Below are 55549 nucleotides of genomic sequence, written 5' to 3'. Positions count from 1 at the left end.
GCACCGCGGCGCATCTGCAGGCCGTCGACCGCGTTCGAGCCGCTGACCGGGTGCAGCGCGCCGATCTTCACCGGGCCCTCGTCCCGCCCCGCGGCGGCGCCCCCGGCTCCCATCGGAGCCGATCCCCCGCACCCGGTCACGAGCAGGGCCACCGCCCCGAGCCCCGCGACGAGCTTTCGTGCGGACATGTCACCTCTTCCCACTGGAAGCACTGTCGTTCCGCTTAGCGAAACGCCAGATTTGTTGTCGGCCATCGTGACACTCGGCCCGACGTCAGGTCAACATCTGCGCATAACTTGACGGACACGCGTGATCAGTGCGAACTTGGAGAACACGGAGAGACGTCACCACGAAACACGACGTTCACAGTTGTTCCCCCCGGCGAAACGGGCATCCGAACTCGGGCCGCCGGACGAGAAAGGCAGGTACGCCCCATGACGGGCGCTTTGTCCGGGATCCGGGTGCTCGACACGGCCACCCTGTTCGCCGGCCCGCTGGCCGCGACACTGCTGGGCGACTTCGGCGCCGAGGTGATCAAGATCGAGCACCCGAAGGGCGACCCCGTCCGCAGCCACGGCGCGCAGCGCGACGGCGTCGGCCTCTGGTGGAAGATGCTCGGCCGCGGCAAGAAGGCGATCACCCTGTACCTCGGCTCCCCCGAGGGCCAGGAGATCTTCAAGAAACTCGTGGCCGACGCCGACGTCGTTGTCGAGAACTTCCGCCCCGGCACGCTCGAGCGCTGGGGCCTGGGCTACGACGAGCTGCGTGAGATCAACCCCGGCCTGGTGCTCACGCGGGTGACCGGGTTCGGGCAGATCGGCCCGTACGCCAAGCGCCCCGGCTTCGGCACGCTCGCCGAGGCGATGAGCGGGTTCGCCGCGATCACCGGTGAACCGGACGGCCCGCCGACACTGCCGCCGTTCGGCCTCGCCGACGGGATCGCCGCGCTGACCACCGCCTACGCCGTGATGACCGCGCTGCGGGCCCGGGACCAGACCGGGCGCGGCCAGGTTGTCGACCTCGCCATCATCGAGCCGATCCTCACGCTGCTCGGGCCGCAGATCATCGCCTACGACCAGCTCGGCACGCTGCAGCCGCGCACCGGCAACCGGTCCACGAACAACGCGCCGCGCAACACCTACCGCACCCGCGACGGCAGCTGGGTCGCCATCTCCACCAGCGCCCAGTCCATCGCCGAGCGCGTGATGCGGCTGGTCGGGCGCCCGGAGCTGATCGACGAGCCGTGGTTCGCGTCCGGTTCGGAGCGCGCGCAGCACGCCGACCTGCTCGACGACGCCGTCGGCTCGTGGATCGCCGACCGCGACCGCGACGACGTCGTCAAGGCGTTCGAGGAGGCCCAGGCCGCCGTCGCGCCGATCTACACCGCCGCCGACGTCATGGCCGACCCGCAGTTCGCCGCGCTGAACAGCATCGCCACCGTCGAGGACGACGAACTGGGGCCGGTGAAGATGCAGAACGTGCTGTTCCGGCTGTCGGAGACGCCCGGGCACCTCACCACGGCCGGGGCGCCGCTCGGCGCGCACACCGCCGAAGTCCTCGGTCGTTACGGCCTCGGCGAGCCGGAACTGGCCGCGCTGCGCGAAAAAGGCGTCATCAAGTGATCCGCAGCTGGCTCTACGTCCCGGGTGACCGGCCGGACCGGATCACGAAGGCCCTGGCCGGCCCGGCGGACGCGGTGATCATCGACCTCGAGGACGCCGTCGCCGCAGCCTCGAAGGACGACGCCCGGCGGAACACCCTGGCGGCACTGGGCGACGGCGCGACCGCGTTCGTCCGGATCAACGCCCCGGGCACCCCGGCCGGTGAGGCCGACATCGCCGCGCTGGCCGGGCACGCACCCGCGGGCGTCCGGGTGCCCAAGTGCGAGGACCCGGGTGAGCTGCGGCGGGTCGCCGAGGCGCTCGGCGTGCCGGTGTACCCGGTGCTGGAATCGGCGCTGGGCGTGGAAAACGCGCTGGCGATCGCGACGGCGCACCCGCTCGTCGCCGGGATCTCCCTCGGTGAAGCCGACCTGGCCGCGGACCTGCGGGTCGCCGGTGGTGATGCGCTGACCTGGCCGCGGTCCCGGGTGGTCGTCGCCGCGCGCGCGGCCGGGCTGCCGAGCCCGGTGCAGAGCGTCTGGACCGCCGTCCGCGACCTCGACGGCCTGCGCGCGAGCACCGAAGCCGGGCGGGCGGCCGGGTTCTTCGGCCGGTCGGTCATCCACCCCGCTCAGATTCCCGTGGTGCACCAGGCCTTCGCGCCTGATCCGGCCGAGACGGCGTGGGCGAGCGAGCTGCTCGACCGGCTCTCGACCGACGGGCCGGCTGCCTGGATCGACCACAACGGACAGTTCGTCGACGCCGCGATCGTCGCCCGCGCCCGCTGGGTGCTCGCGCTCGCGGAGTCCGCAGAAAAGGAAGGCCAGCACTCATGACACGTCCCCAGGATCCGCTGCTGTCGGCGGTCGCCGGCGGGGTCCGGCTGATCGAGCTCGGGCAGCCGTTCTTCACCGGCATGCCCTGCTCGCCGAACCACCCCGGGTTCCGGATGACGCTGATCCGCCGCCACGGTGACATGCGCCGCCCGGACGGCGGGTCGGCGGCCAACGAGATCATCGTCACCGGCGGGCACGTCGGCACCCACATCGACGCGCTGTCGCACGTCAGCCATAACGGCAAGCTGCACGGTGACGTCGACGCCGCCGAAGCCCAGCAGGGCGGCGTGTTCCGCACCCACGGCGCGGAGAACCTGCCCGGCCTGCTGCGCCGCGCGGTGCTCCTGGACGTGGCTGCGGTGCACGACGTCCCGACACTGGAGCCGGGGTACGGCGTCACGGCCGCCGACCTGGACGCGGCGGCGAAGCTGGCCGGCACCGAACCCGGCGCCGGCGACGTCGCGCTGATCCGGACCGGCTGGGCGCGGAACTTCGACGACGCCACGAAGTACATGGGCAAGGAGACCGGCGTCCCCGGCGCCACGACGTCGGCGGCGGAATGGCTGGCGGCCCGCCGTGTCGTGGCGACCGGCGCGGACACCACGGCCTACGAGCAGATCCCTGCCGGGGCCGGGCACGCCGTGCTGCCGGTGCACCGGATCCTGCTCGTGGAGTCGGGCATCTTCATCCTGGAGCACCTGAACCTGGAGGCCGTCGCCGCGGAAGGCGTGCACGAGTTCGTGTTCGTGCTCGCGCCGCTGCGGATCGTCGGCGGCACCGGCTCCCCCGTGCGTCCCCTCGCGGCGGTGTCCGCATGACCGCCACGATCGTGCAGCAGCTGGCCGCGTTCGCCACGTCGGTGCGGGCGAAGGGACTGCCGCCGGAACTGCGGGACGACGCCGCGCGGCGCGTCCTCGACGTTCTCGGCAACAGCCTGGCCGCCACGTCGGAACGTCCCGCGGCGGCCGTCGGCGCGCTGGTCCGGGAGTGGGGCGGCACCGGCCGCGCGACGGCGATCGGCACCGGCGACCGGCTGCCCGAGCCGAGCGCGGCGTTGCTGAACGGCACCCTCGCGCACTCCCTCGACTTCGACGACACGCACCTGCCCTCGGTGCTGCACCCGTCGGCGTCGGTGGTGCCGGCCGCGCTGGCCGTCGCGGAATCCCGCGGCGCGACCGGGGCCCAGCTGCTCGACGCGATCGGCGTCGGCGTCGAGATCACCGTCCGGCTCGGCATGGCGGGCTACAACGAGGAACTCGGCAACTCCGTGTTCTTCGAGCGCGGTCTGCACGCGACGGCGATCTGCGGTGCCCTCGGCGCGGCGGCGGCCGCGGCGATGCTGTCCGATGTGGACGCCGAGGGGATCGCCGACGCCATCGGCATCGCGGCCAGCATGGGCTCGGGGCTCCTGGAAGCCAACCGCACGGGCGGCACGGTGAAGCGGATCCACTGCGGCTGGGCCGCCCACGCCGCGGTGACAGCGGCGGGCATGGCGCGGCACGGCATCACCGGCCCGCCCACGGTCCTGGAGGGCCGATTCGGGCTGCTCCAGGCGTTCTGCGGCGACCAGTCCGATGTGGACGTCATCGTCGCCGGCCTGGGTGAGCGCTGGGAGCTGCCGGGGATCTTCTTCAAGCCCTACCCCTGCAACCACTTCACCCACGCGGGCATCGACGCGGCCCGGCGGCTGCGCGAGCGCGGTGTCGACCCGGCCGAGATCGAGCACCTCGAACTGGGCGCGCCGACGTCGGTGCTGCGCACGATCGCCGAGCCGCGCGAGGACAAGATCCGCCCGAAGTCGGGCTACCACGCGGCGTTCTCGGGTCCGTACACGGTGGCGGCGGGCCTCCTGGGCGGCGGCGGGCTGGGCGTCTTCCACGACGACTTCACCGACGAGGCCGCGGCGGACCCGGCGCGCCTGGAGCTGGCGGCGAAGGTGGAGTGTGTCCCGGACGCTCGCTGCGACGAGATCTTCCCGCACCAGTTCCCGGCAGTCCTGCGCGCCCGGTTGAAGGACGGCCGCGAACTGGAGGAGCGGGTGGACGCCAATCGTGGCGGCCCGCAGAACCCGCTCTCGGCCGACGAGCTGGCGACGAAGTTCCGCTTGAACGCGGCCCGGGTGCTCCCGGCCGAGGTGAGCACGCGGATCACGGAACTGACCTACGGCCTCGCCACCCTGGGCGACCTGACGGAACTGACCACCCTGCTCCGCACCTGACGAGGCCGGGCCGGGCCGGGCCGATCGAGCGTCGGCCCGGCCCGCCCGGCGGTGGAGTCAGATTCCGCAGGACGACGCCGACCAGAACCGGCTCGACCGGTGCGCCACGTGCGTGTGGTCGCTGTGGCCCGGGTATCCCGGTCCGAGGATCTCGCTGAAGCCGTGGTTGCGGGCCTGCTGCGCCAGTCCGCAGAAGCCCTGCGCCCCCGCCCCGAGGTCGACCGCGTCCCCGTAGAGGTGCCGGCTGGCGGCGGCCCCGCCGACCGCGTTGTTGCAGGCGACACTGCGGAAACCGCCGTTGACCACGATCGGGCGGTCCCCCATGGCGTGCCGCATCGCCTGCAGCTTCCACATCGACACCAGCGCATTGGCCTTCGCGGTCGCGGCGGAGACGTTGCCGCCCGACCAGTCGGAGTTGCACCTGTTCAGCTCGGCGTAGGTGAAGTTGACCGGCGTGCAGTCGTCGTCCTGCAGCTGGTAGATCTTCGCGAACGTCGCGGGTCCGGCGATGCCGTCCGCACCGAGGCCGTAAGCCTGCTGGAACCGGGTGACCGCGGCCTTGGTGCCCGCGCCGAACTGGCCGTCGAGGGCCAGGACACCGCCGTAGCCCGGGTAACCGGCGACGCGGATCTGCAGTTGCCGGACGTCGTCACCGGAGGCGCCTTGGGACAGCGTACGTCCCCAGGAGTAGCAGGCGTCGGCGGCAGCCGTGGTCCCGGCTGTCACCGGACCCGGATCGGCGGCCACCGGAGCGGCCGCCGCCGAGCCGAAACCGGCCATCAGGGCGAGCAGGGGCAGGACAAGACGAAGGCGCATGACAGGAACACCTTTCAAGCCCGGAAGGTGAGACCCACGAACCGCGGATTGTCCGCGATTCACTGTCCGGCACGTTAGTGCGGTTCCGAGCGCCATGCTGTCGGTCGTTCACACCACAGCACCTCGTCGGCGCGTGTCGAGAACGGGCGATCGGCTCCGACTCAGGGGCATCGGCGGCCGAAGGGGCCGCCACCACGAAAGGGACCATGCCCGATGACCATCGTGACCGCCCAGATGTCGGTATCCCTCGACGGCTTCTACACCGGCCCGCGGGCAGCCAAGGAAGTATCCGGCTGGATGCGCGGCCCCGAAGCACCCGGCTTCTTCCGGGTCACCCGCTGGGCCGTCGACGCCGCGGCCTGGCGCGAGCGGCAGGGCTTCGCCGGCGGTGAGCAGTCGATCGATTCGCAGATCGTCGAGGAGACGTTCGCGGCGGCCGGCGCCTACGTCATGGGCCGGCGCATGTTCGACGCCGGCGAGGTCCCCTGGGGAGACGAGCCGCCGTTCCACGCCCCGGTCTTCGTGGTCACCCACCACCCCCGGGAAGTGCTCGAACGCCAGGGTGGCACCTCCTTCACCTTCGTCACCGAAGGGCTCGAGCGGGCCGTCGAGCTGGCCCGGGACGCCGCCGGCGGCAAGGACGTGGCGGTGGCCGGCGGCGGCGAGCTCCTGCGCCAGGTGCTGGCCGCCGGGCTGCTCGACCAGCTCGACCTGCACATCGCCCCGGTGCTGCTGGGCGACGGCCAGCGCCTGTTCGACGCCGGACTCGGCCTCGCCGCGGACGAAGGCATCGAGCTCGTCCCCACCCGGGTCGTCGAGTCGCCCGGGGTGACCCACATCCGCTATACCGTCACTGGGCGGTCGAAACTGGTGTTGGACGATCGTGGGGCCAGCGGTGACCTGGTCGGACCGGCCCAGGAGCAGAGGAGCGCGCGGTGAAGTACATGCTGCTGATCTACGGCAACGAAGAAGCCTTCGGCTCGATCGGGGCGGAGGCCCTCGCCGAGCTCATCCGCGAGACCGACGCCCTCAACCAGGAGCTGTTCGAGTCCGGTGAGCTGGTCGGCGCCTACGGCATGGCCGACCAGATGATGTCCAAGATGGTCCGGGTCGCCGGTGGGACGCCGGTGGTCACCGACGGCCCCTTCGCCGAGGCCAAGGAGTACCTGGGCAGCTTCACGATCCTCGACTGCGACAACCTGGAACGGGCCCTGGAGATCGCGGCCCGCAACCCGTCGGCGCGCCACTGGGGTGTCGAGGTCCGGCCACTGATGCACGAGGCGAACATCGAGCCGTGACCGACTGGCAGGCCGTCCGGCGGCTGGTCCCGGAGGTGCTCGGCGCGCTGGTGCGCCGCTACGGCCAGTTCGACACCTGCGAGGACGCCGTCCAGGAGGCACTGGTGGCGGCCACGGTCCAGTGGCCGGCCGAGGGGTGGCCGGAGAACCCCAAGGCCTGGCTGGTGACGGTGGCGACGCGCCGCCTCGCCGACCAGGTGCGCAGTGACACCGCTCGCCGCCGGCGGGAGGAGGCGGACGCCCTCCGCACGCCGCCCGCCGGTGGTGAGGTGCAGGCCGGTGACGACACCCTCACGCTGCTGTTCCTGTGCTGCCACCCGGCGCTGACACCGCCGTCGCAGATCGCGCTGACCCTGCGGGCCGTCGGCGGCCTGTCGACCGCCGAGATCGCCCGGGCCTTCCTCGTGCCCGAGTCGACCATGGCGCAGCGCATCAGCCGGGCCAAGCAGCGCATCAAGGCCGCCGGAGCGGGCTTCACCTTGCCACCGCCGGCCGAGCAGGCGGAGCGGCTCGGTGTGGTGCTCCACGTGGTCTACCTCGTCTTCAACGAGGGCTACACGGCCACGTCGGGGGCGCGCCTGGTGCGGGCCGAGCTGACGGCCGAGGCGATCCGGCTGGCCCGCGAGCTGCATCGGCTGGTCCCCGGCGACGGCGAGGTGGCCGGGCTCCTGGCCCTGCTGCTGTTGACCGAGGCCCGCCGCCAGGCCCGCACCGCCCCGGACGGATCGCTGGTGCCGCTCAGCGAGCAGGACCGGACGCTTTGGGACGCCGAAGCCATCACCGAAGGCGTGGCTCTCGTGACCGCCACCCTGTCGAGCGGCCCGATCGGCCCGTACCAGCTCCAGGCCGCCATCGCCGCCGTCCACGACGAGGCGCCCACCGCGGAAGTCACCGACTGGCCGCAGATTCTCGCCCTCTACACGGTTCTCGAGCGGGTGGCGCCCAACCCGACGGTGACGCTCAACCGGGCGGTGGCGGTGGCCGAGGTGCACGGGCCCGCGGCCGGGCTGGCCCTGCTCGACGCCGTCTCGGCCGACGAGCGCAGCTCCGCCTCCCACCACCTGGTGTCGGTGCGGGCCCACCTGCTGGAGATGGCGGGCGACCACGACGCGGCGCGCGCCGGCTACCAGGAAGCGGCCCGGCGCACCACCAGCGAACCCGAGCGGCGGCATCTCCTGACCCGTGCCGCGCGGCTTACTGGGCTCGGCAGGTCCGGAGGTAGCTGAGGAACGAGGCCTGCAGACCGGTCACGTGCGTTTCGCGCAGGAGCGCGCTGGTGACGGCGCCGCCGCGGGCGGTCAGGCGGTGCAGGACGGTGGCCGCGTTCTTCGTGAGGTTCTGGTAGACGGCCAGATCTCCGAGCAGCTCTTGCTCGTTGAGGGTCACGTGAAGCTGGGCGGCAGGCAGGCTGTCACCCGCTTCTTCGAGCATCGCGAAGACCTGACTGTCTTCACCGACGACACCGGGACTGCCCGCGCCGATGCTCTCGAAGAGCGTGCTGCCGGTGAGCCAGGCGTAGAGGCTGAAAAGCCCGCCGTAGGAGTAGCCGAAAAGGCCGTGACCGCTCGTGGCCGTGCCGTAGTCGCGTTCGATCCGCGGGTGCAGTTCCGCGGTGAGGAAGCTCAGGAATGCATCGGCATGGGTTTCGCGCAGTTCGGCGAGGTAGGCGTCGGCTTCCTCGCGGGTCATCGAGCCCGTTCGGACTCCCATCTCCACGGCATCGATGAACTCCTGGGCGATGGGCTCACCGGGCGGCACCAGGTCCCGGTTGCGCAGCCGTGCCCAGTGCTGGGCTTCCTCGCCCGCGTAGCCGACGCTGACCTGGATGTAGGGCCGGATCTGCTGCATGGGGTCTTTCTGGGTGACGATGAGCGGCGCCGTCATGCCCACGGCCCAGTTGCCGTCGAGCACGTACACGGCAGGCGCTTGCGTCGTGGCGGGGTCGTAGCCCGGCGGCGTGGTGACCCAGACGCCGTAGTCGTGCCCACCGCCGGACCGCATCTCGAAGAAGTCGGTGTCGGCGAGGCAGCCTTGCCACATGGCGCTCACGAGTCGTTCCCTCCGTCGTTGCGAGCCGGCTGCCACCATGTGGGGCAACGCGGCACCATCTTTTCCAATGGATAAACTGTGGGAGTGATCTTGTCAAGCACGGAACGCAGAGGCGACGCCCGCGAGCGTCTCCTGGCTCGGCTTCTCGACGCCTTCCACGAGGCCCTGCCCTCACCGGAGGTGTCGCTCCGGGAGATCGCCGCCCGGACCGACACCAGCCACGCGCTTCTGCGCTACCACTTCGGGTCACTCCCGGGCGTCTTGGCGGCCATGCTCGAGGCACAGCGAACTCGTGACAACGAGAAGCTCTTCGAGGCCGCGCAGGAGGGCACCTTCGACGACCTCGTGATGGCGATCTGGCGGGCCTACACCCGCCCGGAGCAGCTGTCGCGCGTCCGTGGCTTCTTCCACGTCGTGGGACTGGCTGCGTACAGCCCGGAGGACTTCCGCGAGTTCATCGACTCGCTCGGCGACCTGACCAAGATGCTGGCCTCACTCGCGGAACGCGAAGGGCTCGGCACCGAGGAAGCACTGACCGCGGCCACCGTCGCCGTCGCCGCGATTCGTGGCCTGCTCCTGCAGGAAGTGCTGACTCCGGCCGCCCGTTCGGAGGACGCGGTCGCCTTGATCCTGCGCATGAGCAAGGGACGATCCGCGTAACGGACTGCTAGGCGAGGTTGCCCAGGACGGTCGTGGCGAGCCGCTTGATGATGTCGCAGCCGAGCATGCCGAGGTTCTGGCCCTGCGGGTGGATCGCGACCTGGAACGACGACTTCCCCTCGGCGACCGCGACGTACATCATGCAGCGGTCACGCGTGGTGTCGACACCGAGCAGGGTGCGGTGCCCGGCCAGCGTGCCCGGCTCCAGGTCGGCGACGCGGGGATCCGCGGTCATGTCGAGGGCCGGGTGCGGGCCGAAGAGCAGGGCGCCCTGGGCCGCGGTCCACTGGCACTGCCGGAATCCGGTCTGCTCCTCACCGCCCTCCTGGGACTGCCCGTCGAGCACGAGCAGTTCGGCCAGCTGCTTCTCGTCGAGGGCACGACACGGGTGCTCGGCCAAGGCGGCCAGGGTGACGGGGAACACCACCGCGCTGGTCGTCGGCGTGACCGGCGGCGTTGTCGAGGCTGAGGACGTCGTCGGGGCGGGCGCGTCGTCCGTGCCGCAGCCTGCGCCGAGTGTGCACAACGCGGCCAGCGCCAACGCCTTCCGAACCGTGCCGGTCATCCGGTCATGGTCCCACCGCAAGCGGGGACCGGTCCCGGCGACCAGCCATACGCTCGAGCTCCGGAGAACAGGAGCGAGGATGGCCGAAGTCCGGGTGGGTGTTGTGCTCCGTCCGCAGTCACCGCCGGAAGAGCTGCGGGAGACCGTTGTCGCGGCCGACGAAGCCGGCCTCGACGAGCTGTGGCTGGGCTTTCCCGAACACGGCCTCGGCGCCGCCGCGGCCGCGCTGACCTGGAGCGAGCGGCTCACCGTCGGGATCGGGCTGCTGCCGCCGCGCGACCCCGCCGTCGCCGCCACGGAGATCGCCATGGTGGCGCGGCTTTTTCCCGGCCGGTTCGTCCCGGCCGTCGGGCCCGCCAGGACGGCCCACGCGGTGACGGTGCTGCGTGAGCACGCCGTCGCCGTCCGGCGGCTGCTGCAAGGCGAGACCGTCGAGGTGGCCGGGCAGCTCGAGGCGGTGGGCTTGGACTGGCCGCCGGAGCAGGTGCCGCCCCTCATCCTCGGCGCGCGAGAGCCGGAGACTCTCGCGCTCGCGGGCGAAGTGGGCGACGGCGTGCTCCTGGACGCCTGCTTCGTCACGCCGAAGTACGTCGCCTCGGCGAGCGCCCGCGTCGCTCAGGCCGCTTTGGCCGCGCGCCGGCCCGCGCCACGGGTCGTCACCTTCGCGGAGATCGAACCGGAGGTGCCCGCCCTCGGCGACCGGGCCCGTGCCCTGATCGCCGAACTGGCTGCCGCCGGCGCCGATTCCGTTGTCCTGCAGTGCACTTCGCAGCACCCGTACCCGGGCCCGCTCATCGCCGCGTTGTCCCGCTGACGGATTTCGCGGCCGATGCTCAGTGGGCCTTGTGCGCCCGGACCCGCCTGGATATTTCGGCGGGCCGAACATGTTCCTGAACGGTGTTCCGCTGCACTTCCGGCCAGGCGCGGTGGATCTGCTGAGGAGCAGGCACCTTCAAGAGCAGACTCCGGCAGTGGCCGCGTGGCTCAGAGAACCGAAGTCCCAGGCGTTGGTCGAGCGTCATCAGGGCACCGGCGTCGGGACCGGTCCCCAGCCTCCGTCATTAGCGTCGGTCCATGACCGGACTGGGCGCCTACGTCGAACGCTTCGAGACGAACAACCGCCGGCGTGCCGGGCGGGCGGTGGCCGCGCTGGCCATCGGCACACCCGTCGCCGCGGTCGGGGTCGCCCTGGTCGTCCTCGCCGACCAAGGCGGCACCCTCGGCCCCGCGATGATGTTCCCGGGCATGATCATCGGCGCCGGGCTGGGTCTCGCGCTGCTCGGTGTCACGCTCGCCTGCCAGACCATCACCCGCCGGGGCGAGACGTTCACGCTGTACGAGGCGGGGTTCGTGCACACCAAGGCCAAGACGAGCACCGAGGTGCCGTGGACCGCGATCGAGACGGTCGTCGACCACACCAAGCAGAACGTGCTCGCCAAGGCCTTCGGTGGTGACGTCGGCTGCCTCGTCAGGCTCACCGGCGGCCGGAAGGTGGTCGTCAACGGCTTCACCGATGGCGCCGACCTGCTGACCCTCCGGATCTTCGAGGCCACCGCGCCGCGCACCTCGCCCAGCTAGGCGCAGCGCGCACTCTCATCCAGGGAACAACGGCGGTTCCGGGAGCTCGAGCCATTCCAGGTCCATCGGCACCAGCGTTGTCGAGAGCACCAGTTCCCGCAGCAGGTTGACGGTCAGGGTCAGCCCCACCGGCTCCCCCACCTCCTCCCGCCGAAGCCCGTGCACGCCGGCGTCGGAAAGCCGTTGGCGGACGCGGGAAACGAGGTGCTCGACACGCTTGGCCGTCCAGTGCTCGCGCGGCCGCCGCTCGGCGAGCTCGGCCGCCGCCTGCTGCCGGGACAACGGCAGCGGCTGGGGGTCGTAGCCGAGGTAACGCTGCCCGAGCACCGCCAGCACGAGGTGCTCCTCCGGCGAGAGCCGCCAGCGCTTCGGCGGCGCCGTCGGCTGTGTCGGGCGGCGCGTCGTGACGCCCGCCTCGCCGTCGGAGACCAGCAGCTCCAGCACGTGCTCGCGGGTGCCGCGCAGGAACAGCGCGGTGTACCCCTCCGCGAGCGGCAGCGGTTCGCTGTCGCGGTGCAACAGGACGCTGTCGGACAGCCGGATCGGCGACCGGCCGGTGTTGCTGAGCCACCAGCGGTCCCGCTCGCGCACGAGCTGCCCGTGCACCCGGCTGATGCGCACGTCTTCCTCGCCGACGCAGACGTCGACCTCCAGTCGGTTGCGCCCGAACGTCACCCGGCTCCCGGGCGACGGCGGCACCGCGACGCCGCCGGTGACGGTGAGCGCGCTCAAGGTGCCCGGCACGGTGTCGGCGACGCCGTGCCGAAGGCTGCGCCGGCGGTGCGGGTCGAGACGTCCGGTGGTCACGGCCGGCTCCGCTCGTAGGCGCCGATGTCGAAGCCCGCGCCCGCGGGCCGGGCGACACCGTCGAGGTCGAACGCGGGAGCGTGCTCCGGGCTGCCGGTGTTGATCGCGGCCGAGCCCGCGACGAGGTGGTAGTCACCGTGGGCCGGATCGGCGAAGCCCGGGTCCCCGGCGAGGTTGTGGTCGGCCGCGAACGGCCCGGCGTCGACCGGTCCGTCGCCGAACACGTTGTTGCGCAAAGTGTTCTTCCCGGCGAACCGGTCGGCGTCGACGAGCACCGAGCCGCGGCCGTTGCCGGCGAAGGTGTTGTTGACGATCTCCAGGTTCCGCATGGTCCCGGTCGACTCGACCCAGAGGCTCAGCCCGGCCTGCGTGTTGCCGGTGGACAGGTTGTCGAACACCCGGACGTCCGAGAGCAGCCTGGTTTCCGAGTAGTCCTCGACGGCGAGCCCGATCCCGGCCTTGGTGGCCTCGCGGGTGCCGCTCACGACGTTGGCGTAGACGTCCACAGTGGACGAAGAGTCGACATAGATGTTCGGGCCCCGGTTGCCGGTCACGACGTTGTGGTGGATCTTCACCCGGGCGGCGGCGTTGTACTTGACGTCGATGCCTTCCTCGCCGTTGTTGTGCACGCGGCAGCCGGACACCTCGACGTCCGACGAGCCCGAGGCGATGCTCAGCGCTTCGTGGTCGGCCGAGGTGCCGCGGGAGTTGGTGCCGCGGATGTCGCAGTTCGTGACGCGGACCCGGCGGGTGCCGACCAGCACGAGCCCGCCGTCGCGGGAGCCATCGACGCCGAAGCGGGTGAACACCAGGTCGTGGGCGCCCTCGGCGTAGACGCCGAAGCCGGTCGAGCCGGCCACGGTCACACCGGTGAACTCCAGCCAGCCGTGCCCGCCGATGGCCAGGCCGCCGGCGCCGCTCAACACCGCGGTGCCACCGATGCCGGTGAACCGGATCGGGCGGCCCGGGGCGCCGCCGTGGCGGACGGTCAGCCCGCCGGGGTAGGTGCCGGGTTCGATCGCGACCGTGTCCCCCGGGCGGGCCGCGTCGGCCGCGGCCTGGACGGACGGGTACTCCCCGTGCGGCCCGACGTGCCGGGTCCGCGGCACCGGTCCGGCGGCCCCCTCGGCCGTCGGACCGGCCGTGGCGGCCACCAGGAGCGCCACTCCGGCCAGCACCCGCATCGCCATCTCGCGTTCCGTCTCCCCCGGCTCGTTCCCGACCAGCCCTTTCTAGCCGAGGCCGCCGGGGACCGGTCCCCGGCTCACGGCAGCCGCCGGACGAGGGTGTCGGCCAGCGAACGCGCCGTCGCGCACAGCGCCTTCCCGTCGGCCGCCGCGGCGTCCTGGAGGGACACCACGACGACCTCCTCCCGGTGCGGATCGGTGCCGCGCAGCACGGGCAGCACCGGGGTGTAGAAGCGGTGCACAACCTCGACGGCGCACTCCGGCCGCCCGCCCGGCACCGGCGCCACGACGGCGTTGCGGTTGCCCACGCGGATCCGGTCGCCGGGCACGTCCGAGTCCGCCTCGATCGGCCATTCCCGGCTGTACTCCACGCTGATCGTGCGTGGGTCGTGCTCCCAGGTGCAGCCCCAGCCGCCGAACTCGCGGTCCGGCTGCTTCGTCAGGCCCAGCACGCCCGACGTCGTGGCGGGGTCGAGCAGGCCGCAGGCGTCGACGTGGGCCAGCGACCACTCCGGGAACGGCCGCTCGCGCCCGGGCAGGGGCCCGTTGGCGAGCTTGGCCAGCACCCCGGACAGCACCGCCTCGGAGAAGGTGCACAGCGGCGCGTCCTCGGCACGGTCCACCGCGTGCGAGGTGACGACGATCCGGTTGGCGTCGGCCAGCGAGAGGGCGCGCTCGCACTTGCCGTCACGCACCTCGGGACGCTCGATTTCGCCCACCTTGCCGGGGACCGGCGGCCGGGTCGGGTACCGCAGCGGGCCGGTCAGCGCGAGGACGGTCTGCACCTGGCCGGTGTCGCCGGAGAGGCTGGTCGTGACCACGCAGGTGCCGAAGTCGAGCACCTCGGGGTCCACGAACGGCTGCCCGAACGGCACGAGCGAGTCGGTCGAGATCGCCGCGCACGGGTCGGTCGCGGCCGGGTCGGCGCCGAGGGTGTTCGGCCCGCTCGCGGCCGCGGCCGGGGTCGTCGGCGACGACCGGGTCAGGACGAACCCGGCCACCAGCGCGGCCACCGCCACCACCGCGGCTCCGGCGAGCAGCCGGCGGCGCAGGCGCCGTCGTGACCGTCGCGGCGCCGGCGCGTCCGTCGTGAGCAGCGTGACCGCCTCGGCGGCGGTGGGCCGGTCGGCGGGGTGCCGGGCCATCAGCGCGGTGAGCACCGGCGCGAACGGCCCCGCGCGCTCGGCCGGCGCCGGCCGTCCGCCGGCGGCCCGGCGCATCTGCGCGAACGGGCCGTCTTCGCCCGAGCCCCACGGCGACCGGCCTTCGACCGCGGCGTAGAGGGTGGCGCCGAGGGAGAAGACGTCCGAGGCGGGCCCGGCTTCGGCGCCGTCGGCCACCTCCGGCGCGACGTACCCGAGGGTGCCGGTGAGCTGGGCGCCGCCGGTGCGGGTGACCTCGGTCCAGCGGGCGATGCCCAGGTCGGTCAGCTTGGCGACGTCGTCGGCGGTCACCAGGACGTTGCCCGGCTTGACGTCGCGGTGGACGATGCCGCGCGCGTGCATGTCCGCGAGCGCCGCGGCGAGCTGCGCGCCGATCCGGCGGACCCGGTCCGCGGGCAGCGGGCCGCCGTCGTCGACGAGCTCTTCGAGGCTCCGGGCGGCCAGGTACTCCGTGACGAGCCACTGCGCGTCCCCGTCGGCGACCGTGTCGAAGACCGTGACGACGTTCGAATGCAGCAGACCGGCCCCGATCCGCGCCTCGCGCCGGATCTGCCCGGCGTCCTCGCCCAGCGACCGCTTGAGCGTCACCTGCCGGCCGAGCTCGAGGTCGACCGCCCGCCAGACGACACCCATGCCACCCCGGCCGAGCTCCTCCTCCAGCCGATAACGGCCGGCCACGACTCGCCCCTTGCCCACGCGGGCAGTGTACGAAACGCCGTGTCGGCTCGCTGACCCCGCGTCACCCCGGCGGCGGGCCGAACCGGTTCTCGCCCGGGTTGCCCCGTTCACTCCACAAGACGGTCAGGATGATCCAGCCGATGCAGGAGAGGACACCGATGCACCACCAGCCGGACCGCCCGGTGTCGTGCAACCGCCGGATCCCGACGCTGACGAACGGCACCAGCCACGGCAGGTAGAGCACGGTGCAGAGGAGGTAGAACCACTCCTCGTCCACGGCGTTCTCGAGGCTCCCGAGCGTCAGGACCAGCGGCACGTAGGCCAGGAAGAAGTACCAGAACTCCGGCCGTGAAGCCCGGCCGCGAGGCCGGAAGCTCAAGCGCACCGCCCGGACCAGCGCAGCGCCGAAGCCGATCCTGCTCCGCCCGGCGACGACCGGTGCGCTTTCGAACTGCATGCGCCGAGCTTGGGGCGGGCGGCCCGGGACCGGTCCCGGGCCGCACCGCCGGCGAACCCACCCGCGCGGTCAGTGCGGCCGGGAGAGGTCGCCGGGCTTGAAGGCCTTCACCGTGTCCGTGACCGGCTTGTCGAGCTCCGTCTTGTGCTCCGCCGGGTAGATCCAGCTGAGTCCGGCCGCCGAACCCGCTCCGCTGGCCTCGTGCTCGTAGAAGATCCTGCCGTCGCCGTGGTAACCGGAAGCCGTGTAGCCGTCGGCGTCGGCGGAGCGGAAGGTCACCCGGCCGTCGTTGCCTTCCACCGCGGCGACCAGCTGGGCCAGCTTCTCCGCCGGCTTGAGGCCGCCCGAGTTGTTGGTTCCCCACACCGTCAGCGTCGCGCCGAGAGCGGCGTTCGTGAACCTCATCCCCTCGCCGTCTTCCGGGACCGACGGCGACGCGGTGTAGCCCGGCGGCACCTGCGTGGTGAAGCCGAACCGGGCGTTCGTGTACGTGGTCCCGGCACCCGGCCGCGCCGAGGTCGGCGGTGGGGTCGAGGAAGCCGCCGGTGCCGTCTTGCCCAGCATGGTCAGGAACTTCGGCTGCAGCAGGTCGTCGAGCTCGGCGTACGGCAGCGCCACGGTCTCGTTCCCGGCCGCCGAGGCGCAGCCGAGCTCGTACCACAGGATCTCGAACTCGGCCCCGGTCTCGGTGAACCCGAACGTCGCGGCCGGCACGTGGTCACCGCCACCGGGCCGGTCCGCGGCGTCCATGCCGACCTGCCGCTCCGGATCCCCGGCCCCGGTGACCGTGGGCACGGTGCAGAAACCGTTCTTCGCGTGCGGTGTCAGCCGCTGGGTCAACGTCCGCATGCCGGCGGCCGTCAGGATCTCGGGCCGGAAGACGTCCTGGGGGCCCAGCACCCGGCCCGTGGTGAGGTCGACGGACAGCGCCTCGGGGAACCGCCAGGTGGTGTGCCCCAGCACCGTCGAGTCGAGATCGTGGTCGTACCGCACGGAAAGCAGGCCCGGCGTCTGCCGCAGGACCCGCGCGGACGAACGCAACGCGGGCGTTTCACCCTCCTCCCGGATCCGCTCGAGCGTGCTCGGGTCGGCGACGGCGTCCCGCACCGTTTTCAGCCGCTTGTCGACCGGCGCCCGCAACACGTCGTTGATCCGTTGCCGGACTGCGGCGTCGGGGCCGCCGGACACCTGCGGGTACTGGAGTTCATGGCTGATCGGCAGCGCCGGGTCCCGCCCGGACAGGGTCTGCACGGCGACCGACAGCGCCGCCGCCGCCGCCGGCGGGGCGGGCGGGTCGTCGTCGCCGGGCGGGAAGATCACCAGCCCGCCGGCGACCAGCCCGCCGAGGATCGCGACCGCGATGGCGATCTTGCCCGCCATCACCGCGGTCAGGCCGGTGCCGGTGCCCGTGGCCGTCACGCCCGCCCCGGCGCCGGCCGCCGCGACCGGTGCGGCGGCCGTGCCGGCTGCCGTCAGGAGTGCCAGCGGCGTCAGCGCGGTCAGCGCCGCGGCCGAGGTGGCCAGCCGCTTCCAGCCGCGCTTCTCCCAGTTCTTCCCGTAGGCCTTGCGCGCGACGGCTTCCAGCTCGGTCACGAAGGCGTCCGCCGTCGCCGGCCGCCACGCCGGGTCCTTCGCCATGCCCCGCGCGATCAGCGGGCGCACCGCCTCGGGCACCGCTTCCAGCGGCACCGGCGCTCCCCCGTGCAGGGTGCGCAGCTGCTCGCTCGTGTCCGCTTCGAACGGCCGGCGCCCGGTGATGCACTGGTAGAACACGCACGTGGCCGCGTAGACGTCGGTGGCGGGCCGGCCGGGGTGACCGGCCCACTGCTCCGGAGCCATGTAGGCCGGGGAACCGGCGGTCAGTCCGTTGTGGCCGTCCAAAGTGGCCAGTCCGAAGTCGACCAGCTTCGACTCGCCCTCCCGCGACACCAGGACGTTCCCCGGTTTGTAGTCCCGGTGGACCACGCCGGCCGCGTGCGCGTCGGCGAGGCCGAGCAGCGAGCCCTTCAGGATCGCCAGCGCCGCTTCGGGCGGCAAGACGTTCTCCGCCACCAGCAGCGCACGCAGCGACACGCCGGGCACCGCCTCCATCACCAGCGCGGCGCCCTGCGGTGACTCGACGAAGTCGAAGAGCCGGACGACGTGCCGGCTCCGCACGCCGGACAGCAGCCACGCCTCACGCCGGAACCCGTCCGCGATCCGCGCGTCGGCGAGGAACTCCGCACGCAGGTACTTGATCGCCGCCATCTTCCCCGAGGCCTCGTGCTTGGCCAGCACGACCCGCCCGAAACCGCCGGTGCCGAGCACGTCCACTTCGGCGTACCCGGGCACGTGCCAGGTGTCGTTCATCCCCGGATCACTTCTCCACCGGGTACGCCACGGGTGCGTTGCGCTGCTTGTCGTAGGTGATCCCGGCGTACTTGCTGACCAGGACCGGGGCGGCACCGACGTTGTCGACGGACAGGTCCTTGCCCGTCTTGGCGTCCAGCACGATCGGCTGGCCCCCCTGGGTGACGCCGTAGAGGGCACCGTGCCACACGACGGTGAGGCCGGGCGCCACCCGGTTGGCCGCCTGGTCCGGCAGCGACCAGAGTTTCCCCGCGGTCTTGGCGTCGTAGCCGGTGAGCACGCCGTCCGACTGGCACACGAGCACGGACTGCTGGTCGTAGAAGCAGTCGCCGTAAGGCAAGCTGCCGAAGGACTTCTCGCCGTCGAGCTTCAGCTTCTCGGCGCCGGTGGCGGAATCGAGGAACAGCAGGGACGAGTCGCCGCTGCCGTAGTCGGTCCGGGTGAGCACGACCAGCGCCGGGTCGGCGGGGATGTCCGTGAGCCCGGAGGACCTTCCGGCACCCACCCACTTCTGCTGCCCGGTGGCCAGGTCCACGGCGGTGGCCTGGGTCATCGAGGAGTTCTCGGCCACGTTGTAGTCGGTGCCGACGAGGATGTCGCCGTGGACGCTGCCGGCGTCGTAGTCCTTGCGCTCCCAGAGGGTCTTGCCGCTCGCGGGGTCGAGCGCGACCGTCACGTGCTCCTCGTCCTGGCGGCTGTAGCGGGCGATGACGGCCTTGTCGGTGATGGCGACGACCTGGGTGACGGCGTTGCCGGCGTCGGCGTACTGGTCCTCCGACACCTTGATGTCGGCCTGCCAGGCCTTGACGCCCTTCTCCGGGTCCGCGGCGACGACCGACAGCGCGATGAAGGCCGGCGTGGTGCCCTTCTCCGGCATGACGACCGGGACGGCGGCGGCCGCGAGCCGGTCGGTGACCGCGGGCGGGCGTGGTCCGGTGGTGTTGACGAACGGCCCGCGCTGGTTGTTCGGGTCACCGGGTTCCCGCTCGACCGGGACGGTCCAGATCTCCTTGCCGGTCAGCACGTCCACCGCGTTCATCGCGGTGGGGCCGACCAGGTAACCGGTGCGGTCGCGCAAGGTGAGGAACGTCGAGGTGACGTTGCCGGCCACGTTGGAGCTCAGTGCGCCGGCAGGCAACGTGACGGCTGCGCCGGCGTCGAAGGCCGTGGGCGGGTCGGCGGTCTTGGCCTCGGGTGTGGCCGGCGCCGCCGGCGCGGCGGACCCCGCCGCGCTCGGCACCGGCTCCGGCTTGCCGTCGGTCCCGCCGCAGCCGGCGGCGGTGACCGCCGCCAGGCACGTCACGATCACCAGAGTTCGCCGCATGTGCTTGTACCCTCCCCGAGTGATTCCCGCCCCGATCGGGGCCACGGGGCAGCACCCTAACGGAGCGCCGGCCACCCACGTAGCAGTTCACACAAAAGTGTCACTTATTCCTGCTCACATGCCCTGTCGACGCACGAATCGAGGACACTGGCCGGATCCGGCCATTTCGGCCCGAGGTTCCCGTTCCGCCCCACGGCCCCGCTCGCCGTCACTTATGCTGCAGCCGTTTTCCCAGTGAAAGGTGTTCCATGTCGGCTCGCGCACTACCGTTCTTGGCCACGGGCGTCATCCTGCTGATCGCCGGATGTTCGAGCGCGGAAAACGGCACAGCGGTGCCGGCGTCACCGAGCTCCGCTCCGCTGCCGGTCACGACCGCGCCGTCCTCGGCCCCGGCCACTCCGACGACGGCCACGACGGCCCCGCCGGCCACGACCACGTCGGCGAAGTCGGCCGCCGGCGCGGTCGAGCGGTACGAGACCTTTCTGCACGCGGTCGGCCAGGAGGACGTCGCCACCGCCTGCGAGATCGCCGCGCCCGCCGCCAAGAAGGCGGAAGACGAAGGCTTCGGGCCCTGCGAGCAGACCCTGCCGATCACGTTCAAGCTGTTCTCCGCGGCGCAGCGGAAAGCACTGCAGACCGCCACGGTGGACCGGGGCAGCGTCACCCAGAGCTCGAAGAAGGTCGAGATCCCCGCCAAGGCGGTGCGGGCCGGGGTCAAGTTCACCGACGGCGACCTGGGCGACGCCGTCCTGGAGGTCCGCAACGGCGCGTGGTACGTCACCGACTGACCGAACGTCCTCATCGGACAGTCAGCGCACGCTCACCGCGGCTTCGTCGGCGGGGTGGTGCCGGTCCGTTCGTCGCCGTAGCTCAGCCAGGTCCCGATCGGGGCGCGCTGCCCGACACCCGGACGGCTGTAGTCGCACACACCGTCGGGGAACGCCGCCCGCAGCCGCTGCCGGTCCGCGGTGGAGAAGGCGACCGGGTAGTCGCGGAAGTCCAGCGGCCTCAGCCGGCACTTCAGCACGTCGAGGGCCAGGCTCTCCCCGGCGACCATCCGGGTGTTGGTAGCCACCGGGTACTGCGCGCCGCACCGGCCGCTCGCCGGGTACGTCAGCTTCTCGGTGATCCGCGACGCGGCGGAGAGGTAACACCCGTCGCCGAGATCGCCCGGCCGGTTCGCCAGCACCTTCTGCTGGCGGCTCCGGTGGGAACCGTCGGCGTCGATCGCGGTGAGCCAGCGGTCCATCGCGTCGAGCTCGTAGGCGCCGGCGACGGCCGCTTCGGCCGCGGTCGGGTGGTTTTCGATGATGACCTGGTTCGCCGCGGTGCCGTTGGCGCGCAGAAGCCGTTGGCGCATCACGTAAGACCACTCGGTGGTGTGGATGTCGTTGCCGAACCCGGCGAGGTCGAGATCGGTCCGCTGGTCGATGATCGGCGTTTCCCGCAGGCCCTGCGACGCCGAGTTCACGAGGCCGTCGGCGTAGACCGTGTTCAGTGCCTTGGGGTCGGCCGCGATCCGCTGCGGCACCGGCTTTCCGGTGTGGTCGAGGCCGCCGATGCCGGCGTTGAGGTCGGCGAACTGCGCCGGGGTGATCGCCCCGGCCTTCAGCGCGGACAGGCCGTACTGCACACCGGTGGTGTCCAGCGGGCTGCGCACGAACCCGGTCCGCGGGTCCCGCCCGATCTGGTTGGCCAGTTGCTCATTGGAGTTGCACTTCACCCCGCGCGGGCTGGTGACCGAGTCCCACCGCGCCGAGACCGGGATGGCCGCGTTGCAGCTGCCGGTCGCGGTGGCGCGGTTGGCGAAGGTCTGCTCCCAGGAGACGCAGGTGTCGTAGCTGGCGAAGCCCGCGACGGCCTGCTTCTGCGCCGCGGTGAACGACGAGCCCGGCCCGGCGAAGTACTGGTTCAACAGCCGGCAGTCCGAGACCGGGCCGCCCACGCTCAGCGGGTCCGGGAACGAGACGCCGGGGATGATGCCGTCGACGATGCCGGGGTAGTTCTCGGCGATGTCGTACTGCTGGATCGCCCCGCCCGAGCCGCCCCAGCCGATGGTGTGGGCGACCGGGCCGTAGGTCTCGACGAAGTGCTCCTTGACCATCATCGCCGCTTCGGCCGAGATGATCGGGCTGCAGTTGTTGTCGAGCACGTTCAGGCTCGACGACGCGACCGCGTAGCCCTGCGCGAGGAACAGGTCGTTGACCACCCCGCCGGTCGAGTTGCCCTGGTGGTAACCGGCGTTGCAGCCGCCGCCGAAGGTGTAGACCAGCTTCCCGTTCCAGCCGGCGTCCGGCGCGACGGGCGACGGCGTGCCGTCGTAGAGCGCCGCCAGCTCGTAGACGGCGCGGTCGATCGTGCCGCGCTCGACGCGGACCACGTACGGCACCGCGTGCCCACCGACCGTGGCCTTCGCCAGGTCCGCGGGCCTGCTCGCCGGGTCCGCCAGCGGCGCGAACACCCCGGCGGTGGTCTTGTACTGGTAGCTCACCTGCGTCGGCGCACTGCAGAGCGGCTGCGACGCCGGGGGCAGGCCGAACGCCTGGGTTTCGCAGTAGAACGGGTGCTGCTGCGAGCCGGAGAAGACGGGCCCGGTGATCGGATGGTTGGTGACACGCAGGCTCGCCCGCTGGTCCGGACCGGGCCCGCTCGTCCGGGCGCTCAGGTCGTTGGCGCCGTCACGCAGGCCGGTCACCAGGCCGAGCAGGCTGCCGTCCGGCTGAGCCCGGAAACTCGCCGTGACGTCGTGGCCGTTGTTGCTGACGGTGACCCGTGTTCGCTTCGACGGGACGACCTTGACCAGGACCTGTCCCCCGCTGACGAGCGCGGGCCGCGGGTTCGACACCGTCTCGATGGTCAGCTGCCGCCCTGGTGAGGCACCGGGAGCGGCCACCGCGGTCGCGGTCCCCAGCAGGAGGACGGGCGCGGTCAGGGCCGCCACCACGAGGGATGAGCGCACAGTACGGTTCGCCACCAGCCACTCCGCTCGCTTGTGGCATCGCGTCCTCGCGACACCGCGCAGCTGCCGGTATAGCACCTGCGGCCCGGCCGGAACAACATCCGGTCACGGACCGCATCCGTTGCGGAAGAACCGAAACGCCGGTGAAAAGTCCGGTTCGAATGGCGTGATCACCGCGATCACGCGGTATTGACCGGGTCCGCAAGCCGCCGGCGGACTCTTTCGCATCGGTAAGCATCCCCGATAGCCTGGCTGCTCGACCGCCGAGCAAAGGAGTCTCGTGACTTCAGCAGGGCACGCGCCGGACATTCTGTCGCCGGAGTTCGCCGCCGATCCGTATGCCGCTTACGACGTCATGCTCGAACATTCGCCGGTGATCTGGCACGAAGGAATGCAGAGCTACGTCATTTCGCGCTACGACGACGTGTCTCGCGCCTTCAAGGAGAGCGCATTCACCACCGACAACTACGGCTGGCAGCTGGAACCCGTGCACGGCCGGACGATCCTGCAGATGAGCGGCCGGGAGCACGCCGTCCGCCGCGCGCTGGTGGCGCCCGCCTTCCGGGGCAACGAACTGGAGCAGAAGTTCCGCCCGGTGATCGAACGGAACTCCGCGCAGCTCATCGACGTCTTCCGCGGCCGCGGCTCGGCCGACATCGTCACCGACTACGCCCGCCACTTCCCGATCAACGTCATCGTCGACATGCTCGGGCTGGACCAGAACGACCACGTCCGGTTCCAGCGCTGGTACAGCGCGATCATCGCCTTCCTCGGCAACCTCAGCCAGGACGAAGACGTCACCGCGGCCGGCCTCCGGACCCACGACGAGCTCGCCGCCTACCTGATCCCGATCATCCGGGACCGCCGCGAAAACCCCGGTGACGACCTCCTTTCGGCACTCTGCGCCGCCGAGGTGGACGGCACCAGCATGAGCGACGAAGACATCAAGGCCTTCTGCAGCCTGCTGCTGGCCGCCGGTGGCGAAACCACCGACAAGGCGATCGCGAGCCTGTTCCGGAATCTGCTGGCGCACCCCGATCAGCTCGACGCCGTGCGCGCCGATCGCACCCTGGTGGCGAAAGCGTTCGCGGAAACCCTGCGGCACACCCCGCCGGTGCACATGATCATGCGGCAGCCCGCGCAGGAAATCGAAATCGGCGGCGAGACGATTCCCGCCGGCAGCACGGTGACCTGCCTGATCGGTGCGGCGAACCGCGACCCGCGCCGGTTCGCGAACCCCGGCGCGTTCGACATCTTCCGCACGGACCTCCCGACCGAAACCGCGTTCTCGGCGGCGGCCAGTCACCTGTCCTTCGCGCTGGGCCGCCACTTCTGCGTCGGCGCGCTGCTGGCGAAGACCGAGATCGAGGTCGGTGTCAACCAGCTGCTCGACGCGATGCCGGACCTGCGGCTCGCCGAGGGCACGGCCCCGGCCGAACGGGGTGTGTTCACCCGGGGACCGGCGTCACTGCCGGTGACGTTCACCCCGGCGTAGCCCGGAAGCAGACGACGCCGCCCCGGCCGGCTGTGCGGCCGGGGCTCGAACACCTACGGTCACCACACCGCCGGTCCGGCCACGTGCACCGGGGTGAAGCGCACCGGCAGGCTCTCCAGCCCCCGCATCCACACCGACGGCCGCCACACCAGGTCCTCCACCGGGACCGCGAGCTCGAGGTCCGGGAGCCGGTCCAGCAGGACTTCGACGGTGGTGCGGGCGATCACCTCGGCCACTTCCGGCGCCGGGTAAGGACAACCGTGCTCGCCGTGGCCGAACGACATGTGCGCGTGGTTGCCCAGGGCACCCGACGCGGCGTCGGGCCGGGCGTGCGGGTCGGCGTTCCCCGCCGCCAGCCCGAGCACCACCAGGTCCCCCTGCCGCACGCGGACCCCGCTGAGCACGGTGTCGCGGCTGGCGAAGCGCCCGATGAAGTTCTGCGTGGGCGTGTCCTGCCACAGCACCTCGTTGAGGGCTTGGCCGACACTGCCCCGGCCGCCCGAAAGCGTCATCGCGAACCGGCTGTCGGTCAGCATCAGCCGGATGGTGTTGCCGATCCAGTTCGCCGTCGGCTGCTGCGCCGCGGCCGTCACCACCAGCAGGTCCTGGACGACCTCGTCGTCGGTCAGGTTCGCCGGGTGCTGCAACATGGCCGTCGGCACGTCCGAGCCCGGCTGCTCGTGCTTCACCGCCACCAGCCGCGCCATCGCCTCCTGCACCCGCCCGTACGCGGGCAGCGCTTCGGGGCCGACGTCCAGGGACAGCGCGACGTCGCGCACCAGCGCGGGCGCCGCCGAGTCGGGCATGCCGTACATCTTGGCGAGCGCGAGCAGCGGCGCCTGCTGGGCGAAGCGGGCGATCAGGTCGGCTTCACCGGTGCCCGCGAACTCGTCGATCAGCCGGTCCGCGATGCGCTCGCAGTGCGCGCCGAGGTCGAACTGGTCGACCGCGGACAGCGCGTCGCCGATCGCGCCCGCGCGGCGCCGGTGCTCCCCGGCCTCGGTGAACATCACCGACGGGTTGTGCATGACGTAGGGCAGCAGCGGCCAGTCGCCGGGGACGTTGTCCCACTGGTTCCACCGGCGGCTGTCGCGGGCGAACAGCTGCGAGTCCTGGCACACCTGGTGGATCTCGCGGTAGCCGGTCAGCAGCCAGGCGGGGATGTCGCCGTCGAGCAGGACCGGGACGACCCCGCCGTACTGCCGGCGGATCCGGGCGTACAGCGCGGCGGGATCCCGCTGGAACTCGGGTCCGTACAACCGGACCCGGTCCGCGGCGGGGACCGTCTCCGCCGGGGTGCTGGTCTGGAAACCGGTCACGATGCGCCCTCCCGGACTTTGGACAGCGTGTAGAGGTGGTCGACGAGCGAGATCAGCACCTGCTTGGACGAGTCGCGGTCGCGGGCGTCGCAGTCGACGAGCGGCACCTCGCCGTCCAGGTCGAGCGCGGCGCGGACGTCGTCGAGACTGTGCTTGGGCGGGCCGAAGTTGTTGCGCGCCACGATGAACGGCGTCCCGTGGTGTTCGAGCCGGTCGATCGCGTACCAGGAGTCGGCCAGCCGCCGGGCGTCCACCAGGACGACGGCGCCGAGCGTGCCGGCGAACAGGCTGTCCCAGAGGAACCAGAACCGTTCCTGCCCGGGCGCGCCGAACAAGTAGAGGATCAGCTGGTCGTCGAGGCTGATCCGGCCGAAGTCGAACGCCACCGTGGTCGTCGTCTTCGCCTGCACACCCCGGGTGTGGTCGACGCCGATCCCGGCCTGGGTCATCGTCTCTTCGGTGCTCAGCGGCCGGATCTCGCTGACCGACCGGACCATGGTCGTCTTCCCGACGCCGAAGCCGCCGACGATGACGATCTTCAGGCCGTCGGTCGCGGTGTCGGCAAGCGGGAGCCGTTCGTCTGTTTCAGAGATTGCGGAGTCCAACGAGCACCTTCTTGAGGAATTCCGAGTCGGAGGTCCGTCCGGCGGCCTGGGCCGACGACGGATGTCGGGCGGACACCTTGCCCGTGGCCAGCAGGTCCGCGAGCAGAATCTTGGTCACGCTCACCGGGAGCGCCAGGTAGGACGACAGCTCCACGACGGACGTCGGTCTCGCGGCGATCTCGAGGATCCGGACGTGCTCGGACTGCATGCCCGCCGACGGCTTCGACTCGCTGACGATCAGCGTCACGAGATCGAGGTCGATGTCGTCGGCACTGCTGCGCCCGCCCGTGACCGTGTAGAGCCGGTCCGGGTCCTCCCCGTCGAGCGCCGAGCGCGTCACGAAGCCGGGTTGTCGGCCGCCGTGAAGCGCGGCGGGGCGGTGAAGACCGAGCCGATCTGCTCCACCAGCTCGTCCATGTTGTGCCCGATCAGGCCGACGTCGGCGTCCTCCGTGGCGATCACGGCCAGGTGCGAGCCGACCCCGGCCTCCACGATGAAGAGGATCCCGCCGTGGAACTCGGTCATCGAGTTCCGCACGCCACCCGTGCCGTCGCCGAACTCGACCGACGCGCCGTGCGCCAGCGCCTGGACACCGGCGGCGATCGCGGCCAGCTGGTCGGCGCGGTCGACGGTGAGACCCTGGGTGTGGCAGAGCTTCAGGCCGTCCCGGGAGAGCACGAGGGCGTGACAGGCGCCGGCGGTGTTGCCGACGAGGTTCTCGAGGAGCCATTCGAGGCTCTTGTCCGAATCAGTCATCGAATCCGGGGCCCGGCGTGGCGGATCCCCTTGCTCCTATCTGGCGGTGTGCGGGTGAACGGGTGAGAGCGACGGGTCACGCGTCTTCGCCGGTGTCCGACGGGGTGGCGGCGTGGCGCGACGGCGTGGCACCACCGCTGCGGCGCTGCTGGAAGGCACCGAACCGGGAACCGGTGTCCCGCTCGGCCCGGGCGGGGCTCGGCGTGGGCGACGGTGGCCGGCGCGACGCGGCGGTCAGCGTCTGCCCGCGCGAGCGTTTCGGCAGTTCGGACGGCTCGGTCAGGTCGCCGGTGATCTCGTGGCTCGTGTCGGCGGGCCCGGGCCACGCGACGGCCGCGGCGGGCTCGTCCGCTTCCGGCAGGGCCTCGGGCCGGGGCTGCGTGATCAGCTGCGTCGGGATGCGCATGACCACGCCGATCCCGCCGCGCGAAGAGGGCCGGAAGAACACGTGCAGCTGGTGCTTGCGCGCCAGGCTGCCGACCACCGCGAGCCCCAGCCGCGTCCCCGACATCGACGTCAGGTCGAGGGGCTGGTCGAGGGCCACCGCGCGCTCGGCGCGGACGAGAGCCTGCGCCTTCATCCCGAGGCCGCCGTCCTCGATGGTGATGACTGCACCATTGTGCAGATCTTCGACATAAACGTGCACTTCTTCCGACGGCGCCGAGAATTTGGTGGCATTGTCCATCAGTTCGGCGAGCGCGTGCATGACGTCTTCCGCGGCATAACCGACAACGGCCACCCCGCTCGCGGAATGCACCCGGACCCGCTGATAAGCGCCGATGCGGCCGAGCGCGCCACGCAGGATGCTTTCCATCCGGATCGGTTTTGTCCACCGCCGGCCCGACCGCGCGCCGGTGAGCACGGCGATGCTGTCGGCCAGCCGCCCCGCCTGCGCCGTGCTGTGGTCCACCTTCAGGAGATCGCCGAGCATCGCGTCGGACGACCGGTTTTCCATTTCGCGCAGGTCCCCCAGCGTGCTGGTCGCCAGGGCCTGCAACCGGCCCGCCGCGCTTGCGCACGCGGCGGTCGCGGCGGCGCGGCGACGTTCACCGACGGCGATTTCCTCGACCAGGAGCCGGACGACACGCTGGTGCAGTTCGTCGGCGGGACGCGGGACTTCGGCGAGCACGCTGTCCGCGGGCACACCACCACGCAGCCGCCGGACGGCGTCGGGGACGGTCTGGTCGAGCAGCCGGGCCAGCTCACCACTGCCGAGCTGGACGGATTCGCGGGCGCGCCGGGCTTCTTCGAGCGCGGCTTCGGTCTCCGCGGTCGCGTGCGCGACCTGGTCACCACGGCGCAGCGCGAAGAACACGGCAACACACGCGACGATCCCGGTGAACGCGCCGGCGACGGCGACGAGAATCCCCTGACCACCGGAAATCGACAAGGAGACCCCGGTCCAGATCGCGGCGACGACAACCGCGGTGACCAGTACCCCGATGACAGCCCGGCCGGCTGACTCGCGTTCTTCCCGGCGCTGTGCGGGCGGTCGTTCCGACATCCGCTCCACTTCCTCGAGTCCGTTTGGTGCCCGAACAGTACTCGGTTTGCCAACAGAGATCACGACTCGGTTTCGAAGCACCGTGAACAGTCTTCCGGATGGAACTCGAACTGCGGATAAAATCCGAGTTACCACTCATGCCGCCGAACCAGCGGATCACCCATTCATCGCAGGTCAGCCCCCGCGCGATTAACCGTCCATTGTGGAATTGCCGACGTCGGCGACGGCTCGCCTGTGCGCAGCGTGAACCCGGTGGAGCAGCCCGTGGTCACCGGCTTTCCCGGAGAAGCCGCACTTTTGCCCAGGTCTCCTCGTCCACCGGGGTGTAGGTGGCGAGCTTGATCGCCGAACGCTCGCCGAAGGACAGCTGCGTGTAGTCCAGCGTCAGCAGGCCGGCCTCGGGGTGCAGGAAATGCTTGGTGAAATTCTCCGGGCCGCGCACTTCGTGCTGCTCCCACAGTCGCTCGAAGTCCGGCGACTCCTGCCGCAACCGCCTGACCAGCCCCTTCCACCCGGACTCGGCGGCGTGCGCCGCCATGCCGGACCGGAACCGGCCGACCAGCCGCGCGGCGGCGTCCTCCCAGTCGAGCATGCTCGCGCGCCACCTCGGCGACGTGAACATCAGCACCAGCCAGTTGCGGTCTTCGAACGGCAGATCCGCCACACCGCCGACCAACCGCTCGTAGGTGCGGTTCCAGGCGAGCAGGTCGAAGCGGGCGTTGACCACCGCGGCCGGAATCGGCTCGAGCTGACGCACCAGCACCAGAACGGCACCCGGAACGGCGGCGGAGTCGCGCTCCATCGGCGGCGCGGGGTGCCCGGCCAGTGTGTAGAGGTGGGCACGCTCGTACGGATCGAGCCGCAGCGTGCCCGCGATCGCGGCGAGCACCTGCTCGGAGACCTTGATGTCCCGGCCCTGCTCGAGCCACGTGTACCAGGTCACGCCCATGCCGGCGAGGTGCGCGACCTCCTCACGGCGCAACCCCGGCGTCCGCCGGCGGCCGGTGAGCGGCAGCCCGGCCTGCTCCGGCGAGATGCGTTCGCGTCTGCTGCGCAGGAACGACGCCAGCTCCTTTCGCCTGACCTGCTCGACGGTCAGCTGCGCGTCCAGGGACGTCGTCATGGTTCCCACTCTCCCACCGCGCGCAGCCGGTTACCAGGTGGCGGACATACCTGGATAAGCTCGCTCTGGCACCCCCATGAACCGCGCCGCACAGTGGAGCCATGGAGACCATTTCACCCAGCACCACCACCCTGACCTCGACGGTCGCCCTGGTCACCGGCGCCAGCAGCGGCATCGGCCAGGCCACCGCACGCAGACTCGCCACCCAGGGCGCCGCTGTTGTGCTCGTCGCCCGCCGTCAGGGCCGCCTCGACACGCTGGCCGAGGAAATCGCCGAGCAGGGTGGCCAAGCGGTCGCCCTGGCCGCCGACCTGACCGACGCCGACGCCGCTGCCGGCGTTGTCACCACCACCGTCGAACGGCTCGGCCGGCTGGACACCCTCGTCAACGCGGCCGGCGTCATGCTCACCGGCGACTCCGGCACGTCCCCGCTGACCGAGTGGCAGCGGATGGTCGACATCAACCTCAACGGGCTGCTCCACGTCACCAAAGCCGCCCTGCCCCACCTCACCGGCGCCGCGGCCACCAGCCCGCGCCGGGTCGCCGACGTGGTCAACATCAGCTCCATCGCCGGCCGCTGGGTCATCCCCCACGCCGCGGTGTACAACGCCACCAAGTTCGGTGTCACCGCTGCCACCGAAGCGTGGCGCCAGGAATACGCCCGGCGCAACGTCCGCTTCTCCGTCGTCGAGCCCGGACTCGTGCAGACCGAACTCCTCGGCCACCAGCAAAGCGCCGTGCAAGAACGCATGGTGGCCAGGTTCGCCGACGTTGAACAGTTGTCCGCCGATGACGTCGCCGAGGCCGTGGCGTACATCGTCACCAGCCCACGCCGGCGTGCCGTCGCCGAAATCGTCATCCGCCCCACGGACCAGGTCTGAACGTTCACTCGCTCAGCAATGCTTTCACCCACGCGTTGATCCGCTGCTGCGCCGGCCGTCCGGTCGGCGGTGTCATCCCGACAAAACCGTGCGGCGACTCCGGCCACACCGCCAGTTCGCTCGCCCCGTCCGCGGCCCGCCAGCGCGCGGCCATGAACAGCGAATCGTCCAGCAGCGGGTCGAGCTCCCCGACCGTGAACAGCGCGGGCGGCATCCCGTGCAGGTCGGCGTACAGCGGGGAGACCCCGCCCTCGCGCAGCTTTTCCCGGCCCAGCCCGGGGAACGCCATCCCGACGAACTGGTCGATCCACCGCGACGGCAGCACCGGGGTGTCCGGCGTGGCCGAGCGCGAACTCGGCGTCCGCGCCAGGTCGTAGACCCCGAACACCAGGCTCGCCCCCACGATCCGCCGGAACAGCTCGGGGAACCCGTCCCGCAGCCGCAGCAACGTCTGCGCCGCCAGGTGCCCGCCCGCCGAATACCCGGACACCACGATCCGGTCGGTGCCGAACTCCTCCGCCACCGCCCCGGCCAGCCACACCGCCGCGGCGAGGCAGTCGTCCAGGTTGGCGGGAAACGGGTGCTCCGGCGCGAGCCGGTAGCGGACGGACACCACGGCGACGCCGGCCGTGCGGGCCAGCAGGTCGTTGACCGCGTCGTCGTCGGCGGGCGCGCCGAGCACAAAACCGCCGCCGTGCACGTGGAACACCACACCGTCGAGCGGGCCGTCCGGCCGGATGATCCGCACGGTCGCCTCGCCCGCGGACCCGGACACCGTCCGATCGACCGGGGTCAGCTCGATCGGCGCCGGAACCTGGAACGTCGTCCCGCGCATCGTCGCCAGCCCTTCGGCGGTGGTGGGATCCGGGAGGTCGGCAGCGGAAAGCTGCGCATTGATCTTCCGCATCTGGTCCAAAGTGGATTCGGGAACGGTCTCGAACCGGAAGGTCATGGCGGAAAACCCTTTCACTGGAAGGTGTAGGAGACGTGGGTCAGCTCTTCGGACAGCTCCCACAACCGCCGTCCGACGGCGGGATCGGTGGCGGCAGCAGGCATTTCGGCGACATGTGGGGCTCCGCGCAGCTCGCCGCGCCCGTCCGGCACCACGAAGTCGCCCGGCTTGATGCCGGGGTTCGTCGCGGCGTAGAGGGAAGGCCGTGCCGCCTCGGCCGGGCTCTGGCCCACGAACCGTTCGAGCAGCGCGGACGCGAGGACCTGCGCGTACTTCGGCAGGTGCTGCTGGAGCCCGGTCGCGCTCGTGCCGGGGTGCACGGCGACGGCGGTGATCCCGGTCCCGCTCGCCCGCCGGGCCAGCTCCAGCGTGAAGACGACGTTCGCCAGCTTCGACTTCGTGTAGGCGGCCATCCCCGCGTAGGACTCCACGCTCAGCGGGTCCTCGAGCGTCGCCCCTTTGTCACGCGCCACTTTCGCGCTGACCGTCACGACCCGGGCCGCGGGCGCGGCCAGCAGGGCCGGCAGCAGGTGCCCGGTCAGCGCGAAGTGCCCGAGGTGGTTGGTCCCGAACGTCAGCTCGAACCCGTCGGCGGTCTCCCGGCGCTCCGGGACGGCCATGACGCCCGCGTTGTTGATCAGCAGGTCCAGTGGCTGTCCGGTGGCGAGAACTTCGGCGGCGGCGCTGTCGATCGAGGCCAGCGAGGCAAGGTCGAGCACCAGCCCTTCCACCTTGGCGGTACCGACGGCGTCCCGAACGGCGGCGACGGCGTGGTCGACCTTCGTCTTCGCACGCCCGGCAACCACCACCTCGGCGCCGGCCTTGGCCAGCGCCACCGCCGTTTCGAACCCGATCCCGCCGGTGCCCCCGGTGACCAGCGCGCGTCTGCTCATCGCAACTCCTAAATGAACGTTCATTCAACTCGACGGACTCAGGTAAGCACGGAGCGTCCGGAGTTGTCAAATGAACGTTCATTCAATAGGATGGAACGCATGGCACCCCGAGACCCCGAGGCGAAGCGCCGCGCCCTGCTGGAAGCCGCACTGGCCGAGTTCGCCGAACACGGCATCGCCGGCGCGAGGGTCGACCGGCTCGCCGGCCGTGCGGGCTGCAGCGCGGGCCTCGTCTACACCTACTTCGGCAGCAAGGAAGAGCTCTTCACCGCCGTGTTCGACCAGGTCGTCGTGCAGGCGGCAGAGCAGATGCCGATCTCCCCGGAAGACCTGCCGGAGTACGCGGGCGCCCTCTTCGACGGCCAGACCGCCCACCCAGACGTGATGCGCCTCGCCACCTGGCACCGCCTGGAACAGCGGGGCGACCGGCCCGCGATCGAGGCCATCACCAGGTCGAACCAGGCGAAGGTCGACGCGATCGAGCAGGCCCAGCGCGAAGGCAAGCTGTCCACTCGCTTCACCGCCCCGGAACTGCTGATGCTCACCATCAACACCGCCTCGATGTGGGCGCTGCAAAGCCCCGAGATCAGCGACTTGGGCCCGCGGGAGCACGCCGCCAGACGAGCCACGGTCGTGGAGGCCGTGCGCAGGCTGGTCGAGCCTTGACCTCCGCACCGGGCGCAGCGAATGACTCACCGTAAGGTTCCGGCTTCGCCGTACGATGTCCGCGGGAGTCGACGAGCAGGGGGCTGCAGTGCCGCACGAGGCCAAAACCGCGGCCGAAACGCTGGTCCGGCACGCGACCGCGGGGCCGGACGATCCGGTGCTCCAGCGGTTCTTCGCGATGGCGGCGCCGACCTCCGAAGCCAGGCTGGCCTTCGAGGCCGTGCGGGAGCAGGTCGCCCGCGACGGGCGGCCGGACGACGACACCTTCCTGCGCCTGGTCATGGCGCTGGCGCCGTACTTCGACCGGGACTTGCTGGAACTGCTGTCCGTGCGCACCTCGCGGGTGCCACCGCGCGAAGAGCCGTCGGAGGTGGAGGAGGCGGACGAAGACGAGCCGACCATCGACTGGATGGGGGCGGAGGGTGCCGCGTCAAGGCCGGTGACGGCCACGCCGGAGTACGGCGGAGGGCAGGCGGCACCGGCGACGCAAGAAGCCCCGCAGGCGGACAGTCGTGCGCGGAGAGACCGAACCGACCCCGCGGATCCCGAGCGTTCCCTGGTCGCCCACCTGCCCGGCCGCGCGCCGCAGGCCGCCGAGCTCAGCCTCGTCGTCCGGGTCTCCGAACGTCCGTCGGGCTGGGCGGCCGCGTCCCGGCTCGATCGGCTCACCGTCGTCGCCGGCGGCGCGGAGGTGTCGATCCTCGTGCAGGCCTCCTCCGGCCTCGCGCCCACCGGCAGCCTGGAGCAGGTGCTGCTCGTTCCGGCCCACGGCGACTCCGATCCGGTGCGGTTCACCTTCCACGCCCGGAGCCCGGGCCTGCACCGCGTGCGCGTCATGGCTTTTGCGGGCGGCACTTTCCTCACCGAGCTGGAACTGGAGGTCTCCGTCGAACCCGGCGGGCCGGCCGTCGAGGGCGAGCCGGTGGTGGCCACGCTGGACGACCTGCGCGGCCGGCCGGGCGAGGTCACCCTGCAGGTCCGGTCCGACGACGGCCGGACCGTCTTCCAGCTGCTGTCCGACAGCTACCTGTTCGAACCGGTGCTCGCCCAGGCGTCGGCCGGTGATCCCGCGGTGGCGGTGGAACGCACCCTCGACACCCTCAAGCAGCTGGCGGCCGGCCGCGAGGCGTACTCGCCGGCCACGGCCGCGCGGTGGATGCAGGAGACCGGGATCGGGCTGTGGGAGCAGGTCGTGCCCGGCCTGATCAAGGAACAGTTCTGGCAGCTGCGCGACCGGATCTCGTCCTTCACCATCGCCACCAGCCACGACGTCGTCCCGTGGGAGCTCCTGTACCCCCTGCGGCCGGGCTCGGACCACGGGTTCCTCGTTGAGCAGTTCCCGGTGCTGCGGCGGGTTTTCGGGCAGCAGCGGTGTCCCCGGATCTCGATCGCGCCGTGCACCTACGTCGTCTCGGGCCGGTCACCGGCCAACGCACGCCAGGAGATCAACGCGCTCAGCGCGGTGCTCGGCGCCGCGGGTGTGGTCGAGGAGCTCGGTGAACTGCTCGACCTGGTGTCCTCCGGCCAGTGCGGGCCCTTGCACTTCGTCTGCCACAACAGCTTTTCACCCCAGGCCGGGTCGGCCATCGCGATGACCGGCGGTCCGTTCGTGCCGGGACTGCTGAACAGCGCGACCGTCCGGAACTCGCTCGCGGCGCGGAGCCCGCTGGTGTTCCTCAACGCCTGCCGCACCGCGGGCAGCGTCCCGGAGTACACCCGGATGGTCGGCTGGGCGCAGCAGTTCATGGCCGCCGGGGCCGGAGCGTTCGTCGGCACGTTGTGGCCGGTGCGCAGCGAAAGCGCCGGCGCGTTCGCCGAAGTCTTCTACGGCCACCTGCAAGACGGCGAGTCCCTCGGCCGGGCCGCGCTCCTCACCCGCCGGACGGTGGTCCGGGAGCAGCCGGACCCGACCTGGCTCGCCTACACCGTCTACGGCGACCCGCACGCCCGCACCCACTGAACCCGGAGGAAAACCGCTCATGGAGGTCACCGACACCGGGGTGTCCGTCGACAGCCTGATCGACGCCGTCAAGGCGGCCGTGAAGGAAGCGGGCATCTCGGCCGCCGACACCGACCGCGCCTTGCGGGTCGTTTCGATCCAGCTGAACCTCACCGTGGTGGCGACCACGACCGCCGGCGCCAAGCTCGAGTTCAAGATCCCCTTCGTCGGGATGAACGTGAAGCTCGGCGGGGCGGCCACCACGAAGAACACCCACACCATCGACATCACCCTGGTGCCGCCGGACCTCGCACCGGGGCACGAAATCCGGGACGGCGGGGTGGACGAGGTGCTCGTCGAAGCCGTCGAGACCGTCCTCGCGCTGGTCGACCGGGCAGCCGGCGGGGACGATCCGTTCCTGCTCAAGGAAAGCACCGTCGAGCTCAGCTTCGCGGTCACCGAGACCGGCTCGATCTCCCTCGGCATCGACCGGGAAGCCGGCGACGAGGTCACGCACAAGCTCAAGATCACCCTGGCCGGCGTCCGATGAAGGTGGTACCAGCGAGTCCTGGTTGTCCCGCCGCCCGAAGGTCATCCTGAAGGTGTGGAACGGAACGAACTCGCGGACTTCCTCCGCCGCCGACGAGCGCTGCTCCAGCCGGAGAACGTCGGTGTTCCGGCCGGCGGGCGGCGTCGGACGCCGGGGCTCCGCCGCTTCGAAGTCGCCCAGCTCGCCGGCATGTCACCGGACTACTACGCCCGGCTCGAGCAGGGACGCGGCCCGCAACCGTCGGTCATGATGCTCACCGCGCTGGCCCGCGCGCTGCGGCTGACGATCGACGAACGCGACCATCTCTTCCGCCTCGCCGGGCACCACGCCCCGCCGCGCATCGGTGGTGACGAGCACGTCAGCCGGGGCCTCCTCCGGCTGCTGGACGGGGTGCGGGGCCTGCCCGCGCTGATCGCCTCCGACCTGAACGTCGTGCTCGCCCAGAACCCGATGGCGGACGCGCTGGTGGGGGCCCGGCCCCTGTTCCGCGGCCTCGCCCGCAGCTGCACCTACCGGTGGTTCACCGACCCGGAGCTACGCCGGCTTTATCCCGCCGAGGACCACGAGCACGAGAGCCGGGCGCAGGTGGACGACCTGCGAGCAACCCTCGCGGCCCGCCCGGCCGATCCGTTGGCGGGCAAGCTGATCGGGGCGCTGCGTGCGGAGAGCGCGGAGTTCGCCGGGCTTTGGGCCCGGCACGACGTCGCGGTCCGGCGGAGCGACCGCAAACGCATCCTGCACCCCGCGGTCGGGCTCATCGAGCTGGACTTCGACATCCTGGCGACGGCCCGGCAGGACCAGCGCCTGATCGTGTACTCCCCCGCGCCGGGCAGCGCCGCGGTCTCCCAGCTGGAGCTGCTGGCCGTGCTCGGCCAGGAACGGTTCACCCCGGCCGAAGACCGGCACCTCCCGGGTTAGCCATCGACGCGCACCCCGACGACCCCGCGCGGGCCGCCGGGCGCCCCGTCCTGCCCTCCTGCACGAAAGGAAGACCGTGTCCGCACCCCGATCCACCAAGCTGCGCGCCGCGACGCTCGGGCTCACCGCCCTGCTCACCACGGCCGCCGCGGCCCCGGCGCACGCTGACCACGGTGCCGGCACCCGCCTGGGCGACGTGCGGGTCCTGGCCCACTTCGACCGAGCCGCGGGTCAGGCCGCCGAAAGCATCACCCTGGAACCCGGCGGCGGCGCGGTCATCGGCATGATCCCGGCCCGCCAGGTGGTGCGGGTCGCGCCGGACGGGGCCGTCCACGTGCTCGTCACCATGCCGCTGCCGCCGGGTGGCGGCGGCACCACCCCGGTCGTCGGGATCCCCGTGGTCACCGGGGTCGCCCGCGCGGACAGCGGCGCCGTGTACTTCCTCTACTCCGCCGGGCGGGGCGGGCTGACCGGGATCTGGCAGGTCCGTCCCTCCGGTGCGCCCCGGCTCGTCGTGCCGCTGCCCGCCGACACCATGCCGAACGCACTGGTCGTCGACAGCGGGCGGGACCGCTTCCTGGTCACCGACTCCGCCGGCGGGCGCATCTGGCAGGCCCCGCTGCGCGGCGGCGAGGCCGCGGTGTGGTCGGCGGACCCGGCCCTGTCCCCCGCCGGCTTCTTCGGCGCCAACGGCCTGAAGATCCACGACGGCGCCGTGTGGGCGAGCAACTCCGACCGCGGCACCCTCGTCCGCATCCCGGTGACCGGGGACGGCGGCTCCGGCCGGGCCGAGGTCCGCGCCACGGGACTGGCGGGCATCGACGACTTCGACTTCACCGGCCGGGGCACCGAGATCCTCGCCGCGATCAACCAGGCGAGCGAGCTCGTGCGGGTCGGCGTGCACGGCGCCCGGGAAACCCTGCTGGACGCCGGGGACGGCATGCAAGGGACCACGGCCGTCGCCGTCCGAGGCAGTCGGGTTTACGTGACCAACGGCGCCAACCTGGCCGGAACCGATCCGAACCTCATGCTCGCGCAGCTACGGCGCTGACGGGGCCGTCTCCCTCGATTTCGGGAGACGGCCCCTCGGCACGAACGGAGGTCAGCCGCGAGCCGCGGCCACCGGAGCTGCGGCGGCCTGCTCGGCGGCAGGCGGCATCAGCTTCGGGTATGCCTTCTGGAACTTCTCGATCATCGTGGCGGACGGGACGATCCGGTTCGGGTTGCCCTGGCTCGTCGCCTGCTTCTCACCCCAGGCGCCGGCGGCCTTGCGCTGGTCGGGGGTGCCGTGGCTGTGGAAGCAGTCACCGATGGAGGCGTCCAGGTAGGTGACCTCCTGCTGGGTGCGGGCGTTCCACCCGAACCCCTTGGTGTGCGCGACGAAGTAGCCACCGTAGGCGTCGGGGCCCATCTCGGAGGACTCGTTGCGCGGGTAGTTTTCGTGGGCGAAGTCGACCTGGTGGCCGTACTCGTGGCCGACGACGGACTCCACCGAGACGTCGTCGAACCCGAGGACGTTGACGGTGTCGAGCAGGCCGTCACCGAGCGCCACGCGCTTGCCGCCGAGGCTGCCGGCCGGGGCGGAGAACGCGTTCAGGGTGAGCAGCGGGTTGCGCCCGCCCTGCAGCGCCGGCACCTCGTAGAGCACCTTGACGGCGAGCGCGGCGGCGTCCTTCACCTTCGCCGGCGCGAGACCGAGGCCGAAGGTCTGCGCCATCTTCGCCTGGCTGCCGAGGTCGGTGCCCTTCCAGGCGACGAGCTGGATGTTCCAGCTCTCGATGTCCCAGAAGCCGCGCAGTTTGTCGATCGTGTCGGTGGCGCGCGGGGTGTACTGGCCGTCGGTGCCGAAGACCTGCGGGGTCTTGTCGGACGCGACGCCCTGGACGTAGAGCTGGCTGAGCCCCGACAGCGCGTCGAGCGCCTGGCCCTCGAGCGGGGTGAGCTGCGACGCGAGCTTGTTCGCGTAGGTCAGCAGCGAACCCTCGGTGCAGCCCGGGATCGGGTCCTGCGCGGCCCGGCTCCGGGGGCCGATCTTCTGGACGGGCGACTCGATGAGCCGGTCGACGCCGCGCAGCGCGCTCGCGGGCAGCCCGTTGTACAGGTCGACGACGTCCTGGTACAGCTGCGCGACGTCCTGCTCGACGGTGGACGGTGCGGCCGCCGCGGGAACGGCCGTGGCGAGCGCGAGCGCCGCCGCGGTGCCCGCTGCCGCGAGTGTTCTGCCGAGGAATCCGGTCCGGTTGGGCAAGGTGGTCCCCTCTTCTGTGCCGGTTCAAGATCACGAAGCACCGCCACGTTAGGGCGGTGATTGGCGGCGAAACCGGAGCCGGGACAAGAACCCTGAGATGGCCCACGTCTTTCGGAGGATTCTCGCGTGCGAAGATCGGCCGAAAGTACTAGCCGAAAGTACTAGGAGCGGTCCGTCCTCGAGTGATCGGATCGTTACTCAACTTCGGGCATGGGTGGAACGTCTGATGATCGTGAGAATGATCCGTATCGCCGGGTTCGGCTTGGCGGCCCTCCTGCTGGCTGCGTGCAGTGGACAGACCGAGACCGCGGGGACCGCGCAAGCGGTCGGAGCCGCCGGGGCGGCCGGAACGGCGACGGCGCCCGGGGCGCCGGCCGCGACGGTGGCGTTCGGGAGCGGGGACCAGCTGAGCCCGAAGGACCCGATCGTCGTCAAGGCGTCGGGGGGCACGTTGCAGGCGGTCACGGTCACGAACCCGCAGACCGGCAACGCCGTCAAGGGCGAGCTGTCGCCGGACAAGACGACGTGGACCAGCGACGATCACCTCCGGTACGGGGCGACGTACCAGGCGGTCGCCACCGCGGTGAACCAGGCGGGCACGGCGACCGAGCAGCGCGGTGAAGTGCACACGCTCAAGCCGGCCGGGGTCGCCACCGCGTCGCTCTTCCAGCCGGCGTCGGGCGATTTCGGCGTCGGCCTGATCATCGGGCTGAAGTTCGACCACGACATCACCGACAAGGCCGCGGTCGAGAAGTCCTTCAAGGTGACGTCCTCCCCCGCCCAGGGCGGCGGCTGGTACTGGGTGGGCAAGCGCGAGGTGCACTTCCGGCCCAAGGACTACTGGAAGGCCGGCTCGACCGTGAAGCTCGAGACCACGACCTTCGGCCTGCCGATCGGGGGCGGCGTGTACGGCGGCCAGGACGTCTCGGCCACCTACAAGGTGCACGACTCCTGGGTCGCCAAGGCGGACGGCAAGACGCACCAGATCAAGGCGTTCCACAACGGGCAGCTGGTGAGGACCGCGCCGACCAGCATGGGCAAGACCGCCGACACCCCGCCGCGGGGCCCGACGCCGACCTTCAACGGCACCCACACCGTGCTGGGGAAGGAGGCCTCCAAGATCATGGACTCCTGCAGCTACGGCGTGTGCGAGGGCGACCCCGGCTACTACAGCGCACCGGAGAACTGGAACGTCCGCATCTCCGCCGACGGCGAGTACCTGCACGAGAACCTCAAGACGGTCGGCGTGCAGGGCAGCGCCAACGTCTCCAACGGCTGCCTCAACATGAACACCGAGAACGCCAAGTGGTTCTTCGACACGTTCAACGTCGGCGACGTCGTCGAAGTCACCAACTCTGGCGGCCCGCAACTGTCCATCAACAACGGCCACGGCGACTGGGCCATCAGCTGGGACGCGTGGCAGGCCGGCAGCGCCCTGCACGGCTGAGCCCCGGCTCGGCACGGTGAGCGGAAGGACGCCTTCGGCGCGGCAACTGCGCCGGTGGCGTCCTTTTTTGCCTGCCGGCATGGATGACAAGCTGGTCACCTGGTGGACCGCGGTCCCCCGTCGGCGTGTTCCCCGCTGATCGCGCCGACCTGGTCGCGGATGGCGGTGTCGAGGTCGGTGGCGGTCAGGCCGAAGGTGTCCGCCGTCTCCGTCGCGTCCATGTGGAATGGCGCGTACCACTGGTAGTCCATCTCGGCCATCTCGCGGGCGATGGGGACGACCAGCCCGGCCGTGCGCATCACGAAGCGGGGCATCTGGATCAGTTTGACCGGTGGCCGGCCCGCGGCGACGGCGTAGCGCCGGGCGAGCTCGCGGAGGGTGACGGCCGGCGGGGACGGCACGTGCCAGGCCCGGCCGCAGGCGCGTTCGTCCTGGGCCAGCGTGATCAAGGCTTGTGCCATGTCGCCGTTGAAGGTGAAGGTGTGCGGCATGTCGAGGTGGCCGGTGATCCAAGCGGCGCGGCCCTTCTCCAGGGCCGGCTCGATGAGCAGGGAGTAGATGCCGTTGGCGTCCTTGCCGATGTAGTCGGAGCCGCGGACCTCGACGGTGCGGATGCCCGCGGCGAGGGCCTGTTCCCACATCCGTTTGCGCAGGCGGCCCTTGCGCCCGGTGGCGGCCAGGGGCGTGTGCTCGTTCATCCGGCCGCCGGGCTGCGGTCCGTAGGCGTAGAGGCTGCCGGTGAGCGCCAGGACCGCGTCGTTCGCCTCGGCGGCGGTGATGGCCGCTGTTTGCAGGGGCGGCAACAAGCGTTCCCACGTCGTGTACGAGGGCGGGTTCGCGCAGTGGTAGATCACTTTCGCGCCGCGAGACAGCTCGGTCACGCGTGCCGGGTCGGAGGCGTCCGCGGCGACCCGCTCGATCAGCGGGTGGGTGGGGCCGGAGCCGCTGCGCGTGACGATCCGGACGCTTTCTCCGCGGTTGACAAGCAGGCGTGCGACATTCGTGCCGATGGAACCGGCGCCGATGATGACGTGCTCGGCCATGAAAGGCTTCTCCTTGATGAGGGTCGTGGGTGCGCCGCCGCGCCCAGGACGAGGGGTGGGGATCCCGGTCAGTCGTCCACGCCGGAGCCGGTGTAGGCAGGCACGTCGGCCAGCATTCCGGCGACCTCGGGGTTGAGCTCGTTGCGGCGCCGGTGCAGTTCCTGGATCTTCGCGTTCAGGTCGGGATCGTCGTCGTCGCTGACGTCGAAGATTTCGAGCCGCTCGACCAGGTGCAGCCCGAGGTGGTCGGTCTGGTAGGTGGTCGGGTGCGTCAGGTATTCGAAGAGTCCGTCGAGGTCCTCGACGACGAACACGGAGCTGTACGCGTAGTCGCCGCCGTGGTCGCGGCCCACGATGAAGGACTTGACCGCGGGGTTCGACCGGCCCTGGGTGCGCCAGCTCTCCAGCGCCGCCTCGATCTGCTCGGGCGTCGCGGTGGCCTTCATCGTGGCCCGGTTGATGTGGTAGATCATGCCGCGCTCCTCGTTTCTAACGCCGTTAGATTTCCTAACGCCGTTAACTTAGCCACGCCGAGACGTCGCCGTCAAGAGTGGCGGCTAGTGTCCGAGTACACCGCCGAAGCGAAGTGACGGAACATGCCGACCAGCACAAGACGCGCCCGGGAACGGGCGAGCACGCGCGAACGGATCATCGAGGCCGCACTGCACGTCCTCGAGACCGAGGGCGTCGCGGCGCTGACGATCCGGCGCATCGCGGCCGACATCGAATACTCCGCGCCCGTCGTCTACCAGCACTTCGCCAACAAGGACGCACTCCTGCTGGAACTGGTCGCGCACGGCCACCGCCTGATGCTGACCCCGTTCCGGCAGGCCGCCGAGGAGCCCGTCATCGACCGGCGCATGATGCGCATCGCGTCCGAGTACGTGCGGTTCGCCGGCGAGCACCCACACCTCTACGAGGTCATGAACGGCACCGTAGTCGACGCGGAGGAGCGCCGGCACGCCGCGGAACCGGCCATCGCCGTCCTGAAGGAACTGCTCGCCACCTGGGCAGACGCACACGGCGTAGTCCTGGCCGACCGCGATGCGGCCTGCGAAATCATCTGGGGCACGCTCTACGGCATCGCCTCGCTCGGCCACCTCGGCACCATCGGCAACGAGCGCGCCCGGCGACTCGCCGAGCAGGCGCTCCACGCGATCCTCCTCGGCTGGCGAACCGAGGAACGGGGAAACGGGTAGTCCGGCGCTGCCGTCGGGGTCAACAGCTGCAGTCAGAGCCGGGCGACATGCCGGCCCATCAACAGGATCGGAGGCCCGCTCATCGGCATGACAGGACGTCGCAACGCTCGACCATCGGCTTTCAAGTGTCATCGGTTCGAGTACCGCCAGCCACCTGCGACTTTGCGGTGAGCAAGGCGATCGGCGGGCATATGATCATGACCGAGGTCGAAAAGTCGATTTCGCCGTCCTCAGCAGGGAGGCCGTCAGTCGTGGCAGTCGTCGAGGTCACCTACGACAAGGAGGCCGATGCGGCCTACATCTCCTTCACTGGACCGCGAGAACGCCGAAGCGTGTCACACATGTACGCGTGTGATCCGGTCAGGGTAGGAGGGATGGTCAACCTGGACTTCGACGAAGGCGGGCAGCTCGTCGGTGTCGAGGTGCTGGCAGCGAGTTCCAAGCTGCCTCGGTACCTGCTCGACGCGGCCGTGCGAATCGACGTCGAGGATCAGCAGCGCGGCTGATCGCTTGCCGATCGGCGTGAGCGCGCCTGGTCACCCCGTCGTCGACCGACTCGCGGCATGAGCAGATATCGGCGGGTTGACGTGCAGCGGCCCGGCAGCCTGATCTCTTGGACTCTCGGCATGTTCGAGTACACAGTTGGATAACGCTCCGCTCGACCGCCGAAGCGCTCGATGACGAACCACCCCTTCGTCTCGACGAAATCCGGACCCTGGTCGACGAGCTCGCCGGTTACGCGTTGATGGATCTTCAGCCGATGAATGGCACCTACTTCCGGCTGGCCCGGGGCGTGGTCACTGAGCACGCCGATGACCTCTTGTCACCCGTGATCCCCACGTTGGAAGACGCGGAGGCGAGCTGACTCGAGGGACTCGCGTCCGCTCATCGGCACGAGCGTGTCGCGCCGGCCGTCGTCGACCGGCTCGCGGCGTGAGCGTGCGTTGCGGGTGATGGCCACGCGAGTGCGAAACTGGGCGACAACTTGACGACGCGAAGGAGCTCGCCGTGGCCGCTGATGCCCTTGAAGGACCGGTCCCGGCGTCGAGCGGGCCGAGGCAGCCGGTCCTCGAACTGCTGGACAAGGCCATCGGCTTGCCGACCCCGCTGGTGCGCAAGAACATCGCCCGGGCCCGTCAGCGCAACCCGGAGGCGACACCGGCGGAGGTCGTGCGCACCCTCGAGCGGATGTACGTCAGCGCACTGGCGGGCACCGGCGCTGCGGTCGGGGCCACCGCGGCCGCGCCCGCCGTCGGCACCGGGGTCGCACTGGCACTGTCGGCGGGCGAGGCCTTCTCTTCGCTCGAACTGAGCACCCTGTTCGTGCTCTCGGTCGCCGAGGTCCACGGGGTCCGGCCGGACGAGATCGAACGCCGGCGGACGCTGGTCATGGGGATCCTGCTCGGCCAGTCAGGTTCCTCGACCATTGTCGGCAAGGCCGCCGAGCGGACCGGTAAGCACTGGGCCCGCCAGCTCGTCAGCAAGGTGCCCATGACGACGCTGGACCAGATCAACAAGGTCCTGGGCAAGAACTTCATCACCAAGTACGGCACCAAGCAGGGCGTCATCGTGCTCGGCCGGGTGGCTCCGTTCGGCATCGGCGCGGTGATCGGCGGTGGCGCCAACGCCACCGTCGCCGCCCTGGCGGTCCGAGCCGCCCGGCGCGCGTTCGGCCCCGCGCCGCAGTCATGGCCCAGGACCGAGCTGGATCCCGCGCCTCCCGGCTCAGGGCTCTCGGATCGTTGAGCGCGGTTGCCTGCGGCAGTTGCTTCTGGTGTCCCGACGGTCCTGCTACGCTCGTCCACGATGAATACCTACTCCAGCAGATCGGGGGTTCCGTTCGCCAAAGGTGAGTGCTGATGCACCCTTTGCCCGCGAACGAGAACTTCCGCCTCCTTTTCTGGGCGCGCGTGCGCGAATTCGCCGTGCCGCCGCCGATGATCGAGTCAGCGACTGCCCGCCGGATGGTGGGCGACTGGGCCGGGGCCTGCGCCGCCGCGCGTGTCGATGTGGATCTGAACCTGCGAGCCGTGGGTCGTGCCCACGGCTCGGGGTTGGCGGCACAGGTCCGCGCCGATCTGCGTCACCTGGCTCCTGACCTGCTTCGCTGGCATTTCCCGAGGATCAGCCCGGACGGCCTGGTGCGGCCGGGTCTCACGGTCTCCCTGGCCCGGTACGGCTCGCCCACCGACAGCGGTGGTGCGATGCACCTCGTGGCGCGCACACCGCCGGCGTGGGCGAGTGCCGGTCAACGGATCAGCCTCGCGCTGTGGACGCCGTCCCACCGCGACGCGGGTCTTCATCCGCATCCCCGTCCCGACCGCCGTCATCGCTTCGACCTGCACCGCCACCTGTGGGACGCGCGCCGGGCCGGTGACCTGCGGGAGCGGTCCGGGCACGGGGTGGGCGCCTGCGCCGTGGACCGGTGGATCGCCGAGGCGGCGCTGCTGCTGCACGCGGACCGGTGCCCGGACGACGTTGTCGCCGTGCGGCTCACCAGCCGGCACCGGCTGCTGCTGAACCTGGGCGCGCCGGGTGCGGCCGCCGGCGGCCGGGCAGTGCCGGTCCTGCCCGACGCAGCAACCTGGGTCCCGCCCGACCTGCGGTTGCTCCACACCGGACTGATCAACGCCGACCGGCTGCACCCGCTCGTCGCCTCGGCCCTTCGCCCCGGCCACCGGCCGGCCGGTGCGGCACGGACTCCGGACGGCTCGCCGCATTCGCGCTTCGTCGAATGTCGTGGTGCCACCCATCGGATCGCCGTGGTGGACGGGGTTCTCGTCCCGCTGGACCACGATCCCGGCGAGATCCGCCGCGAAGAGCTGCTGGGCGCGCTGGGCGGCACCGAGCTGCCGTGCCTGCGCGCGATCGACGAGGCCCACCGGCACCCGGAAAGCCTGGTGGACGTCCGGGCCCGGCTGGACCACGGCGACAACGCCGGCGCCCTCTCCGCCGTTGAAGGTCTGCTCGGACCGGACGTGCTCCTGCGCAGCGGCGCACTGCGCGACGAACTCGAGACGGCCGTGCGCCGGCAGGTGCTCCACGGGCTGTACCGGGCCGGGCTGGCCGGATCCGGTCCGATTTCGTCCACAAAGGACAAGCTCCGGCGTGCTGCCCGGATCCGGCCGCGCCACGCGGCAGCCCGTCCCTGACCTCCTGGCCGGCACCCGGCCCCAATCCGAACCCAAGGTGATCAAAACTGTCTACTGTCATGGAAAATTCTTCCGAAGCGGCACATCTCCGGCCGCTCGACGTCGCCGCCGATCTGCTGACCCTGTTGCATAACACGACCACCGAGCCGCGTGCCGACACCCAGCTGGAAGCCTTGACACTGGCCGTGTCCGCGGATCTGCCCGTGCTGCTGTGGGGCGAGCCGGGCATCGGCAAGACCGCCGCGCTGAACCAGCTCGCGGAGGCGCTCGACCTGCCCCTGACCACGGTGATCGCGAGCGTGCACGAGCCGTCCGACTTCTCCGGGCTGCCCGTGGTCGGCGACGATCCCGCGACGCAGGGAGTGCCGATGGCTCCGCCGGAGTGGGCCGTGCGCCTGGTCCGCGCCGGGCACGGCCTGCTGTTCCTGGACGAGCTGTCCACCGCGCCGCCCGCCGTCCAGGCCGCGCTGTTGCGCGTCGTGCTCGAGCGGCAGGTCGGTGCCTTGCGGCTGCCGCCGGGTGTCCGGATCGTCGCGGCCGCCAATCCGCGTTCCTCCGCGGCCGACGGGTGGGAGCTGAGCCCGCCGCTGGCCAACCGGTTCGTCCACCTGCAGTGGACCTACGACCACGACGTCGTGATCCGCGGGCTGGGCGGGACGTGGCCGAAGGCGGAGCTGCCGCGGCTGGACCGGGAGCGGCTGCCCGGCGCCGTGGCCTTCGCCCGCCGCGCGGTCTGCGGCCTGCTCGCCGCCCGGCCCGAACTGGTTCACCAGCTGCCGAAGAACGAAGCACGCCGTGGCGGTCCGTGGCCCTCCCCACGCAGCTGGGAAATGGCTCTGCGCCTGATCGCGTTCGCCACCGCGGCGGACGTCTCCCGGGACGTGTTGTCCATGCTGGTGCGGGGCGCCGTCGGCGACGGCCCGGGCCTGGAGCTGCTGGCCGGCCTGGATCGGATGGATCTGCCGGACCCCGAAACACTGCTTGCGGACCCGCAGGCGGCGGTGCTGCCCGAGCGTGGCGACCTGCGCCAGACGGTGCTCGACGGCGTGGTCGCGGCGGTACGCAAGCGGCCGGAGCGGTCCCGGTGGAACGCGGCGTGGTCGCTGCTGGTGCGAGCGCTGGAAACCGGCGCGCCGGACCTGATGGTCGTGCCTGCGGCCACGCTCGCCGCGCTGCGCCGCGACGACTGGCAGGTGCCGGCGGCGATCGAGCGGCTGTCCGGGGCGGTGTTGCTGTCGCGGCGGGCGGACGAGGCCGCGGCCGGCGCGGGAGAGCGCCGATGACGGCGGCGACCATGGACGAAGAGAAGCTGTTCGCCGCCCGGTTGCACGCCGTCCGGAGCCGGCCGTATCTGGCGACGGCCTTGTTCGCCCTGCACACGGTGGAATCCCGCCGAGTGCCGACGATGGCCGTGGACCGCCACTGGCGCTGTTACGTTTCGCCGGGGTTCGTGGACCGCACTCCCCTGGCGGAGCTGGCCGGGGTCTGGGTGCACGAGGTCTCCCACCTGCTGCGCGACCACCACGGGCGCAGCGACCGGTTCGCCGCGAAGCACGCGCTGACCGGGCCGGGAGAGCGATTGCGGATGAACATCGCCGCGGACTGCGAAATCAACGACGACGTGTTCGGCGACGGCCTGGTGCGGCCCGAGGGCGCCGTCCTTCCGGCGTCGCTCAGGCTTCGCGAGGGGCAGCTGATGGAGGACTACCTCCGCCAGTTCAGCCTCGGGCCCTACACCGCCGGATACGCCTGGCTCGACTGCGGCAGCGGCGCCGACGGACTGGACCGCGAGTGGGATCTGGGTGCCGACGGCGCGCACGGGCTCAGCGCGCAGGAACGCGACGCCGTCCGGTTCCGGGTTGCGCAAGGAATCAACGGCAGCCCGGGCGATGTCCCGAAGGGCTGGCAGCGCTGGGCACAGGAGGCGTTCCACCCGCCGCAGCCGTGGCGCGAGCTGCTGGGGGCGGCGGTCCGTTCGGCGATGTCCGGTGCCGGCGAGGACTACACCTACGGCCGGCCCGCGCGCAGGTCGGCCGGCCTGCCCGGGGTTGTCCTGCCGAGCCTGCGACGCCGGCCGCCGCGCGTCTGCGTGATCGTCGACACCTCCGGCTCGGTGAGCGACGCCGAGCTGGGGAGCGCGCTCCTCGAAATCGCGGCGATCGTCCAAGCGGTCGGCGGCCGGCGCGATCTCGTCTCGGTGCTGTCGTGCGACGCCGCCGCGCACGTAACCCAGGAGTTGTGCCGCGCCGAGGGAATCCCGTTGGTGGGCGGCGGCGGCACGGATCTGCGCACCGGCTTCGCAAAGGCCCAGCGCGGCAACCCTCGCGCCGACGTGATGGTGGTCCTGACGGACGGTCAGACACCGTGGCCGGAGGCACGACCGCCCGGCCGGACGGTCGTGGGCCTGTTCTCCCGGCAGCGCCCCGTGGACGAGAACAATCCGCACTACCGGCCGGAAGCGCCCCCGGCTTGGGCGAGGGTGGTCACGGTGGGCTGATCGGCCGACGGTCTTCGGGCTGCACGTCACGCTGCGGACGACCCGGCTCAGACCCCCTTGATCCGTTCGATGAGCTCGTCGCGGTACTCCTGCACCGCCCGAAACTCCGGTTCGTCGCCGGTCGCCCGCTTCAACGCGCCTTCCAGGATCTTCAGCCCCTGGCGTTCGTCGCCGTGCGCGTCCGCCTGCCTCGCGGCGTTCTCCATGGCTTTGGCGAGCTTGTTCTGCGCCTCGGGTTCCTGGGCGGCCTTGTTGATCCGGATCCAGTTGCCGCCCGGATCGACGACGGTGAACCCGGTGTACCGGTCGTTGCGCAGCCGCGGCCGGGTCATGCGCGGGATGCCGGAGATGAGCAGTTTTCCGTGCACGGACCGCATTCCCGCCGCGAAGGCCTCGAACAGCTCGCTGGTGTCCGCCACGATGACCAGGCACGTGCTGTACGACTGCGCCGGGTCGTAGCCGTCCATCCCGAAGAAGTGCAGATTGATGTCTTCGCGTCGCACCGCGACGTGCGGGTTCGGCCGCGTCTGCCGATAGGTGATTTCGAAGCCGAGCATCTCGTAGAACGACGCGATCTCGTCGATGGAAGGACAGGGCAGGAGCGGAATGGTCAGTTCGTTCGCCACCGCCCGAAGCTACGCCCGGACCCGCCGAAACGACACGGAGCTATTTGCTCATGCGAACAGCATGGCAGCCCCGCGCGACGACCCGGCGAACCAGCCGGCGCCCGCGTTTGGGCGCGCTCACTGACCATAGGAAAAACGAAGGTCGGCGAACAACAGCTGGTTGAGCCGTCGCCGAAGGTGTCCGGTCTTGCTCTGGTCGGGGGCTTCGCCGGGAGTGAGCAAGGTGAATCTCAGCAGGGTCCCTCCGTCGCGCGAGGCCGTCAGCGCGAAATGGATCTGATCGTCGGGTCGGCTCGGCCACAGCGACGACCACACCGCCCGGCCGGGTTTCTCCGCGGTCAGGACTCTGGGATCGACTTCGTCGGCCAGCAAGTGGAGCCACGGACGGGCTCCCGGCCGACGCGGCTCCACGAGCGCGTCCCAGACGACAGAGGGAGGTGCCGGCAGTGTGCGCGCCCGCGAACCGATCTCGATCACACGAGCAGAGTATGTCGATCAACCACCGTGCACACCCTCGATTCGGCAGAGTCGGACGCGGGCGCTCGGTCAGCGGCAGAAGAAGAACGTTTGGCTCGCCGGGTTGGAACAACGGTTGATCGGAATCAGCTGGTGGCAGCTCTTCAGTTGCTCCGGGCTTGCGGTAGGGCCCACCGGTTCGTGATCGACCTGTGCGTTCGCGGGTGGTGAGCTTGGGCAGATCGGTTCGGTGGAGCCGGGACTCGTGGATCTCCCACGGGTGGGGTCGCAGCAGCTGCGGGACCACCCGGTCTTGCTCGGAGAAGTCACGCCCGGGGCCGCGCCACAGTGAGATCTTGCGGACGACCCCGGCTGGGCCGGGGAAGGCGAGGTGGATGCCGTACCGGAATCCGGGGTACGCAGGTCGCCGCTGCGTTCCGGGTATACGCACGGTTCGGACCTGCTTGCGCTGGCCATACTCCTCTTGTCGGCATGTGAGTGCGCTGACAACCTGGACGGGTGCCGGCTGAAGGCGCAGACGACGACGCTGGCTCATCGGCGAGTGTGCAGCTCGAAAGTTCCCCTGCAGTGGGTCGAATGCCGGCGCTGGGTGTTCTGTTCAGCTCGTGGACGGAAGCCAGTCGTCCGTTTCGCGGCGGCGGCCGAGCCCAACAGCGTCGAACTCGTCGAAGTACTCGCCCTTGACCGCACCGAGTCGCCGGAGCGCCTGGGAGATGGGGCTGCCGTCGGCCGGTGTCGGCTCTCCTTCGGTCGAATGCACGGGACCGAGCACTACCTGACCACCCTCCCATACCTGCGCGGACTGGGTCCCGCGTCCACCGAAGTAGTCAGCTTCGACGTAGGCGATGGGACCGTTCACCGAACAAGCAGCCAGCTTGCTGCCGAACCCGGCGGGGGCTTTCCAGAACCCGTTGAGTTCGGCCGCTCCGGCGGCGGTGGCCGCGTCGAACAACGCGTCGGTCATCGGTAACAATGACAGGTGCTGGCCGAGCGGGACGACGCATGCCCCCTCCATAGAGTCCGCGAGCGTCCGGAGCACAGGCTCGGTGGAAACGACCGCCTGTAAGTAGTACCCCATGTCCTTCATTCTCGCTCCGACCTGATCGCTTGGTCCCGCGGGGCGGGAACTGCGCTCATCGGCAGTTGCGGACGTTCGAGCGTGGCGGATGAGGCCGCAGCTGCTGCCGCTGCTGGATGGCAGCAGCGTCGCCCGGATCGGACCCGCTACGCCAAGCGCGCCGCCCACTACCAGGCCGAACTCACGTCGCCGCGATCGTTCTCCGGCTGCGATGACTTACCGGACAGCTCCTGATCCGCCGCCCAGCACGGACGTGAACGGCCCGCGTCGGCACTTGGCCGGGGAACCGCTCGGCGACTACTGCGGTTCGGACACACCTGCCTCGAGCACCGCGAGGTCGCGCACCGCGTAACGGTGGTGCTCGGCTTCTTCCTTCAGCACCACCTTGAGGCAGCGGCGCACGACGTACTCCTGGTCGGGATACATGTCCGCCGGCTTGCGACCGCACACCCGGTCGAGCTCGGCCGCGGTGAGCCCGTCGACGACGCGCCGCATCGCCGCCATGCGGGCGAGCCGCGGCGCGAGCACCTCCTCGAGCGTCGGGGTCGCTTCGAGGGTGAGGCCGAGCTTCACCGCCTCCTCCGGCGGCGTCCCCCCGGCGGGGAAGCCCAACGGGTGGTAGGGCACTTCCTCCTCGAGCACGGCGTTGCCGAGCCAGGCATCGCAGGCGAACAGCAGATGCCGTTGTGTTTCGACCAACGACCACTCGCCGTCGACCTGCTCGTGCAGTGTGGCTTCGGGCAGCAGCCTCGCCCGGTCGAGCGTCGCGCCCCACAAGGTCTCGATGGCGTCCCAAGCAGCCCGGTAGTCCTCGGGGGACGCCGCATTCCGCGCCAGCGCCCGCGCGGGGTGCCGGCGGTCGAGCTCGGCCTCGACGTAGGCGGTTACGTCGACGTCGTTGACGACGAGGCGCTCGAAGTAGCCACCGAGGTAGACGTCGCTGCCGTAGCAGTCGACGATCTTCAGACCGTTCACCTCGCAATCGCGGATCTCGAGGCCGGCGAGGTTGCACAGGTGGATGCGAGCACCGCGGAATTGGTCGCTCTGGGCGTATTCGGAGACCATCGAAGCAGTCTCACCCACCCGTCCTGCCCGCGCCACGTCCGCACCGGGCCGGTCGTCGACTCGATCCGCGGCGCCGGCGGTGTAACCGGCCTGCTCGGTTCCACCAGCGCTCCTTGTCGCACACGTCGCCTGACCAGCGATGTTCGTCCTGGGGTGACCTAACCTGAACGCTTTGGGCACGAGCTGGCAAAGACGGGGTGTCAGGGCGAAGCAAAACCCGAGGAGCTTCATGTCGTCAGACGCGGAACTGATCGGTAGGTCGCTGCGCGGAGACACCGATGCCTTCGTGGAAGTGATCAGCCGGCACGAGACCGCGCTCGGGAACTATCTGGCGCGCAGAGTGGGGCGGCAGGCAGCCGAGGACGTGCTCGGCGATGTGTGGGTGGCGGCTTACGAGTCTCGTGCGAACTATGACCGTTCGTATCCCGAGGCCAGGCCTTGGTTGTACGGCGTCGCGCTGAACAGGCTGCGCCGGCACTGGCGGTCCGCGCCGGCCGAGGAGCCGGCGTCGGACCTGACCGGCGTGGCGAGTGACTGGGATCCCTGGCCGGCGGTGGATGCCCGCGTGGACACGCAGGCACTGCTGAGCAGGGCACTGGCTCGGCTCAAACCGGAAGAGCGGGAAGTGCTGGGCCTGGTCGCCTGGGAGGACCTGACCGTCGCCGAGGCCGGGCGGGTGCTCGACATCCCGGCCGGCACGGCCCGCCGCCTGTTGCACCAGGCGCGTAAGGCATTGCGTGAAGCCCCCGAAGTGGTCGCGCTGCTGCAAGTCCCGACGACGTGAAAGACAGTCCCATGGATGAAATGGATCTCATGAAGAATCTGCGTGACGTGCCGTCCCCCGGTCCCGAGGCCTATGACCGTGCCCGCACGGCACTGCGGACGGCGATGGGGGAACCCGTGGCCACGGTCGTGCGACCGAAGCGCCGGTTCTCCTGGCCCAAGGTCGGCGTCGCCGCCGTGGGTGCGGCAGCCGTCGCGGCGGCTGTGGTGCTGGGTACGTCAGGCGGCAGCGTCCCGGCCGGCCCGTCCGGCGCGGCCCCGCCGGCGGCCGAGGCGCCGCTGGTGAAGCTGGCCTCCGCGGTCCAGGCGGCCGGCACGCAGCCAGGAGACGCGTCGCTGATCGTCAACACGAAGTTCGGGCGGGACGACAAACCGGACCTCTACTACACCCTCTACACCGACAAGGGCCAGCAGTTCACGGGCGACTCGACGAAGTCCCTGGCGCGCGCGGTTGCCAAGGGCGACGCCCAGCCTGCTGTGCCGTACGACGGGAACGTGATGGCGGCGGCCCGCCTCGCCGCGAACGGCGACGTGGACAAGGCCAGGATCGCGATGATCACCGCGGGCGGCAACGCCCTGGGAGTCGGCCTGAGCCCCGCCGAGGCCGACAAGGCCTGGGCGGCCGCCCAAGCGGAGACCGCGGAGCTGTTCCGCAAGATCGGCAAGCCGGTTCCCGCCCCCAAACCGCGTCCGACGGGCAAGGAGCTGGAAAACCTCATCAACAACCACCTGTGGAGCAACACCCAGCACGCGCTGTTCGCCAACGCCGCCGATGCGGAGGTCCGCGCGGGCGTGCTGAAGCTGTACGCGACCATCCCGGACATGATCGTCGGCAAGACCACCGTCGACGGCCAGGCCGCGCTGAGCCTCACCGCGCCCCCCGCCATCCTGGGCGGCAGTGCGGACGTCCTCATCATCAACGCCGACAACGGCCTGCCGATCCGTGAGGAGATCACGTCGGCGGAACCGGCCAAGCGCTATGTGGTGAATTACAAGTCCTCCCGCGTCACCCTCGCCGACGTGGCCGCGGGCAAGATCTGATCCTCGTACCGAACCGTCCTGGGAGGGCCGAGATCAGCTCGGCCCTCCCAGGATCGTTCCGGCGGCGCGAGAACCCCATACTGCGCAAGGGAAAGACGAATCCGCAGAACGGATTCCCTTACGGCATCAGCCGGACTGCGCTACGGTCTTGCGGACCGCACAACTCCGGGGGGAACCATGCGTCGATCGATCGTATCCGCTGCTTGCGCCGTGTTTCTGCTCGCCGGAACCGGTACCGCCGCCGCGGGAACCGATCCACGTCAGGCCGCACTGGACGCGGCCGTGCAGGCCGGGAACGTGGGGATCATCGCGATCGCGGCGGATCCGGCAGGCCGCTGGCGGGGGCGGGCCGGAGCCGGTGACATCATCACCGGGGCGAAGCCGGACATCGACGGGCGGTTCCGCATCGGCAGCGTGTCCAAGACGTTCACGGCGACCCTCGTGTTGAAACTCGCCGCGAAGGGCAGGCTGGGGCTGGACGACCCGGTCTCGAAGTACTTGCCCGGCCTGCTGCCCTACCCGGAGCCGATCACCGTCCGCCAGCTGCTGCAGCACACCAGCGGCCTGCCCCGGGACCTGGCCCCGCAGTACACCTGGCTGACCCTGCCGGAGCTGGACACCGAACGCTTCGTGCACTTCGGCGAGGTCGAGGCGATCCACGACAGCACCGTGCAGCCACTGCTGTTCCCGCCGGGCACGGGCTGGTCGTACTCCAACACCGGCTACAACGTGCTGGCCCTGCTGGTCGAAAAGCTCACCGGCCGTCGGTTCGAACAGGTGCTCGCCGACTGGATCACCGGTCCGCTGAACCTGGCCGACACCTTCCTGCCGAGGGACTTCCCGCTGGTGCCGAACCCGGCCATGCACGGCTACGAGCAGCTCTACCCGGCCCCGCACGGGCTCACCGACGTCACCGCCTACAACCTCAGCCGCTACTTCGGCGCCGGGAACATCATTTCGAGCGCGACCGACCTGAACCGCTTCTTCCACGCACTGCTCGGCGGCGAGCTGCTGCCGGCCGGCCTGCTTGCGCAGATGAAGACCACGGTCCCGTGGCCGGACACGGAAGGGCGGATCGGCTACGGGCTGGGGCTGATGCGGATCTCCCTGGTGGGGCCCTGCGGTCCCGGCGCTCCCGATGTCTGGGGGCACGGCGGGGACGTGCCCGGGTACAACACGTGGAGCATGAGCAACGAGACCGGCACCCGCCGGATCACGGTCGGGTCCAGCCCGGACTTGACAGCTTCCGAGGACGCGGCCTCGGGGCGGCTCCTGGCGATGGTGACGGAGTTCTGCACGCCGAACCTCCCCGGCGCCCAGGCGAGCGCCGCCCGCATCCAGGCGGCGATCCGCTGACGGTGCAAGGCCTTCGCGACGCGGCACGCCGAGCGCTGGGCTACTGCCACCAGGGCCGATGACGCTGGGCCATCACCACGGCGGCCGGTTTCGACGAGTTCGTCGAGGCGGCCTCGCACCGTATCCGGGACCTGTCAGCTATCCGGCGGCCGCGCAGCCCGGCACAAACTCAGCAGCCGCCGAGCTGGCACCTTGGGATCAATCGCGCCGACGTCCGCTCATCGGCACGAGCGCGCGGCACGGTAGGCGACCGGATGATCGGTTCCGCTTCGGCGCCGGCGGACTTTGTCGGCTGCCCATCTGCAGGATGGGAAGGACGCGAAATCGGGGTGCGAGACTGCGCTTGCCTGGGCAAGGTGAGGGCGTGGACATTCTTCGTGATGTGGCGTGGCGGCATGCTGCGGGGACGGTGTACCCGGAAGACCTGCCCATGGCCGCGGCGGAGGCGTTGGCGCGAGGTGTCGACTCGCCGTCATTGCGAGAGCTGGCGGGGCTTGGCAAGGGATCGGCCACGACGGAGATCGAGGATCTCCACCGGGACGCATTGGCTGAGCTGGGTATCACATGCCCTGGTCGGCAGGACGCGCTCCGGTGGTGGCTGGGTGAACTGGCCAAGGATCTGGTCCAGGGCAGGCTCTCGGTCGCTGGGCTCGCGCGCAAGATCGTGCCCGGTGAAGAGTGGATGGCCGAGAATGAGTACCGCTTCGCGGATCTGGCCTACTACTGGGAAGACATGGTGGATCTGATCTCGGCTCCGCAGGTCCGCGCCGCTGAGATCGACTTGCTCGACGCGGCCAGGGCGATTCTGCCGCAGGCCTCGAGATGAGCGCGCCCCAGACTGCTCGCTCTCGCCGACCGGATGCGGACGAACGGACGGGTAGGTCGGACACTGGCCTTCTGTCCCAGCGCCGCGAAGTGACGTCATCCGCTCTTCGGCGCTACCGGCTCGGCAACGGTCGATCAGCGGCATGAGCGGACGTTGGCGTCGCACGCAGGCTGGCCATGGATGGACGTCGCGGGGCGCTGCCTGCCTGGTGCTCAGCTGAGCAATGCGTGCTTCCAGTCCGGAGTGTGCTGGTCGATGTAGTCCGCGTCGGCCTACCAGACCTCGCCGTGTCCGTCGTTCCACAGCTGTGTCCACGGTTGCCGCCGCGCTGCGGCTTCGGCGGCGAGGAAGGTGGCCATGGATCGGGCGCGGGCGGCGAGCAGGGGGATGAGCTCGTGCCGTTGAGTCTCGTCCAAGCCGTAGGCGTCGGCGAACACGCGTATGCGGTGGCCGGCGTCTGCTCGGTTCCATCGTGGATCGGCAGAGAGTGGAACGAAGCCGTGCAGGGCGTAGGCGACATCCCAGAGGCGGGTGCCCGGCGCCGCGGTGTCCCAGTCGATGAACG

The 55549-nt window shown here is 70.9% G+C and carries 56 protein-coding genes and 1 pseudogene (1 of these 57 cut by a window edge); 30 read left to right on the top strand and 27 right to left on the bottom strand.

Translation table 11 applies throughout. The features are described 5' to 3' along the window. Positions 1–188 carry the start of an ABC transporter substrate-binding protein gene (locus ACIA5G_RS45120; protein ID WP_395935082.1) on the bottom strand. The gene continues 1057 nt to the left of window position 1, outside the view, so only the first 188 of its 1245 coding nucleotides appear in the window; it begins with the start codon at positions 186–188; its stop codon lies off the left edge, out of view. A 246-nt stretch (positions 189–434) separates the two neighbouring features. On the opposite strand from ACIA5G_RS45120, the gene ACIA5G_RS45115 reads away from it, so the two are divergent. The 4 genes from ACIA5G_RS45115 to ACIA5G_RS45100 are packed head-to-tail and all read left to right on the top strand — an operon-like array spanning position 435 to position 4655. Then, entirely contained in the window at positions 435–1622 is a 1188-nt protein-coding gene (locus tag ACIA5G_RS45115) for a CaiB/BaiF CoA transferase family protein (RefSeq protein ID WP_395935080.1), read from the top strand. Then, positions 1619–2437 (top strand): HpcH/HpaI aldolase/citrate lyase family protein, encoded by an 819-nt coding sequence (locus ACIA5G_RS45110; RefSeq protein ID WP_395935077.1) that lies wholly within the window; start codon positions 1619–1621, stop codon positions 2435–2437. Before ACIA5G_RS45115 ends, ACIA5G_RS45110 begins: the two co-directional genes overlap by 4 nt. Beyond that, on the top strand, positions 2434–3255 hold the full coding sequence (locus ACIA5G_RS45105; protein ID WP_395935075.1) for a cyclase family protein: 822 nt from the start codon (positions 2434–2436) through the stop codon (positions 3253–3255). The genes ACIA5G_RS45110 and ACIA5G_RS45105 overlap by 4 nt, the downstream gene beginning before the upstream one ends. Continuing rightward, on the top strand, positions 3252–4655 hold the full coding sequence (locus ACIA5G_RS45100; RefSeq protein ID WP_395935073.1) for an MmgE/PrpD family protein: 1404 nt from the start codon (positions 3252–3254) through the stop codon (positions 4653–4655). Before ACIA5G_RS45105 ends, ACIA5G_RS45100 begins: the two co-directional genes overlap by 4 nt. Positions 4656–4712: 57 nt before the next feature. Here the strand turns inward: ACIA5G_RS45100 and ACIA5G_RS45095 are convergent, their stop codons facing one another. Next, positions 4713–5471 carry a D-Ala-D-Ala carboxypeptidase family metallohydrolase gene (locus ACIA5G_RS45095; protein ID WP_395935071.1) on the bottom strand — a complete coding sequence of 253 codons (759 nt, stop codon included), beginning with the start codon at positions 5469–5471 and terminating at the stop codon, positions 4713–4715. Positions 5472–5684: 213 nt separating this feature from the next. Between ACIA5G_RS45095 and ACIA5G_RS45090 the strand changes: the two genes are divergently transcribed. Genes ACIA5G_RS45090 through ACIA5G_RS45080 form a run of 3 tightly spaced genes read left to right on the top strand, consistent with a single transcriptional unit; the run spans position 5685 to position 7995 of the window. After that, the gene (locus tag ACIA5G_RS45090; protein ID WP_395935069.1) at positions 5685–6410 is read left to right on the top strand and encodes a dihydrofolate reductase family protein; all 726 of its coding nucleotides are present in this window, start codon (positions 5685–5687) and stop codon (positions 6408–6410) included. A gap of 5 nt (positions 6411–6415) precedes the next feature. Continuing rightward, complete coding sequence (locus tag ACIA5G_RS45085) at positions 6416–6769, top strand: YciI family protein (protein WP_395935446.1); 354 nt, start codon at positions 6416–6418, stop codon at positions 6767–6769. Continuing rightward, the gene (locus ACIA5G_RS45080) at positions 6766–7995 is read left to right on the top strand and encodes an RNA polymerase sigma factor (RefSeq protein WP_395935067.1); all 1230 of its coding nucleotides are present in this window, start codon (positions 6766–6768) and stop codon (positions 7993–7995) included. The genes ACIA5G_RS45085 and ACIA5G_RS45080 overlap by 4 nt, the downstream gene beginning before the upstream one ends. Here the strand turns inward: ACIA5G_RS45080 and ACIA5G_RS45075 are convergent. Then, entirely contained in the window at positions 7964–8818 is an 855-nt protein-coding gene (locus ACIA5G_RS45075) for an alpha/beta hydrolase (RefSeq protein ID WP_395935065.1), read from the bottom strand. The genes ACIA5G_RS45080 and ACIA5G_RS45075 overlap by 32 nt on opposite strands. An 84-nt stretch (positions 8819–8902) precedes the next feature. Here ACIA5G_RS45075 and ACIA5G_RS45070 point away from each other — a divergent pair, with 84 nt between their 5' ends. Beyond that, a complete protein-coding gene (locus tag ACIA5G_RS45070; RefSeq protein WP_395935063.1) occupies positions 8903–9478 on the top strand; it encodes a TetR/AcrR family transcriptional regulator in 576 nt (191 codons plus the stop codon). 7 nt (positions 9479–9485) lie between these two features. Here ACIA5G_RS45070 and ACIA5G_RS45065 read toward each other — a convergent pair whose 3' ends face one another. Continuing rightward, positions 9486–10043, bottom strand: a complete 558-nt coding sequence (locus ACIA5G_RS45065; RefSeq protein WP_395935061.1) for a DUF3558 family protein — start codon at positions 10041–10043, stop codon at positions 9486–9488. A 79-nt stretch (positions 10044–10122) separates the two neighbouring features. On the opposite strand from ACIA5G_RS45065, the gene ACIA5G_RS45060 reads away from it, so the two are divergent. After that, positions 10123–10857, top strand: coding sequence for an LLM class flavin-dependent oxidoreductase (locus tag ACIA5G_RS45060; RefSeq protein ID WP_395935059.1), 735 nt, complete (start codon positions 10123–10125; stop codon positions 10855–10857). 260 nt (positions 10858–11117) lie between these two features. Then, on the top strand, positions 11118–11621 hold the full coding sequence (locus ACIA5G_RS45055) for a hypothetical protein (protein WP_395935057.1): 504 nt from the start codon (positions 11118–11120) through the stop codon (positions 11619–11621). A gap of 15 nt (positions 11622–11636) precedes the next feature. On the opposite strand, the gene ACIA5G_RS45050 is transcribed toward ACIA5G_RS45055, so the two are convergent. From ACIA5G_RS45050 to ACIA5G_RS45025, 6 genes are all read right to left on the bottom strand, one after another. Continuing rightward, entirely contained in the window at positions 11637–12428 is a 792-nt protein-coding gene (locus ACIA5G_RS45050) for an FHA domain-containing protein (RefSeq protein ID WP_395935055.1), read from the bottom strand. Further along, positions 12425–13618: a right-handed parallel beta-helix repeat-containing protein gene (locus tag ACIA5G_RS45045; RefSeq protein ID WP_395935053.1), complete on the bottom strand. Its 1194-nt coding sequence runs from the start codon at positions 13616–13618 to the stop codon at positions 12425–12427. Before ACIA5G_RS45045 ends, ACIA5G_RS45050 begins: the two co-directional genes overlap by 4 nt. Before the next feature lie 74 nt (positions 13619–13692). Beyond that, positions 13693–15474 carry a serine/threonine-protein kinase gene (locus ACIA5G_RS45040; protein ID WP_395935051.1) on the bottom strand — a complete coding sequence of 594 codons (1782 nt, stop codon included), beginning with the start codon at positions 15472–15474 and terminating at the stop codon, positions 13693–13695. A 43-nt stretch (positions 15475–15517) separates the two neighbouring features. Beyond that, positions 15518–15913 (bottom strand): DUF805 domain-containing protein, encoded by a 396-nt coding sequence (locus ACIA5G_RS45035; RefSeq protein ID WP_395935049.1) that lies wholly within the window; start codon positions 15911–15913, stop codon positions 15518–15520. 69 nt (positions 15914–15982) lie between these two features. Beyond that, positions 15983–18262: a protein kinase gene (locus tag ACIA5G_RS45030; RefSeq protein ID WP_395935047.1), complete on the bottom strand. Its 2280-nt coding sequence runs from the start codon at positions 18260–18262 to the stop codon at positions 15983–15985. A 7-nt stretch (positions 18263–18269) separates the two neighbouring features. Continuing rightward, positions 18270–19586 (bottom strand): PQQ-binding-like beta-propeller repeat protein, encoded by a 1317-nt coding sequence (locus ACIA5G_RS45025; protein WP_395935045.1) that lies wholly within the window; start codon positions 19584–19586, stop codon positions 18270–18272. A 248-nt stretch (positions 19587–19834) separates the two neighbouring features. Between ACIA5G_RS45025 and ACIA5G_RS45020 the strand changes: the two genes are divergently transcribed. Continuing rightward, on the top strand, positions 19835–20374 hold the full coding sequence (locus ACIA5G_RS45020) for a hypothetical protein (protein ID WP_395935042.1): 540 nt from the start codon (positions 19835–19837) through the stop codon (positions 20372–20374). 32 nt (positions 20375–20406) lie between these two features. Here ACIA5G_RS45020 and ACIA5G_RS45015 read toward each other — a convergent pair whose 3' ends face one another. Further along, complete coding sequence (locus ACIA5G_RS45015; RefSeq protein ID WP_395935040.1) at positions 20407–22560, bottom strand: DUF6351 family protein; 2154 nt, start codon at positions 22558–22560, stop codon at positions 20407–20409. Positions 22561–22825: 265 nt separating this feature from the next. On the opposite strand from ACIA5G_RS45015, the gene ACIA5G_RS45010 reads away from it, so the two are divergent. Then, a complete protein-coding gene (locus ACIA5G_RS45010; RefSeq protein ID WP_395935038.1) occupies positions 22826–24040 on the top strand; it encodes a cytochrome P450 in 1215 nt (404 codons plus the stop codon). A gap of 59 nt (positions 24041–24099) precedes the next feature. Here the strand turns inward: ACIA5G_RS45010 and ACIA5G_RS45005 are convergent, their stop codons facing one another. From ACIA5G_RS45005 to ACIA5G_RS44980, 6 genes are all read right to left on the bottom strand, one after another. Then, the gene (locus ACIA5G_RS45005; RefSeq protein ID WP_395935036.1) at positions 24100–25359 is read right to left on the bottom strand and encodes a cytochrome P450; all 1260 of its coding nucleotides are present in this window, start codon (positions 25357–25359) and stop codon (positions 24100–24102) included. Then, entirely contained in the window at positions 25356–25964 is a 609-nt protein-coding gene (locus ACIA5G_RS45000) for a GTP-binding protein (protein ID WP_395935033.1), read from the bottom strand. The genes ACIA5G_RS45005 and ACIA5G_RS45000 overlap by 4 nt, the downstream gene beginning before the upstream one ends. Beyond that, on the bottom strand, positions 25945–26304 hold the full coding sequence (locus ACIA5G_RS44995) for a DUF742 domain-containing protein (RefSeq protein WP_395935031.1): 360 nt from the start codon (positions 26302–26304) through the stop codon (positions 25945–25947). Before ACIA5G_RS44995 ends, ACIA5G_RS45000 begins: the two co-directional genes overlap by 20 nt. Next, on the bottom strand, positions 26301–26720 hold the full coding sequence (locus ACIA5G_RS44990) for a roadblock/LC7 domain-containing protein (protein WP_395935029.1): 420 nt from the start codon (positions 26718–26720) through the stop codon (positions 26301–26303). The genes ACIA5G_RS44995 and ACIA5G_RS44990 overlap by 4 nt, the downstream gene beginning before the upstream one ends. A 76-nt stretch (positions 26721–26796) precedes the next feature. Further along, complete coding sequence (locus ACIA5G_RS44985; RefSeq protein ID WP_395935027.1) at positions 26797–28224, bottom strand: sensor histidine kinase; 1428 nt, start codon at positions 28222–28224, stop codon at positions 26797–26799. A 268-nt stretch (positions 28225–28492) separates the two neighbouring features. Beyond that, positions 28493–29347 carry a helix-turn-helix transcriptional regulator gene (locus tag ACIA5G_RS44980; protein ID WP_395935025.1) on the bottom strand — a complete coding sequence of 285 codons (855 nt, stop codon included), beginning with the start codon at positions 29345–29347 and terminating at the stop codon, positions 28493–28495. A 101-nt stretch (positions 29348–29448) separates the two neighbouring features. On the opposite strand from ACIA5G_RS44980, the gene ACIA5G_RS44975 reads away from it, so the two are divergent. After that, on the top strand, positions 29449–30228 hold the full coding sequence (locus tag ACIA5G_RS44975; protein WP_395935023.1) for an SDR family NAD(P)-dependent oxidoreductase: 780 nt from the start codon (positions 29449–29451) through the stop codon (positions 30226–30228). A gap of 4 nt (positions 30229–30232) precedes the next feature. Here ACIA5G_RS44975 and ACIA5G_RS44970 read toward each other — a convergent pair whose 3' ends face one another. Both ACIA5G_RS44970 and ACIA5G_RS44965 read right to left on the bottom strand, forming a co-directional pair. Further along, the gene (locus ACIA5G_RS44970) at positions 30233–31180 is read right to left on the bottom strand and encodes an alpha/beta hydrolase (RefSeq protein ID WP_395935021.1); all 948 of its coding nucleotides are present in this window, start codon (positions 31178–31180) and stop codon (positions 30233–30235) included. 14 nt (positions 31181–31194) lie between these two features. Then, positions 31195–32073: an oxidoreductase gene (locus ACIA5G_RS44965; RefSeq protein WP_395935019.1), complete on the bottom strand. Its 879-nt coding sequence runs from the start codon at positions 32071–32073 to the stop codon at positions 31195–31197. Positions 32074–32172: 99 nt separating this feature from the next. Between ACIA5G_RS44965 and ACIA5G_RS44960 the strand changes: the two genes are divergently transcribed. The 5 genes from ACIA5G_RS44960 to ACIA5G_RS44940 all read left to right on the top strand — a co-directional run bounded on the left by ACIA5G_RS44960 (position 32173) and on the right by ACIA5G_RS44940 (position 37197). Then, entirely contained in the window at positions 32173–32739 is a 567-nt protein-coding gene (locus tag ACIA5G_RS44960) for a TetR family transcriptional regulator (RefSeq protein WP_395935017.1), read from the top strand. A gap of 88 nt (positions 32740–32827) precedes the next feature. Then, positions 32828–34699: a CHAT domain-containing protein gene (locus ACIA5G_RS44955; RefSeq protein WP_395935015.1), complete on the top strand. Its 1872-nt coding sequence runs from the start codon at positions 32828–32830 to the stop codon at positions 34697–34699. A gap of 19 nt (positions 34700–34718) precedes the next feature. Continuing rightward, positions 34719–35228, top strand: coding sequence for a trypco2 family protein (locus ACIA5G_RS44950; RefSeq protein ID WP_395935013.1), 510 nt, complete (start codon positions 34719–34721; stop codon positions 35226–35228). 54 nt (positions 35229–35282) lie between these two features. Further along, positions 35283–36146 carry a helix-turn-helix transcriptional regulator gene (locus ACIA5G_RS44945; RefSeq protein WP_395935010.1) on the top strand — a complete coding sequence of 288 codons (864 nt, stop codon included), beginning with the start codon at positions 35283–35285 and terminating at the stop codon, positions 36144–36146. A 76-nt stretch (positions 36147–36222) separates the two neighbouring features. Next, positions 36223–37197 carry a hypothetical protein gene (locus ACIA5G_RS44940; protein WP_395935008.1) on the top strand — a complete coding sequence of 325 codons (975 nt, stop codon included), beginning with the start codon at positions 36223–36225 and terminating at the stop codon, positions 37195–37197. Between the two features lie 51 nt (positions 37198–37248). Here ACIA5G_RS44940 and ACIA5G_RS44935 read toward each other — a convergent pair whose 3' ends face one another. Further along, the gene (locus ACIA5G_RS44935) at positions 37249–38394 is read right to left on the bottom strand and encodes a hypothetical protein (RefSeq protein ID WP_395935005.1); all 1146 of its coding nucleotides are present in this window, start codon (positions 38392–38394) and stop codon (positions 37249–37251) included. A gap of 238 nt (positions 38395–38632) precedes the next feature. On the opposite strand from ACIA5G_RS44935, the gene ACIA5G_RS44930 reads away from it, so the two are divergent. Further along, on the top strand, positions 38633–39841 hold the full coding sequence (locus ACIA5G_RS44930; protein ID WP_395935003.1) for an Ig-like domain-containing protein: 1209 nt from the start codon (positions 38633–38635) through the stop codon (positions 39839–39841). Between the two features lie 95 nt (positions 39842–39936). Here ACIA5G_RS44930 and ACIA5G_RS44925 read toward each other — a convergent pair whose 3' ends face one another. Further along, positions 39937–40884: an NAD-dependent epimerase/dehydratase family protein gene (locus ACIA5G_RS44925; RefSeq protein WP_395935001.1), complete on the bottom strand. Its 948-nt coding sequence runs from the start codon at positions 40882–40884 to the stop codon at positions 39937–39939. Positions 40885–40952: 68 nt separating this feature from the next. Next, a complete protein-coding gene (locus ACIA5G_RS44920; RefSeq protein WP_395934999.1) occupies positions 40953–41357 on the bottom strand; it encodes a Dabb family protein in 405 nt (134 codons plus the stop codon). Between the two features lie 123 nt (positions 41358–41480). On the opposite strand from ACIA5G_RS44920, the gene ACIA5G_RS44915 reads away from it, so the two are divergent. The 7 genes from ACIA5G_RS44915 to ACIA5G_RS44885 all read left to right on the top strand — a co-directional run bounded on the left by ACIA5G_RS44915 (position 41481) and on the right by ACIA5G_RS44885 (position 47732). Next, on the top strand, positions 41481–42083 hold the full coding sequence (locus ACIA5G_RS44915; RefSeq protein ID WP_395934997.1) for a TetR/AcrR family transcriptional regulator: 603 nt from the start codon (positions 41481–41483) through the stop codon (positions 42081–42083). Between the two features lie 167 nt (positions 42084–42250). Then, complete coding sequence (locus tag ACIA5G_RS44910; RefSeq protein ID WP_395934995.1) at positions 42251–42589, top strand: DUF2283 domain-containing protein; 339 nt, start codon at positions 42251–42253, stop codon at positions 42587–42589. Between the two features lie 107 nt (positions 42590–42696). Then, complete coding sequence (locus ACIA5G_RS44905; RefSeq protein ID WP_395934993.1) at positions 42697–42948, top strand: Imm7 family immunity protein; 252 nt, start codon at positions 42697–42699, stop codon at positions 42946–42948. A gap of 143 nt (positions 42949–43091) precedes the next feature. Next, complete coding sequence (locus tag ACIA5G_RS44900; RefSeq protein WP_395934991.1) at positions 43092–43829, top strand: hypothetical protein; 738 nt, start codon at positions 43092–43094, stop codon at positions 43827–43829. Positions 43830–43942: 113 nt separating this feature from the next. Continuing rightward, positions 43943–45235, top strand: a complete 1293-nt coding sequence (locus ACIA5G_RS44895; protein WP_395934988.1) for a hypothetical protein — start codon at positions 43943–43945, stop codon at positions 45233–45235. Positions 45236–45294: 59 nt separating this feature from the next. Beyond that, positions 45295–46518 (top strand): AAA family ATPase, encoded by a 1224-nt coding sequence (locus tag ACIA5G_RS44890; protein ID WP_395934986.1) that lies wholly within the window; start codon positions 45295–45297, stop codon positions 46516–46518. Continuing rightward, entirely contained in the window at positions 46515–47732 is a 1218-nt protein-coding gene (locus ACIA5G_RS44885; protein WP_395934984.1) for a VWA-like domain-containing protein, read from the top strand. The genes ACIA5G_RS44890 and ACIA5G_RS44885 overlap by 4 nt, the downstream gene beginning before the upstream one ends. 47 nt (positions 47733–47779) lie before the next feature. Here ACIA5G_RS44885 and ACIA5G_RS44880 read toward each other — a convergent pair whose 3' ends face one another. The 4 genes from ACIA5G_RS44880 to ACIA5G_RS44865 all read right to left on the bottom strand — a co-directional run bounded on the left by ACIA5G_RS44880 (position 47780) and on the right by ACIA5G_RS44865 (position 50978). Next, a complete protein-coding gene (locus ACIA5G_RS44880; RefSeq protein ID WP_395934982.1) occupies positions 47780–48358 on the bottom strand; it encodes a hypothetical protein in 579 nt (192 codons plus the stop codon). A 117-nt stretch (positions 48359–48475) separates the two neighbouring features. After that, complete coding sequence (locus tag ACIA5G_RS44875; protein ID WP_395934980.1) at positions 48476–48835, bottom strand: hypothetical protein; 360 nt, start codon at positions 48833–48835, stop codon at positions 48476–48478. Between the two features lie 598 nt (positions 48836–49433). Then, entirely contained in the window at positions 49434–49922 is a 489-nt protein-coding gene (locus tag ACIA5G_RS44870) for a hypothetical protein (protein ID WP_395934978.1), read from the bottom strand. A gap of 288 nt (positions 49923–50210) precedes the next feature. Next, positions 50211–50978 carry a DinB family protein gene (locus ACIA5G_RS44865; protein ID WP_395934976.1) on the bottom strand — a complete coding sequence of 256 codons (768 nt, stop codon included), beginning with the start codon at positions 50976–50978 and terminating at the stop codon, positions 50211–50213. 229 nt (positions 50979–51207) lie between these two features. On the opposite strand from ACIA5G_RS44865, the gene ACIA5G_RS44860 reads away from it, so the two are divergent. The 4 genes from ACIA5G_RS44860 to ACIA5G_RS44845 all read left to right on the top strand — a co-directional run bounded on the left by ACIA5G_RS44860 (position 51208) and on the right by ACIA5G_RS44845 (position 54984). Next, positions 51208–51762, top strand: a complete 555-nt coding sequence (locus ACIA5G_RS44860; protein ID WP_284746710.1) for an RNA polymerase sigma factor — start codon at positions 51208–51210, stop codon at positions 51760–51762. Positions 51763–51791: 29 nt separating this feature from the next. Further along, a complete protein-coding gene (locus tag ACIA5G_RS44855) occupies positions 51792–52802 on the top strand; it encodes a hypothetical protein (RefSeq protein ID WP_395934974.1) in 1011 nt (336 codons plus the stop codon). 177 nt (positions 52803–52979) lie between these two features. Continuing rightward, positions 52980–54158, top strand: coding sequence for a serine hydrolase domain-containing protein (locus ACIA5G_RS44850; protein WP_395934972.1), 1179 nt, complete (start codon positions 52980–52982; stop codon positions 54156–54158). 364 nt (positions 54159–54522) lie between these two features. Further along, the gene (locus ACIA5G_RS44845) at positions 54523–54984 is read left to right on the top strand and encodes a hypothetical protein (protein WP_395934970.1); all 462 of its coding nucleotides are present in this window, start codon (positions 54523–54525) and stop codon (positions 54982–54984) included. 272 nt (positions 54985–55256) lie between these two features. Here ACIA5G_RS44845 and ACIA5G_RS44840 read toward each other — a convergent pair. Beyond that, positions 55257–55549 (bottom strand): annotated as a pseudogene (locus ACIA5G_RS44840) (hypothetical protein); the annotation flags it as partial.

Source organism: Amycolatopsis sp. NPDC051758 (assembly GCF_044453095.1).
Taxonomy (GTDB): domain Bacteria; phylum Actinomycetota; class Actinomycetes; order Mycobacteriales; family Pseudonocardiaceae; genus Amycolatopsis.
The sequence above is the reverse complement of the archived record's forward strand: the minus strand, read 5'-3'. Positions and strand labels throughout refer to the sequence as shown.

Bases quoted from the DNA above. Each gene is read 5' to 3' on its own strand.
- ACIA5G_RS45105 (WP_395935075.1), top strand. From the start codon at position 2,434: ATGACACGTCCCCAGGATCCGCTGCTGTCGGCGGTCGCCGGCGGGGTC.
- ACIA5G_RS45100 (WP_395935073.1), top strand. From the start codon at position 3,252: ATGACCGCCACGATCGTGCAGCAGCTGGCCGCGTTCGCCACGTCGGTG.
- ACIA5G_RS45065 (WP_395935061.1), bottom strand. From the start codon at position 10,043: ATGACCGGCACGGTTCGGAAGGCGTTGGCGCTGGCCGCGTTGTGCACA.
- ACIA5G_RS45060 (WP_395935059.1), top strand. From the start codon at position 10,123: ATGGCCGAAGTCCGGGTGGGTGTTGTGCTCCGTCCGCAGTCACCGCCG.
- ACIA5G_RS44930 (WP_395935003.1), top strand. From the start codon at position 38,633: ATGATCCGTATCGCCGGGTTCGGCTTGGCGGCCCTCCTGCTGGCTGCG.
- ACIA5G_RS44855 (WP_395934974.1), top strand. From the start codon at position 51,792: ATGAAGAATCTGCGTGACGTGCCGTCCCCCGGTCCCGAGGCCTATGAC.
- ACIA5G_RS44985 (WP_395935027.1), bottom strand. From the start codon at position 28,224: ATGTCGGAACGACCGCCCGCACAGCGCCGGGAAGAACGCGAGTCAGCC.
- ACIA5G_RS45035 (WP_395935049.1), bottom strand. From the start codon at position 15,913: ATGCAGTTCGAAAGCGCACCGGTCGTCGCCGGGCGGAGCAGGATCGGC.
- ACIA5G_RS44925 (WP_395935001.1), bottom strand. From the start codon at position 40,884: ATGGCCGAGCACGTCATCATCGGCGCCGGTTCCATCGGCACGAATGTC.
- ACIA5G_RS44975 (WP_395935023.1), top strand. From the start codon at position 29,449: ATGGAGACCATTTCACCCAGCACCACCACCCTGACCTCGACGGTCGCC.
- ACIA5G_RS44860 (WP_284746710.1), top strand. From the start codon at position 51,208: ATGTCGTCAGACGCGGAACTGATCGGTAGGTCGCTGCGCGGAGACACC.
- ACIA5G_RS45020 (WP_395935042.1), top strand. From the start codon at position 19,835: ATGTCGGCTCGCGCACTACCGTTCTTGGCCACGGGCGTCATCCTGCTG.
- ACIA5G_RS44950 (WP_395935013.1), top strand. From the start codon at position 34,719: ATGGAGGTCACCGACACCGGGGTGTCCGTCGACAGCCTGATCGACGCC.
- ACIA5G_RS45055 (WP_395935057.1), top strand. From the start codon at position 11,118: ATGACCGGACTGGGCGCCTACGTCGAACGCTTCGAGACGAACAACCGC.
- ACIA5G_RS45025 (WP_395935045.1), bottom strand. From the start codon at position 19,586: ATGCGGCGAACTCTGGTGATCGTGACGTGCCTGGCGGCGGTCACCGCC.
- ACIA5G_RS45090 (WP_395935069.1), top strand. From the start codon at position 5,685: ATGACCATCGTGACCGCCCAGATGTCGGTATCCCTCGACGGCTTCTAC.
- ACIA5G_RS45095 (WP_395935071.1), bottom strand. From the start codon at position 5,471: ATGCGCCTTCGTCTTGTCCTGCCCCTGCTCGCCCTGATGGCCGGTTTC.
- ACIA5G_RS45085 (WP_395935446.1), top strand. From the start codon at position 6,416: ATGCTGCTGATCTACGGCAACGAAGAAGCCTTCGGCTCGATCGGGGCG.
- ACIA5G_RS44960 (WP_395935017.1), top strand. From the start codon at position 32,173: ATGGCACCCCGAGACCCCGAGGCGAAGCGCCGCGCCCTGCTGGAAGCC.
- ACIA5G_RS44850 (WP_395934972.1), top strand. From the start codon at position 52,980: ATGCGTCGATCGATCGTATCCGCTGCTTGCGCCGTGTTTCTGCTCGCC.
- ACIA5G_RS44915 (WP_395934997.1), top strand. From the start codon at position 41,481: ATGCCGACCAGCACAAGACGCGCCCGGGAACGGGCGAGCACGCGCGAA.
- ACIA5G_RS44970 (WP_395935021.1), bottom strand. From the start codon at position 31,180: ATGACCTTCCGGTTCGAGACCGTTCCCGAATCCACTTTGGACCAGATG.
- ACIA5G_RS45045 (WP_395935053.1), bottom strand. From the start codon at position 13,618: ATGGCGATGCGGGTGCTGGCCGGAGTGGCGCTCCTGGTGGCCGCCACG.
- ACIA5G_RS44965 (WP_395935019.1), bottom strand. From the start codon at position 32,073: ATGAGCAGACGCGCGCTGGTCACCGGGGGCACCGGCGGGATCGGGTTC.
- ACIA5G_RS45115 (WP_395935080.1), top strand. From the start codon at position 435: ATGACGGGCGCTTTGTCCGGGATCCGGGTGCTCGACACGGCCACCCTG.
- ACIA5G_RS45030 (WP_395935047.1), bottom strand. From the start codon at position 18,262: ATGAACGACACCTGGCACGTGCCCGGGTACGCCGAAGTGGACGTGCTC.
- ACIA5G_RS44890 (WP_395934986.1), top strand. From the start codon at position 45,295: ATGGAAAATTCTTCCGAAGCGGCACATCTCCGGCCGCTCGACGTCGCC.
- ACIA5G_RS44895 (WP_395934988.1), top strand. From the start codon at position 43,943: ATGCACCCTTTGCCCGCGAACGAGAACTTCCGCCTCCTTTTCTGGGCG.
- ACIA5G_RS44870 (WP_395934978.1), bottom strand. From the start codon at position 49,922: ATGAAGGACATGGGGTACTACTTACAGGCGGTCGTTTCCACCGAGCCT.
- ACIA5G_RS44990 (WP_395935029.1), bottom strand. From the start codon at position 26,720: ATGACTGATTCGGACAAGAGCCTCGAATGGCTCCTCGAGAACCTCGTC.
- ACIA5G_RS44885 (WP_395934984.1), top strand. From the start codon at position 46,515: ATGACGGCGGCGACCATGGACGAAGAGAAGCTGTTCGCCGCCCGGTTG.
- ACIA5G_RS44920 (WP_395934999.1), bottom strand. From the start codon at position 41,357: ATGATCTACCACATCAACCGGGCCACGATGAAGGCCACCGCGACGCCC.
- ACIA5G_RS44865 (WP_395934976.1), bottom strand. From the start codon at position 50,978: ATGGTCTCCGAATACGCCCAGAGCGACCAATTCCGCGGTGCTCGCATC.
- ACIA5G_RS44980 (WP_395935025.1), bottom strand. From the start codon at position 29,347: ATGACGACGTCCCTGGACGCGCAGCTGACCGTCGAGCAGGTCAGGCGA.